The sequence below is a fragment of the Burkholderia sp. DN3021 genome (assembly GCF_049805555.1).
GTDB classification, from domain to species: domain Bacteria; phylum Pseudomonadota; class Gammaproteobacteria; order Burkholderiales; family Burkholderiaceae; genus Burkholderia; species Burkholderia pyrrocinia_C.
The window spans coordinates 1-57,671 of the sequence record NZ_JBNCAB010000027.1 but is presented as its reverse complement, the minus strand read 5'-3'; the positions used below and the strand labels follow the sequence as shown (position 1 = coordinate 57,671).

Here is a 57,671-nt window from a genome sequence, read left to right as displayed (position 1 = left end):
CGCGAGAACCGGGCCGAAGATCTCCTGCTGCGCGATCGTCATGTCGGTGCGGACCTCGGAAAAGACGGTCGGCCGCGCATAAAAGCCTCGATCGAAACCCGCGGGCCGTCCGGGCCCGCCGGCGATGAGCTTCGCCCGTTCGTCGATGCCCGCATCGATCATCTGCCCGACGCGATCGAACTGCGCGCGATTGGCCAGCGGGCCGTGCGTCGTCGCTTCGGCGAACGGATCGCCGACGACCATCCGTTCCGTTGCCGCGACGGCCAGTTCCTCGACGCGGCCCAGAACGCCGCGCGGGACGATCAGACGGGTCGGCGCGCTGCACGACTGGCCCATGTTCCGGAACGCGGCGGCCACGCCCGGCGCGACGGCACGCGACAGGTCCGCATCGGGCAACACGATGTTCGGCGACTTGCCGCCCAGCTCCTGCGCGACGCGCTTGACGGTCGGCGCCGCCGCTTGCGCGACCAGTACGCCCGCACGCGTCGATCCCGTGATCGAAACCATGTCGACTTCCGGGTGCGACGCGAGCGCCGCGCCCACTTCCGTTCCGCTGCCGCTCACCAGGTTGAATACGCCCGCGGGCACGCCCGCATCGGCGATCACTTCCGCAAACAGCAACGCGCTGAGCGGCGACAGCTCGCTCGGTTTCAGGACCACCGTGCAGCCTGCCGCGAGCGCGGGGCCGACCTTCGCGGTGATTTGATAGATCGGCCAGTTCCACGGCGTGATCAGCGCGCACACGCCGATCGGCTCGCGCACGACCGCGGTCGTCCCCCGCCGCGTGACGAACGGGTAGCTCGCCAGGTTATCGCGCGCGACCCTGACATGTTCGGCCGCGAGCGGCACATGGGCGCCGCGCGCATAGCTGATCGGCGCGCCCATTTCCATCGCGAGCGCGGTGGCGAACAGGTCGGCACGCTCCAGTATCAGCGCATGAACGCGGTCGAGCAGCGCGGCGCGTTGCTGCGGCGACGTCGCGGCCCAGCGTTCGAAAGCATTGCGCGCGGCCCGCACCGCGCGGTCGGCGTCGCGTGCGTTGCCGAGCGGGATGTCGCACAGCGTGTCTTCGGTGGACGGGCAGACGACGGCGAACCGGTCGCCGCCGTCGGGCATGACCCAGTCTCCGTCGATGAAGAACCGGTCCAGCCTTCCGGCTTGCATCAGGTGACGCACAGGTGAATTCATTGCAGGGTGTCCTTGAGTCGGTACCACGCGCCCACGAACGGCAAAAACCATGGTTTGCCGAAGTGGCCGGGAATGGCGGGCCAGTCGAAGTTTTTCCACGGGTTGAGATCGGCTCGCCCGTCCATGATCTCCGCCATCAGCGTGCCCATCAGCGTGGCCATGTGCGTGCCGTGGCCGCTATAGCCCATCGAGTAGTAAACGCCTTGTCGCTGGCCCGCGCGCGGCAGGCGGTTGGCCGTCATGTCGACCATGCCGCCCCAGCAATAGTCGATGCGCACGCCGGCCAGCTCGGGGAACACGGCGGCCATCTGCCGTCGCAGGATCAGCCCGCTCTTTTCGTCCGAATGGGGATTCGACGCCGCGAAACGCGCACGCCCGCCGAACAGCATCCGGTTGTCGGGCGTGACGCGAAAGAAATTGACGAAGTTCTTCGTGTCGGTGACCATCCGGCGCGTCGGCAGCAATCGGTCCAGGAGCTCACGCGGCAACGGCTCGGTGACGATGATGAACGCGCCGACCGGCACGATCCTGCGCCGGATCCAGCCGAACGGCCCCACTTGCGAAATGCCGCTCGCGAGCAGCACCTGGCGCGCACGAATCTCGCCGAGCGGCGTATGCACCGCGTATGCGCCGCCCGCGTCCCGCTTCAAGCCGAGCACGGGCGCATGCTCCAGAATGTGCGCGCCGCGCGCTTGCGCGGCGTTCGCCAGACCGCGCACATAGCGGCCGACGTGCATCCCGGCGCTCTTCTCGAAGATCAACCCGCCGTGATAACGATTCGAGCCGATCTCGTCGCGCAGTTCCGCCTTCGTCACCACGCGCGTGTCGGGGTCCACGCTCGCGGCGAGCAGCGCCTGACTTCGCACCAGCTTGTCGTAGTGCTCCGGTTTCGCCGCGAGCTTGAGCTTGCCGCGACGCGCGAAATCGCAGTCGATCGACTCCTCGCTGACCAGCCGCTCGACCGTGTCGACACCCGCATCGAACGCGAGATACAACCGGTTGGCCAGTTCCGTGCCGATGCGCTGCGACAGTGACGCGTAATCCTGCGCGAAGCCGTTGTTGCACATGCCGCCGTTGCGTCCCGACGCCGCCTGCCCCACGGTGCCCGCTTCGCAGACGACGACGCGTGCGCCTTTTTTCGACAGCGCCAGCGCAGCCGCCGAGCCCGTGATCCCGCCGCCCACCACGACCACGTCGCAACTTCCGTCAGGCAGCTCCGGCGAGCTGCCCACGAATGGCTCGGACGTATCGAGCCAGTAGGAACTGAAACGCATCACACACTCCAAAGCTGACGTACCAGGCCGGAAAGCCGGCGGACATTCGCCGCACCGATCCCGCCGGTCGCTCGAACCGAACCGAAGCGCATCGTTCAAGCGCCGCCACCGCCTTCCGCGTCACGACCGTCAACTAGAAATCGGCGACCTTGCCCCACGCGGAATCGCCGAATCGGCTGGGCCGATACGGCAGCGGGTCCACGATCGGTTGCGCACCGGTGGCGAGATCCGCGATCAAGTGACCTGCGCCCGGGCCGATGCCGAAGCCGTGCCCGGAAAAGCCGGCGGCCAGAATCAAGCCCGGCAGGCCCGGCACTTCGCCGATACCCGGCACGCCGTCCGGCGTGCTGTCGACAAACCCGGCCCATGCGTGCGTGATCGTCGCTTCGCGAAGTTCGGGCAGCAGTTCGACGGCACGGCGGTACGTTTCGGTGACGGTCGGCATATCGGGCTTCGGATCGAGAATTCGCACCCTCTCCATCGGTGTCGGCGCATCGAGCCGCCACCGCTTCAGCGTTTCGTGGCCGCCGCGCATGCCTTCGAGGCCGCCCGGAAGAAGACTGCGCCAGCGCTTCGCGAACATCGGCACGAAATACGGCGCGAATCTCAGGAACTGCGGCGTCAGGTCCACGCGCGCGCGGCCGCTGATGGCCAGTGCGTAGCGTCCGTCGCTGCGGCGCGTAATGGACACGCCGGAGGTGTACAGCGCATCAGGCAAGCGCTGTTCGACCGGCGACACGCTCAGGATCGACTGGCGGATCGACGCCTGGGGAAACCGGATGCCGAGCTGGCGGCAGAACGACGACGCCCACGCGCCGCCGGCGAGCACGGCCGTCCTGGTCTTGATCACCCCGGCTTCCGTGACGACGCCGGAAACGCGCCCGCCCTCGAGTTCGATGCCGCGGGCCGCGCACTGCTGAATGACGCTGCCGCCGAGCTTCATCAGTGCAGCGGCCACGGCCGGCGCGGCCTTCGCAGGATCGGCGGTGCCGTCGGTCGGCGAAAAGACGCCGCCCTTCCACGAGCGCCCGGTGGGCTGCCCGCGCTCGCTCGCCTGCCGGCTGTCGAGCATGTAGGTCGTCACGCCCGCGGTCTTGGCGAACTCGCCCCAACTGGACCAACGCGACAATTCGGCTTCGTCATTGCTCAGATACAACAGCCCGCAACGATGAAAACCGGTGTCTTCGCCGGATTCGGCGGCAAATCGTTCCCAGAGATCGAGGCTCTTGCTTGCCATCGGCAGTTCGCGCTCGTCGCGGTTTTGCTGTCGGCACCAGCCCCAGTTGCGGCTCGACTGCTCCGCTCCGATCCTGCCCTTCTCGACCAGCGCGACCGACACCCCGCGCCGGGCCAGGTAGTAGGCGGTAAAGACGCCGATGATCCCGCCTCCGATCACGACGACGTCGGCCGCGGCCGGCAGCGTGGGCGAAGTTTGTATGTGCTGCAGTGGAGGTGACATGATCAATGTTGCTCGGTTGAAACCTGGACGTTTTGCACGACGTAGAACTTCGCCACGCGATCGCTGCTTTCCCACCCGACCGGTGCGCCCCGCGGTACGAAAAGCGCGTCGCCGGCGCCGAGCGACAGCACGCTGCCGTCAGGCGCGGCGAAGCGTACGCTGCCGGCCAGCAGTTGCATGAACTCGTTCACGCGATGCGGGCGAACGATCCGATGATACGGCGTCGAATCCCACGTACCCGCGCAGTAATCCGCGCCGTCGTCGACGAAGACGTTGTCGCTGCGGCATTGCGGAGCGGGACCGAGCAGCACGTCGGCCGGCAGCGATGCTGACGGCTTGAAGTCGGCGTCGGCGCGCAGCGCGAAGAGGCCGCGCTTCGTCGGGTTCGTGCAAGCCGCCGCGCAGAACATGAAAAGCACGGGCGATGCCGCGCTGACGCGAACCTTCGTGCCGCTGCCGATGACCACCCCCGCTTGCGGACCGAGCACCAACGGCTCCGCTCCGGGCACTTCGAGCGTCAGCTCGCCTGCCACGACGACGATGGTTTCAATGTGCGGAAAGCTCGGTACGTCGAGTTCGCCGACGAAGCCGATACGGCCCGCGGCCATCGAGTCGGGGCCTTCCCATGCAATCTCCCGATGTCGCCCGAAAGGGTCGTTCTCGCCGAACGGCTTCCTGCGGAAAACAGTCGACAAAGGCGTGCCGTCGGCACGGTGCAACACGAACGCTACGGTCATTTCTGCTCCTGCGCATGGCGCGACGATCTTGTTGAGTGTCCTGGGCGATCCCGGAAATCGTCGTTCTCGCGACTTCTCATCCGGCAACCGTCAGGAGTATTGATTTGTTCGATAACGTGTGTTCGTTGCGAAATAATTGAATCGCGCCGCTGGTGGTTCGTGCCTGCAATTATGCGGCGCAGGTCTTCCCGATTGATTAACCTCCAGCAAAGCGATCGTTAAGTACGGTTTAATGACCACGCCACGGCCGGCAGGCGTCTTCACCGGGCAAGCCAGGGCCGGTCGCAGCCGCGTGCCCGCGCTTGCGCTTACGCGGCGTGACAGGACGCGTCCCGGCGTTCGGCGCGCGTACGCATCGACGTGGTTCGCCCCGGCGCCCCACCCGAGCGCGCGCTCACGTAATCGCGCGGCGTAATCCCGAGCACCCGCCGGAAATGCCGGCACAGATGGCTCTGGTCGAAGAACCCGACCTCGGTCGCCACGACCGACGGCGCCACGCCGCCGCGCAGCAAGTCCTGCGCTTGCCGAACCCGTACCAGACACAGATACCGATGCGGCGACAGCCCGATTTCGCTGCGAAAACGCGCGGTGAAACGCGACACGCTCAACCCGGCCACCGCCGCGAGCGTATCGAGATTCAACGGCTGCGCGAACGACGCATCGATCGTGCGCAGCACGTCGTCGATGGCCGTCGATACGGGGCGCCCGACGCCGGCAGCGCGGAGCACCGCATTTTCGACCGGCTCGCGGAACAGATCGATCATGTTCTCCATCCTCATGCGGCCGCCTGCGCGGCAGTGGCCATTGCGACGCAGCGCACGATCGCGAACGGCTCGATCGGCGTGTCGGCCGCGCCGGTATCGATCAATTGCGCCATGGTGTCGCCGATGCCGGGTGCGAACCGGGAGCGATGTTCGCGGACCCCGAACGCACGATAGAGGCGACGGCCACGTCGGCGCGCCCTTCGGCGGGCCCTTCACGGCCGGCGCGACACGCGCGGCGAATATCCAGCCAGTACGATTCGGGTTTCATCGGATCCTTTCCAAGCCTTCCGGCGACGACGATCGGCGATCGCTCATTGAAAACCATTTAATCACCATCAAGAAGCGCAGTTGCCGCGTATTCGGGTACGGCGCACGCACAATCCACCGTTTTTCGCGACCGCCGCGGCAGCCTGTGCGGAAAGCCGATCGCCGGCGCACGCGAGCACGGAAAACGAACGGTGCGACACGCTACAGGCGCACCGGCTGCACCGGCGCGACGACCGCCGCCGGCTCCGCCTGGAAGCGCGTCAGGTCGTCCTCGCTGCGATGGCACAGTACCTGCGCGCCGTTGTCGAGGGTGCGCAGCACGGGTGCCGTTTGATTGCATACGCCGTCGATCCGCATCGGGCAGCGCGACAGGAACGGGCACAGCCCGGTGTTGTCCGCGCTCGCGCCGATCGGCACCAGCGGCCGGTGGCAACGCTCGGCCGCATCGTCGAGCCAGCCCGCGCGCAGTTCCGGCGCCGACGACACGAGCAGGTGCGAGTACGGGTGATAAGGCGGCGCGCACAGCGCGTCGCGGCTACCCGTCTCGACGCGGCGGCCCGCGTACAGCACGACGATGTCGTCGCTGATCGCGCGCACCTTGGCGATGTCGTGCGTGATGAACACGTACGACACGCCGAGTTTCGCCTGCAGTTCGCGCAGCAGGTCCATGATCGCGGCGCCGACCACGGTATCGAGCGCCGACGTCACTTCGTCGCACAGGATCAGGTCGGGCTCCGCCGCGAGCGCGCGAGCGAGGTTCACGCGCTGCTTCTGCCCGCCGGACAGCTCGCCGGTGCGCCGCCCCGCGACCGTCGGCGGCAGCCGCACGAGCTCGAGCAGCTCCGCGACGCGCTGCCTCGCACGCGCGCCCTTGACCCCGTGGTAGAACGCGAGCGGCCGCGCGAGCGTGCGCTCGACGGTATGCACCGGATTGAGCGCGGTATCGGCGTTCTGGAACACGATCTGCACGCGGCGGTGCTGCTCCTTCGTGCGCTTGCCGATATCGAGCGCGAGCGGCTCGCCGTCGAGCAGGATCTGCCCGCCGTTGGCCGGCACGAGGCCCGCGATCACCTTCGCGAGCGTCGTCTTGCCCGAGCCCGATTCGCCGATCACGCCGACCGTCTGCCCGCGCCCGATGCGCAGGTCCACTTCGTGCAGGATCACTTTCGCGGGCAGGCCCTTCGCGGTGCGGGCGCCGTATCCGGCGACCGCGCCGCGCACGTCGAGCAACGGCGCAGGCGCGGCGGCCGCGGGTTTCGCGTCGCGTTCGGCGCCGTTCGGCGTGACCGCCGCGATCAGGCTCTGCGTGTACGGGTGCGCGGGCGCATGCAGGATCTGTTCGGTATCGCCCGCCTCGCGGATCACGCCGTCGCTCAGCACGACGATCCGGTCGGCCATCTGCGCGACGACCGCGAGATCGTGCGACACGTATACCGCGCTCATGCCGTAGCGCCGGATCACGCTCTTGAACGCCTGCAGCACGTCGATCTGCGTGGTCACGTCGAGCGCCGTGGTCGGCTCGTCGAGGATCACCAGTTCCGGATCGGTGATCAGCGCCATCGCCGCCATCAGCCGCTGCAACTGGCCACCCGACACCTGGTGCGGATAGCGCTTGCCGATCGTTTCCGGCTCCGGCAGCGCGAGCGCGCGGAACAGCTCGACCGCCTTCGCCTGCGCGTCGCGCCTCGACATCGTCCGGTGAATCAGCGCGCTCTCGATCACCTGGTCGAGGATCGTGCGCGACGGGTTGAACGCGGCGGCCGCGCTCTGCGCGATGTACGCGACCTTGCGGCCGCGCAGCGCGGTCAGCGCCGGCGCGGACAGCGCGCATACGTCGGTGCCGGCGAGCTTCACCGAGCCGCCCGCGATCCGGCAGCCGGCGCGCGCATGGCCCATCAACGCCAGCGCGATCGTCGTCTTGCCGGAGCCGGACTCGCCGATCAGCGCGAGCACCTCGCCGCGCCGGATCTCGAAGTCGACGCCGTGGACGATCGTCGTTTCCGCGCCGCCCGGGCGGCCGCCGACGACACGCAGCCCGCTGACCTCGACGAGCGGAGTCGATTCATGTCGCATCAGTGTTCTCCCGCGGCGGCCGCCGCGCCCTTGCGGCGGCCGCGATGCGGCAGGCCGTCGATCAACAGGTTGACGCCCACCGTCAGGATCGCGATCGCGACCGCGGGCATGATCGCGACGGCCGAACCGTCGCCGAGGCTCGCGATGTTCTCGCGCACGAGCGAGCCGAGGTCCGCGTACGGCGGCTGCACGCCGAGCCCGAGAAAGCTCAGGCCGCTCAGCAGCAGCACGACGAACGTGAAGCGCAGCCCGGTATCGGCGAGCATCGGGTGGATCATGTTCGGCAGCATCTCGACGCACGCGATGTACAGCGCGCTCTCGCCGCGTGCCCGCGCCACCTGCACGAATTCGAGCGTGCTGATGTTCACGGCCAGCGCGCGCGCGATCCGGTAGGAGCCCGGCATGTAGCTGACCGCGGCGGTCAGGATCAGCAGCGGCAGCGACGAGCCGAACGCGGCGACGAACATCAGCGCGAACATCTTCGACGGAATCGACGTGAGCGCGTCGAGCAGCCGGCTCATCGTCTCGTCCACCGCGCGGCCCGACACCGTCGCGAGCAGCCCGAGCGTCGTGCCGGTCAGCGCGGCGAGCAGCACCGCGGCCAGCGCGAGCAGAACGGTCAGCCGCGTGCCGTACAGGATCCGGCTCAGCATGTCGCGGCCGAGGAAGTCGGAGCCGAACGGCAGCTTCGCGCTGAACGGCGCGAACACGTCCGGCGTCACGATCGAGCCGACGTCGTGCGGTGCGAGCAGCGGCGCGAACACCGCGACGAACAGCATCAGGCCGGCCATCGACAGGCCGATCCAGCCGCCGGTGGTCAGTGCCGGGCGCATCGCGCGGCGCTTGCGCGGCTGCTCGGGGGAAGGTGCGGCAGGCGGCGTGTCGCCCCACGACGGGCGCGGGTCGCCGGGCGGCGGCAGCGCGCTGCTGCGTTGTACGGGTTCGGTCGGGTGCATGTTCGGCATCTCGGGAGAAGGACGGGACGCTCAGGTCCGCAGTCGCGGGTTCGACACGATCGAACACAGGTCGGCGAACAGCACGAGCATCAGGTACGCGACGCAGAAGATCAGCGTGCACGCCTGGACCAGCGGGAAGTCGCGGTTGCCGACCGCATCGACCATCAGGCTGGCGAGGCCCGGATAGTTGAAGATCGTCTCGACGACGATCACGCCGCCGAGCAGATACGACAGGCTCAGTGCGACCGCATTGGCGATCGGCCCGATCGCGTTCGGCAGCGCATGGCGCAGCACGACGCGCGCGGGGCTCGCGCCCTTGAGCACGGCCATCTCGACATACGACGCGCTCAGTTGCTCGATCACCGCGGCGCGCGTCATCCGCGCCATCTGCGCGATCACGACCGCGCACAGCGTGAGCACCGGCATCGCATACGCGCGCAGGAAATCGTGGACGCTTTCGATCGGGCCGCTGTACGACAGCGCGGACAGCCAATGCAGCTTCACGGCCAGCACGAGCACGGCGACCGTCGCGATCAGGAATTCCGGCGTCGCGACGAGCGACAGCGTGCCGAGGCTGATCACGCGATCGACCACCGACTCGCGCTTGACCGCCGCGAGTATCCCGAGCAGCAGCGCGATCGGCACCGATACCGCGGTCGTGATCGCCGCGAGCGCGAGCGACTTCGGCAGGCGCCCGCCGATCATGTCCGACACCGGCATGTCGCCGGACAGCGAGCGGCCGAAATCGCCGTGCAGCAACCCGGTGAGCCAGTGCACGTAGCGCACGTGCGCCGGCATGTCGAGGCCGAACTGCTGGCGCAGCGCGGCGATCGTTTCCGGCGTCGCCGACTGGCCGAGCGCGGCCTGCGCGGCATCGCCCGGCAGCAGGTTCGTGATCGTGAAGATGATCGCGGACACGATCAGCAGCGTCAGCGCGGTGACCGCGATGCGCCGGCCGATCAGCCCGATGAGGATTCGGTTCATGCAGCGGCACTCCCGGAAAGGCCGCGCGCGGCCGGGGCGGTGGCCCGCACCGGCCGCGCGGCGGCGGCAGGCGACGGCGTCAGGCGTTCCACCATACGTGTTCGGCGAACATGCCGCCCATCATCGGGCCGGTCGGAATCGAGCCGAGGCCCGCGAGCCGCTTGTCGTACCCGTCGAGGAAACTGATGAACGCGGGAATGCCGACCCTGCCCTGCTGCGCGACGATCGCCTGCATTTCGCCGTACATCTGCTTGCGCTTCGCATCGTCGGTCTCCGAACGCGCGGCGAGCAGCAACTGGTCGAACTTCGCATTCTTCCAGCCCGACTCGTTCCACGGTGCGTCCGACTTGAAGAACTGCGTGAACAGCACGTCGGCGCTCGAACGCGGGTTGATGTTGCCGAAGCCGAGCGGATGCTTCATCCAGTGGTTCGACCAGTAGCCGTCGGGCGACACGCGGTTCACCTGCAGGTTCAGCCCGATCTTCTGGCCGGCCTGCTGCAGCAGCACGGCCATTTCGATCGACCCGTTCGCGTCGGACGTCGCATAGACCGGCGGCAGCGCGACGCCGAGCGCGCCCGCCTTGCGGAACAGGAACTTGGCCTTGTCCGGATCGTACGACCGTTGCGGCAGCGACGCGTTGAAGTAGCGATGGCCCGGCGGAATCGGCTGGTCGTTGCCGATCACCGCGTAGCCGCGAAACACGGCCGAACGGATCTGCTCGCGATCGAACAGGTACTTCATCCCTTCGACGAAATCGGGGTTCGCGGTCAGCGGGCTTTCGCTGCGCATGATGAGGTCGGTATAGAGCCCCGACTTGGTTTCCTTCAGCGCATAGCCGGGCGTCGACGCGACGCGCTGCGTCGAGCGCGGATCGATCGCGTTGACCAGGTGCACGTCGCCGGACAGCAGCGCGTTCAGGCGCGCGGCGCTGTCGCTGATGCCGATCAGCTCGATCTCGTCGAGATACGGCATCCCGGGCTTGAAGTAGCTGTCGTTGCGCACACCGACCGTCGACACGCCCGGCTTGAACGCCTTCAGCTTGTACGGGCCGCAGCCGATGCCGGTCGTGAAGTCGGTCGTGCCGTCCTTGACGATCACGAGTTGCGGCGTCGCGAGGATCACCGGCAGATCGGCGTTCGCGCTCGTGAGCGTCAGCGTGACTTCGTCCGGGCCGGTCGCCTTCGCGTCGGCGAACTGGTCGGCGAGCGGCTTGACCTTCGATGCGGTCGCCGCGTTCTTGTGGCGCATCAGCGAGAACACGACGTCGGCCGGCCCGACCGGTTTCCCGTCGTGGAACGTGACGCCCTTGCGCAGCTTGACGATCCAGGTCTTCGCATCGGTCGTCTGCAGCGACTCGGCGAGATTCATCTGCGGCGTCAGGCTCGCATCGAGCTGCGTGAGGCCGCTGTAGAACATGAAGAAGCGGATGTAGTCGGCGCCCGTCGAGCCCTTGGCCGGGTCGAGCGTATCGGCCGTCGAGCTGGATTCGTTGGCCACGCGGATCTTGCCGCCGCGCTTCGGCGCGGGCGCGGCGAACGCCGGCTGCGTCCCCATCAGCAGTCCGCCGGCGCCGGTGGCCATCATGCCGCCCGCCGCCATGATCCGCATCATGTCGCGGCGCGTGAAGCCGCGGTGATCACCGCCGTTGTCGATATCGTCGCTCATCCGAACTGCTCCTGACTGTGGAAAGTGGGTCCTGGGGTCCAGCGTGGTTCGTGGTTCCCGCCGCGCCCGCCTGCTGGTAGCGAGTGCAACGTCGTACGCATTGAGTTCATTTAAGCACCGCCAAAATGGCGGTTGTCGCGATTCAGGGCACCTGCACGACACGATTCGACCGTTTTGGGCCGTCCGCGCAGCATGAATTGCTGCGCGAGCGCGTGTGCCGCCGCCCCTTCCTGATCCATTCGCGACAGATGCGTGACAAACAAAATCGTAAAGCGACGGCCGCCGCAGATTGCACCGACAAAATTGCCCGTTCGGCATCCGAAACGCGTTCGACGGCCCCAAACCGCATGTTTTGCGTCGATTGCACGCTCGCGGGCCGGCGCGGGTCGAAACGAGCGAAATGCCCCGGGCGCCGGCCGCGCGCGCGTGCGACCGTGAGCCGCCCTCGCAGCCGCCGCGCCGGGGCGATTTCCCACCACCGCGAGGACACCCGCGCATGAAAGTTCAGAAGATTTCCCGCTGCTTCGACACCGACTTGCCCGAAGACCGGGGCACGGCCGGATTGCCCGGCACCGGGCGCGCCCGCGTGTCGAGGCGGCAGGTCGTGATCCCGGGCAGCGAGGCGTTCGACACCGGCGTGTTCGAATGCACGCCGGGCACTTACCGGCGCGGAGTGAAGGAAGCGGAGGTGATGCATTTCCCCGCCGGAGCCGGCACGTTCGCGCCGGATGGCGAGGAAGCGATCGAGTTCGGCGCGGGCGACACGCTGTTCTTCGCCGCGAACACCGAAGGGCTGTGGGACGTGCGCGAGACGATGCGCAAGATGTATGTGATCTTCTGACGCGGGCGGGCCGCGCATGCGCGCCGCGCCCGGTTTCTCCCCCGGGCAGGCCGCTCAGCCGGCCAGCCGGAACACCGCCACCGCGGACCTCAACCGTGCCGCCTGTTCATCCAGCGAGGAAGCGGCCGCGGCAGCCTGCTCCACGAGCGCGGCGTTCTGCTGCGTGACTTCGTCCATTTGCGACACCGCCTTGCCCACCTGTTCGATGCCGGTGCTTTGCTCGGCGGAGGCCGTGGAGATCTCGCCCATGATGTCGGCGACCCGGTCGATCGACCGGACGATCTCCGTCATGCGCACCCCCGCCGCCTCGACAAGCCGGCTGCCGCTGCCGACCTTCTCGACCGACACCTCGATCAGCCCCTTGATGTCCTTCGCCGCCGCGGCGCTGCGCTGGGCAAGCGAGCGGACCTCCGAGGCCACGACCGCGAACCCGCGCCCTTCCTCGCCGGCTCGCGCCGCTTCGACCGCGGCGTTGAGCGCAAGAATGTTGGTCTGGAACGCGATGCTTTCGATCACGACGGTAATGTCGGCGATCCGCACCGACTCTTCGGAAATCTGCCGCATCGTTTCGACGACCTCCTGCACGGCGGCACCGCCGAGTTCGGTCGCCTCCTTGGCCGTGGTGACGAGCGCGTTGGCCTGACGCGCATTCTCGGCATTCTGTCTGACCGTCGACGTGATCTGTTCCATGCTGGCGGCCGTTTCCTGCAGCGACGCGGCCTGTTCCTCCGTGCGTTGCGACAGGTCCAGGTTGCCTTGCGCGATCTCGCCGGTGCCGACGGCGATCGAGTGGGTCGTGGTCTGGATTTCGGCGATCGTCTCGGTCAGGCGCGCCTTCATTTCGCCGAGCGCCGCGAGCAGGCTGCCCGGCGCGGCCTTGGCCGCATCGAACTCGACGTCCAGTTCTCCGGCGGCGATGCGCGCCGCGATGTGCGTCGCGTGCGCCGGCTCGCCGCCCAGCGTGCGCCTGACGCTGCGCAGGACGCCCCATGCGATTGCCGCCAGCGTCGCGGCGATGACGAGCGCGATGGCGCCCAGCACCATCGCGAGCCGGGTGAAGGCCGCGTCGATATCGTCGTAAAAGAATCCCGTGCCGATCCACCAGTTCCAGTCCGGAATGGCGACCACGCCCTGCAGTTTCGGCACCGCATCCGCGTCGGGGCTGCGCTTGACCAGCACGTCGACGAGCGCGAAATGCGCCTGCGCCATCCCGGCACGGTAAGCCTCGCTATCGGTCAGGCCGCCGGTCGTGCGGTTGCCCTTGGCCCGCGTGCCGACGAACTTCGCGTTCGGATGAACCAGGTTGACGCCGTCGGCAGTCGTGACCCAGTAGTAGCTTTTCGTATCCGCGTTGAGCGCCGACAGCGCGGCTTTTGCCTGCTGCTGGGCCTGATCCGCGGTGAGCGTACCGCTCGCCTGCAACGCGCGGTACGAATTGACCAGATGTTCGGCCTTCGTCAAGAGAATGACGATCTCTTCGCGACGGCTGTCGATCAGCGCGCCGCGCAGCGTCTGCAGCGACATCGCGGCGAGCAATACGACGCCGAGCAGCGCAGCCGCGACGAGCATCAGCAGTTTCGTGGACAACTTCATGCGGGAGCCTCGCGATATTAACCATTCGGTACATATATCGGCGCTGGCGGCTCTACCTTGAACGTCATCGCATCGGTAATTACCCTTGTTTCGTGCGCCGATCGTACGCGCACGACGAAGCGGCCGGGCCGGCCGCTCCTGGATTCGCCCCGGGTGTGCCCGGGTGGCTGCGCGTCGCACGGCACCTTCGCGCGCAGCCGGCGCGGCGCTTACAGGCCGAGCTGCGTCGCGAGATGGCCGATGTCGGACACCTCGTAGTAGTTGTAGAACGGCGTGCCGGGCTCGTGGCCGCGATTGACGAACGCCTTGTGCTTGATGCCGAGATCCTCGGCCGTCATCAGGTCGTAGCGCAGGCTCGACGACACGTGCAGCACGTCCTCGGGCTTGCAGCCGAGCTTGCCGAACATGTATTCGAAGCCCTGCATCCGCGGCTTGTACGACTGCGCCTGCTGCGCGGTGAACACCGCATGGAACGGCGCGCCGAGCTTGTCGACGTTGCTCATGATCTGGTCGTCCATTGCGTTCGACAGGATCACCAGCTTGTACTTCTTCGCGAGCCGCGACAGGCCGGCCGGCACGTCCGGATGCGGGCCCCAGGTCGGAACCGCATGATAGAAACGCTCGGCCTCGGCTTCGTCGAACGTCACGCCGATCCGCGCGCAGGTGCGACGGATCGCGTTGACGAGGACGTCGCGGTACGGCTTCCAGGCGCCGAGCACCTCGTCGAGCCGATACGCGGCGAACGCGCGCACGAAGTCCTCCATCGCGACCGGCGACAGCCGATCCGCGTAAATCTCGCGCGCAAGCTCCGCCATCTGGAAACGGGTCAGCGTGCCATAGCAGTCGAACGTGATGTACTTCGGTTCAAATTGGATCATGGTGACGTCCTGTCGGTGTGAAGCCCCGGCAGGGCCGGGGACGGGCTGGGTTCAACGAAATTGAATCAGGGCAAAAAGTCGTTCGCACATCGTTCGGCGCCGCCCAAAACGCACAATCGCCGCGAGTTGCACGGATCGTGCAGCACGATGTGCGGCACGATCCGGCGAGCCTCGCCGGCAAGCGGCAGCGACACCGTGCCTTCATCGTAGTGGCATTCCCACAGCAGGAGTTGCCGGATCGGCAGCGCGCGCCGGCACGATACGCGTGTTCGTTCGCGCCGATCGAGCGGGTTTGCGTCGATCTGACGCGAGCGGCCGCTGCCGCCGGAAAACAGGCGAATCGTCCTATCCGCGCCGCTGTGCCGCTGGCAGAGTCGAGATGTCATTCCTACCCATCCGGAGTCCGGCGTGTCCGACCTCAATACTTCCCGCACGCTTACCTATCGCCCGTTCGCCGAAACCGACCTGCCCGCCGCACACCGGCTGTCGGAGGCGGTCAAGTGGCCGCACCGGCTCGACGACTGGCGCTTCGCGCTCCAGCTCGGGAGCGGCTTCGTCGCCGAAGACGAATCCGGTGTCGTCGGCACCGCGCTCGGCTGGCGCTTCGGCGAGTCGCACGCATCGCTCGGCATGGTGATCGTGTCGCCCGAGCGCCAGGGCCGCGGCATCGGCCGCGAACTGCTCGCGCGCGTCGTCGACAGCCTCGGCCCGCGGACCGTGTTCCTGCATGCGACGCCGGCCGGCGAGCCGCTCTACGTGAAGTTCGGATTCGGTGCGATCGGCACGATCGACCAGCACCAGGGCGCCGCGTTCCAGCCGCCGCTGATTTCGCTGCCGCCCGGCGAGCGGCTGCGGCCGCTCGGCACCAACGACGGCCCGCGACTCGCGGCGCTCGCCACGCGCGCGGCCGGCTACCCGCGCGATGCGGTGGTCGATGCGCTGCTCGGCGTCGCCAACGGGATCGCGCTCGATCGCGACGGCGAACTGCTCGGCTTCGCGCTGTTTCGCCGTTTCGGCCGCGGCCACGCGATCGGCCCGGTGATCGCACCGGACGCGCTGCGCGCGCAGGCGCTGATCAGCCACTGGCTCGCGCTGCACGAAGGCATGTTCGTGCGCATCGACGTGCCCGGTGACAGCGGGCTGTCGGACTGGCTGCAGGGGCTCGGCCTGCCGCGCGTCGATACCGTCGTCGCGATGGCGCGCGGTGCGGCGCCCGCGCGCGATCCGGCGCTGCGCGCGTTCGCCATCGTCAACCAGGCGCTCGGCTGAGCGGCACGCACGATGAGCTTCCTCTACAAGGCCGACCCGGTGCGCGGCGCACAATGGGCGCAGCGCTTCGCGCAACAGGCGCCCGATCTCGCGTTCCGGATCTGGCCGGACATCGGCGATCCGCGCGCGGTGCGCTACCTCGCCGCGTGGCAGCCGCCCGACGATCCGGTCGCGCTGCTGCCGAACCTCGAGATCGTGTTTTCGGTCGGCGCCGGCATCGATCAATTCGACCTGTCGCGCGTGCCCGCGCACATTCCGGTCGTGCGAATGATCGAGCCCGGCATCGTCGACGGCATGGTCGAGTATGTGACGCAGGCCGTGCTGACGATCCATCGCGACCTGTTCGACTACGCGGCGCAGCAACGCGCGCAGGCATGGCACGAGCGGCCGGTGCGCGCGGCCGCCTCCCGCCGCGTCGGCGTGCTCGGGCTCGGCACGCTCGGGCAGGCCGTGCTCGACACGCTGCGGCGTTTCGGCTTCCCGTGCGCCGGCTGGAGCCGCACGCCGCGCACGCTCGACGGCATCGACTGTTACGCGGGCGACGCGGCGCTCGATGCGTTCCTGGCCCGCACCGACATCCTGATCTGCCTGCTGCCGCTCACCGACAGCACGCGCGGCCTGCTCGGCGCGCGCGTGTTCGACGTGCTGCCGGCCGGCGCATCGCTCGTGCAGGCCGGTCGCGGCCCGCAGCTCGACGCGGCCGCGCTGCTCGCCGCGCTCGACAGCGGCCGCCTCGACAGCGCGATCCTCGACGTGACGGACCCCGAACCTTTGCCGGCCGGACACCCGTTCTGGGCCCATCCGCGCATCCGGATCACGCCGCACATCGCGAGCGCGACGCGGCCCGATACCGCGGTCGATGCCGTGCTCGCGAACCTCGCGCGCCATCGCGCGGGCCAGCCGATGATCGGCGTCGTCGATCGCATGCGCGGTTACTGACGCGCGCGCCCGGCCCGGCGGGGCGCGCAGCAGAAAATGCCGAAGCGCCCCGTGCAAACGCCGTATCCATACGTTTCAAGCGACAAATTGAAGACGCGTGCGGATTTCCCGCCCGGTAGCATGAACTCACGCTGACACCCGACGAGAGTCCCGCCCTGCCATGACCTACTCCGCGCTGATCGAAGCCGATCGCCAACACCTGATTCATCCGGTCGTCAATTACCGTACGCACGAGACGCGCGGCGTCACCGTGCTCGACTCCGCCGACGGCGTGTTCCTGCGCGATGCGCAAGGCCACACGCTGCTCGATGCGTTTTCCGGCCTGTGGTGCGTGAACGTCGGCTACGGCCGCGACAGCATCGTGAAGGCCGCGGCCGACCAGATGGCGAAGCTGCCGTATGCGACCGGCTATTTCCATTTCGGATCGCAGCCCGCGATCGAGCTTGCCGAGCGGCTCGCGGCGCTCGCGCCCGCGTCGCTGAACCGCGTGTACTTCACGCTCGGCGGCTCGGACGCCGTCGATTCCGCGGTGCGCTTCATCACGCACTATTTCAACGCGACCGGCCGCCCGTCGAAGAAGCACATGATCGCGCTCGAGCGCGGCTATCACGGCTCGTCGTCGCTCGGCGCCGGGCTCACCGCATTGCCCGCGTTCCATCGCCATTTCGATCTGCCGCGCGCCGACCAGCACCACATTCCGTCGCCCTACCCGTATCGCCACCCGCTCGGCGACGATCCGCAGGCGCTGATCGCCGCGTCCGTCGCCGCCCTCGAAGCGAAGGTCGCGGAACTCGGCGCGGACAACGTCGCGGCATTCTTCTGCGAGCCGGTGCAGGGCTCCGGCGGCGTGATCGTGCCGCCCGCGGGCTGGCTGAAGGCGATGCGCGACGCATGCCGGCGCCTCGGCATCCTGTTCGTCGCCGACGAGGTGATTACCGGCTTCGGCCGCACGGGCCCGCTGTTCGCGTGCGAGACCGAGCAGGTCGATCCGGACTTGATGACCGTCGCGAAAGGGCTGACGGCCGGTTATGCGCCGATGGGCGCGGTGCTGATGTCCGACGAAATCTACGAAGGGATCGCGGGCAGCCGCGCCGACACCGCCGTGGTCGGGCACGGCCACACGTATTCCGCGCATCCGGTCAGCGCCGCGATCGGCCTCGAAGTGCTGAAGCTCTATCACGAAGGCGGGCTGCTCGCGAACGGCCAGGCGATGGCGCCGCGTTTCGCCGCGGGGCTCGATGCGCTGCGCGCGCATCCGCTCGTCGGCGACGCCCGTTCGGTCGGCCTGCTCGGCGCGCTCGAGCTGGTGGCCGACAAGGCACGCAAGACGCGCATCGACCCGGCGCTGAACCTGCCCGACAAGATCGCCGCCGCCGCGTACGCGAACGGCGTGGTGTTCCGCGCATTCGGCGACGCCGTGCTCGGTTTCGCGCCGGCGCTGAGCTTCACCGCGGGCGAGTTCGACCTGATGTTCGAACGCGTGCGCAAGACGCTCGACGACGTGCTGGCCGACGCGGGCGTGCAGCGCGCGCTCGACGCCGCCCACGCGCAGCCGGCGTGACGCGGGCATGAAGCGGGCGAGGGAAAGCCGGACTTGTGGCGGCTACCGTTCGACTCTAAAGTAACCGGACATTCCATTTCTGCCTTCTCACGCGAACATGACGGACAGCAAGCTAGACCGGATCGACCTGCGCATTCTTTCCCAGTTGCAGAAGCGCGGGCGCATGACCAACGTCGAACTGGCCGATGCGGTCGGGCTGTCGCCGAGCCCGTGCCTGATCCGCGTGAAGCGGCTCGAAAAAGCCGGCTACATCGCCGGGTACGGCGCGCACATCCAGCTCGAGAAGCTCGGCGACGTGCAGGTGGTGTTTACCGAGGTCACGCTCGCCGACCACCGACGCGAGGACTTCGACCGGTTCGTCGCAGCGATCCGCGATGTCGACGAGATCGTCGAGTGCCATCTCGCGAGCGGCGGCTACGACTATCTGCTCAAGTTCGTCACGCGCAGCGTGAGCCACTACCAGACGATCGTCGAAGGGCTGCTCGAGCAGAACATCGGCATCGAGAAGTATTTCAGCTACGTGATCATCAAGTCGCCGTTCGTCAAGCGGCACTATCCGCTCGAATCGCTGTTCGGCGAACGGCACTGACGAGCGGCGGGCGGCGGCCACGCCGTACGCGCGTCGTCGCGACGCGCCCGCCTGCCGCCGTCGGGCCGCCCTCATCCAAGGATCTGCCATGTCACTTACCCTCTCCCGCACCGAACTCGTTCGCAGTGCAAACCTGATCGACGGCGCGTGGCGCGACGCGCTCGACGGCCGTCGCTTCACGATCACCGATCCGGCAACGCTCGAGCGCGTGGCCGACGTGCCCGACAGCGGTGCGGCCGACGCACGTGCCGCGACCGACGCGGCCGTGCGCGCGCTGCCCGCGTGGCGCGCGACGCCGGCCCGCGAACGCGCGGCGATCCTGCGCGCATGGCATGCGGCGATCGTCGCGCACACCGACGATCTCGCGAAACTGATGTCGCGCGAACAGGGCAAGCCGCTCGCCGAAGCGCGCGGCGAAGTCGCGTATGGCGCGTCGTATGTGCTGTGGTTTGCCGAGGAAGCGACCCGCACCTACGGCGACCTGATTCCGCAGCAGCAGCGCGGCAAGCGGCTGAGTGCGGTCAAGGAGCCGATCGGCGTCGTCGCCGCGATCACGCCGTGGAATTTCCCGCTCGCGATGATCGCGCGCAAGATCGCGCCCGCGCTCGCGGCCGGCTGCACGGTCGTCGCGAAGCCGGCCGAGGACACGCCGCTCACGGCACTCGCGCTGGCGTTGCTCGCGCAGGAAGCCGGCGTGCCGCCCGGTGTGCTGAACATGATCGCCGCATCGCGCGAGCACGGCATCGACGCGGTGGCCGACTGGCTCGCCGACGGCCGCGTGCGCAAGATCACGTTTACGGGATCGACGCCCGTCGGCAAGCTGCTCGCACGCGAATCGGCCGCAACGCTCAAGAAGCTGTCGCTCGAGCTCGGCGGCAATGCGCCGTTCATCGTGTTCGACGATGCCGAACTCGACGCCGCCGTCGACGGGCTGATGGCCGCCAAGTTCCGCAACGGCGGCCAGACCTGCGTGTCGCCGAACCGCGTGTACGTGCAGGCCGGCGTCTACGATGCATTCGCCGCGAAGCTCGCAGCACGCGTTGCCGCGCTGAAGGTCGCGCCGGCGACCGATCCGGCCGCGCAGATCGGCCCGATGATCAACGCACGCGCGGTCGACAAGATCGCGCGCCACGTCGGCGACGCGATCGAGCGCGGCGCGCGCGTGCTCACGGGCGGCAAGCGCCTGGTCGAGCTCGGTCCGCACTATTACGCGCCGACGGTGCTCGCCGACGCCACCGCCGACATGCAGCTGACCTGCGAGGAAACCTTCGGGCCGGTCGCCGCGCTGTTCCGGTTCGATACCGAGGATGAAGCCGTCGGCGCCGCGAACGACACGCCGTTCGGGCTCGCCGCGTATTTCTACACGCAGGACGTGCGGCGCATCGCGCGCGTGTCGGCGCGGCTCGAAACGGGTATCGTCGGGATCAACGAAGGTGCGCTCGCGAGCGAAGCCGCGCCGTTCGGCGGCGTGAAGGAATCGGGTTACGGCCGCGAAGGCTCGCGCTACGGCCTCGACGACTACCTGTCGATCAAGTACCTGTGCCAGGGCGGGCTCGACTGATTCCGCGGCGCCGCGTTGCACGCTCGATGCACGGCACGCCGCGATGACGGCCGACGTTTCGCTTCCCGGCCTTGCGCCGCATCGCGCGAACGATACCGGTGCCGACCGCGTCTGCCGCTTCGCGTCCCGCGAGGCCGGCCCGAACGCGATGGGTCGAACGACGTCCCCGTCGCGGCATCGCATGCCGACTGCGTGCTCGTGATGCCGCCGCTGCGGCAATTGCGGCGCGGCGTCACCGTCGTACGGCTCGGGCGGCTCGTCGACGAATCCGGAGCGCCCGCCTGACGGATCGGCTTCAACTCGACCGGCGCGGCGGCCGCACACGTTTGCGGCAACGCCGCGCCGATTCGTTTCGCATGCAGACCTCGATTTCCTCGCTTACCTGCCGTTAACCCGGATTTCAGCGCAGCCTCGGTCATCGCACCTGGCTTCCCCCACGAGCGCGAGCATGTCCGCATCCACTTGCATCGAGAAAATCGCCGACCGGGCGGGACGAAACCATCTTGTCGTCGGCGCGCTCGGCACACTGATGTCGCTCGCCGCGCTGAGCATCAGCGCGATGACGCTGTGGGCCATGAGAAGCGGCGTCGTCGAGCACGCGCACGAGACTTCGCGCAACGTCGCCGCCGTGCTGGTCAGCGAGATCGCGCGGACCGTCGAAACGTCCAACAACGCACTGATCGCACTCGCATCCGATCTCGGCAAACCGGAAGTCAGGCACATGGACGCCGGGCTTCGGCACGATCTGCTGTTCCAGCGCGCGGCCGCGCAATACGTGACCGGAATGGGCGTGACAGACCAGAACGGCCGCCTGATCGACGGGTGTTGCGGCCCGACTCACCATTGGGACTTCGGCGATCGAGACTACTTCAAGGTCCATCGCGACGCGGCGAACGTCGGCCTTTACGTATCCGAGGCCTATCGCGCGCGCTCGCGCAACGGCACGAAGTCCATCGCGCTGTCCCGGCGCGTCGAACGGCCGGACCACACATTCAACGGGATCGCGGTTGTCGCCATCGACCTCGCGTACTTCGATCAGCTGCTTGCCCGGCTGAACGTCGGGCCGAACGGCATCAGCGCGATCCTGCGCACGGACGGCACCATCCTGGCCAGAAATCCGCCGCTGAGCGACCACCAGATGGTCCGCCTGAGCCGATCGAAGGTCTTCGATCGCATGCTGAACCAGGAGTCGGGGTTCTATGCGGCCTACTCGCGCATCGACGGAACCTTGCGGCTCTATACGTTCCAGCGGGTGCCCGGCACCCCGCTGATTGCCGTCGTCGCCCCTGCCGAGCGCGACGTGCTGGCCGGCTTCACTCGTATGTCATGGTCGGTCGGCGTGTCGGCCTCGTTCATCTGCGCGTTCTTCTGCGCGGTCGTCTGGCTGCTCGCATTCGCATTGCGGGACAATCTTCGCAAGCAGACCTTGCTGACCGATCTCACCCGCACCGATCCGCTGACGGGCCTGAACAACCGCCGGGCGCTCGACGTCGCGCTGGTCGACGAATGGAAGCGACTCCAGCGCAGCAATGAAGGCAGCCTGTCGGTGCTGTTCATCGATGCCGACCACTTCAAGCAGTACAACGACAGATACGGGCATGCGCAGGGTGACACGGCACTGAGATTCCTGGCCGAATGCATCCGGACTCACACGCGGCGGCGCGCCGACATCGCCGCGCGCTACGGCGGCGAAGAGTTCGTCGCGGTGCTGCCGGATACGGATGAAAGCGGCGCCGCGAAGGTCGCCGAGGCCATTCGCGCCGAAGTGGAACGCAACCAGCTCGCCGGATTCGCCGAGACGGTTCCGGCTTTTACAGTGAGCATCGGATACGCGACCGGGCATCGCGCACGCCCGACGTCCATCGACATGCTCACGCATCAGGCAGACCTCGCGTTGTATACGGCGAAGCGCCACGGTAGAAACCGCGTGTGCCGCGGCGACACGGGATCGCTTGCGCAATCGGCTTGAGGGCCATTGCGGTCGACTGCGGGCGCGGTGGCGGCGGGCGTCATCATCGCGCGAGGGCTGACCCGTTCGCTCGGCACGGAGCCGGCCACGCTCAGCGACATCGCGCAGCGCATCGCCGGCGGCGACCTCGCCGGCATCGCACCGTTGCTGACACACACGTTGCTTCCGATATCCGTCCCGTTTAGGAAAGCAGACTAAACGTCATTCCCCGAAAGCGGGACGCGCTCGATCGTGCCGAATGACGTGAAGCGGTTTCGTAACCGTCGCGTCACGATCGGCCACCACAATGCTCCGTCTTCTACCCTCAGGATGGAGTTTGCATGCTTGCGTCACCGAGCCGTCTCCCGCTGCACGTCGCAGCGCTGTCGACCGCGATCCTACTGGCTGCCTGCGGCGGCGGCGACGATGTCGTCGCAACGAGCTCGACGAACGCCGCGGTCCCGGCGCCGCCGGCCGACCCCGGCTTCGTCGACAGCGCGCCCGTTCCGAGCGTGCCCGCGTTCGTCGACAACGTCGCGACCAACCAGCGCGGCGACGCTCGTTATGCAACGCTATCGACCAACGCCGCCGTGCGCGTGGTGAGCCGCTTCCTCGACTTGTGGCAGCCGTCGACGATGCTCGTCGATGCGGGCGTGACCGCGCCGGCCAACGGCGCGTTTCCGGCCATCTCCCCTTCCACCTGCACGGGGCTGCCCGGTAGCGGCACGCCGTGCGGCACGAGCCTGAACGACGCGGTGCTGTCGGCGAACGTGCAATACGTGGTCAACGCGACGACCGCGCGCACGCCGCAGCAAGCCGACGCAGCCTATTACGACGACCGGCGCGGCAAGGGCTACAGCGTGACGGACGGCATGGGCCCGCTCACCGCGGCATGGCGCACCGCCGCCCAGCAGACGACCAGCATCACCGGCGTGCCGGCCGACGCCACGACCGTGCTGTACAACGACACCGGCAACAACGTCGGCGTGGGCAGCAGCGGCAACGCGAGTTTCGGGAAAGTCGTCGACCTGCTCAACGAAATGGGCAACAACGCGTCGACCGAACCCGCGAAGCGCTTTTACAAGTACGCGCGGCCGTACCGCTGGAGCTCGAGCGTCGTCGTCGCGCCCACGCTCGTGCCCGCGGAAAGCGCGACGCCGGCGACCGACGGCGGCTTCATCAGCGGCCACCAGGCCGAAGCGATGCGCGATGCCGTGACGATGGCGTGGCTCGTGCCCGAGCGCTTCCAGGAAATGGTCGGCCGCGGCCTCGAGCTCGGCGAGAACCGGATCCTCGCCGGCATGCACTCGCCGCTCGACGTGATCGGCGGCCGCATGCTCGCGCTGGCCGTCAGCGCGGCCAACCTCGCCGCATACGCGAGCGATGCGCAGGCCGCGTACGGCCAGGCGCACCAGACGCTGCAGCAGCTCACCGGCACCACCGATGCGACCTTCGCCGCATTCGCGCGCTCGGGCACGACGGCGACCGACCGGTTCGCCGACTACGCGGCAAACAAGGCGGCGTTCACGCGCCGCATGACGTACGGCTTCGGCGCGATCGACGCGACCGGCGCGCCGCCGGTCGTGCCGAAGGGCGCAGAGATCCTGCTGCAGACGCGCTTCCCGTACCTGGGCGCGGACCAGCGGCGCGTCGTGCTGAAGACCACCGAACTGCCGTCCGGCTACCCGGTGATGGACGATGCGGAAGGCTGGGGCCGGCTGAACCTGTTCGCCGCCGCCGACGGCTACGGCGCCCTCAACGGCAACGTGACCGTCGCGATGGATGCGTCGAAGGGCGGCCTCAACGCCGCCGACCTGTGGCGCAACGACATCGCAGGCGCCGGCAAGCTGACGCTGCAAGGCAGCGGCACGCTGACGCTGGCGGGCAACAACAGCTATACGGGCGGCACGCAGGTCAGCGGCGGCACGCTCGCCGCCGCTTCCACGATGGCGTTCGGCAACGGCGACGTGTATGTCGGCTCCGGCGGCGGCATCCGGATCGCGGCCGGCGCGCCCGTCACGATCGCGACCCGCTACACGCAGCTCGACAACACGACGCTCGAACTCGACATCGACGGCAACGGCGGCGGACGCCTGCACGTGGGCGGTGCGTTCACCGTCGCGGGAGGCACGCTGCACGTGAAGTTCGTGAACGGCTATGCGCCGAAAGCCGGCGACACCATCGCACTGATCGACGCGGCAGCAGGCGCAGCGAAGTTCTCGACGGTGACGGTCGACGGCTTCAAGGCAACGCCGGTCTATACGGCGACGGGCGTGTCGATCACGCTGTCGGCGTCATAACCGGCAGCAGGCATCGATCCGTGGAACGGCGCCGCCCGCCGGTTCGCGCATCAGGGTTTGCATCGCGGGTTCTCGTTCGCAGTCCGATTGCGCGGGCGGCCGCACGCCGCCGCGAGTCGCGACTCGCGAATGGCGGATCAGCATTCGACGAGCGCCTTCACGACGTCATGCACCGCCGCGCGCGGCGTCGATCCGGTAGAAGCGGCGCGCGTTGCCGCCGAACAGGTCGGCAAGCGCCGCGGAGCCGAGCAACTGCGCGCAGTCGTCCTCGCACGCGGCCAGCCAGTCGCCGTAGCCGCCGCACGCCGACGCGACACGCAGCACCGGCCAGTCGCTGCCCCACATCAGTCGCGCCGGCCCGAACAGGTCGGCCAGCGCATGCACATAAGGCCGCGTGCGCGCTCGCACGGCATCCGGGCCGGCCGACGGCCCGGCCTCGGTCCACAGGCCGGACAGCTTGCAGTGCAGGTTCGGCAGGCTCGCGAGGCGGCGCATCGCCGACAGCCACGGCTGCAGCTCGCCGCGTTCGATGAACGGCTTCGCGCCGTGGTCGATCACGATCTGCAGATCCGGGTGGCGCCGCGCGAACGCATGCAGCGCATCGAGATGGCGCGGCATCACCAGCGCATCGAAACGCAGCGCATGCTCGAGCATCGCAGCGACCGCGCGATCGAGCACCGGATCGTCGATCCACGCATCGTCGGGCAGATCCTGCAGCATCGGGCGCAACCCGCGCGCCTTCGGCGCCGACGCGAAGGCCGCGATCCGCGCCGGCGCGTCGGCGGCCTTCAGGTCGACCCAGCCGACCACCGCGCCGACCGTCGGGGTGTCGTCCGCGAGATCGAGCAGGAAGCGCGTGTCGGCGTCGCTCGGCAGCGATTGCACGAGCACGGTGCGGTCGATGCGCGCCGCGTCGAGCAGCGGCGCCAGATCGGCGGGGCCGAAATCGCGGTGAATCGCATCGAGTTCGGCCGGCGGCCAGCAGCCGGCCCGCGCGCCGATCCGCCAGTAGTGCTGATGTGCGTCGATGCGTGCCGTCATGCGCGCGCTCCCGGCACCGGCGCGCGCGCCGCGATCAGCCCTTCGTCGCACAGCGCGGCCCACAGTTCGGCCGGCACGGGGCGCTCGAACCATGCGATGTTCTGTTGCAGCTGGGCCACGCTGCGCGCGCCGACCACGCACGACACGACCGCCGGATGGCCGAACGGAAACTGCAGCGCGGCAGCGGGCAGCGGGACGTCGAAGCGCTTGCACAGCATGCCGAGCCGCATGGCCTTGTCGATCACGTCGGCGCTTGCGTCCGCATAGTTGAACTTGCCGTTGCCGGCCAGCACACCGGAATTGAACACGCCGCCGACCACGATGCCCGTCCCCGCGCGGCCGCACGCGTCGAGCAACGGTTCGAGCGCCGTCTGTTCGAGCAGCGTGTAGCGGCCGGCCAGCAGCACGGCATCGAGCGCCGCTTCGTTCAGCGCAGCGGCGGCGACTTCCCATTCGTTCACGCCGAGACCGAACCCGCCGATCTCGCCGCCCGCACGCAGCGCGTCCAGCGCGCGAAACCCGCCGCCGCGGGTCAGCTGTTCCCAGTAGTGCGCGTGACGATCGCCGTGCGTCATCGCGCCGATGTCGTGCACGTACAGAATGTCGATCCGCGCGAGCCCGAGCCGCTGCCGGCTGTCGTCGTGCGACCGCATGATGCCGTCGTAGCTGTAGTCGTAGACCGGCCGGAACGGCAGCGGCTCGGCCCAGCCGTCGTCGCCCGGGCGCACGCTGGCGTCGGCGCGCATCAAGCGCCCGACCTTCGTGCTGAGCGTGAACGCGCCGCGCTCGCGCGGGGCGAGCCCCGCACCCACGCGCCGCTCGGACAGCGTGTAGCCGTAATACGGCGCGGTGTCGAAGTAGCGCAGGCCGGCGGCCCACGCGGCGTCGACGAGCGAGCCGGCGTCGGCGGCCGACATCGGGCGATAAAGGCCGCCGAGCTGCGAGCAGCCGAGGCCGAGCGCGGACACCGTCAGCCCGCTGCGCGGCAATGCGCGCGTATCGTTTGCATTCATGAGTCGTGACAGGGTGCGGGAAAGAAGCATGGCCGGCAGCCGCCGCCCGCGCTCGGGCGGCTTGCGCGGCCGCTCAGTACAGGACGTTCCTGGCCGCCTCCGAATCGAGGTTCTGCTTGTCGACCATCACGACGCCGGTATCGATCAGCTTCGGCGCCGGCTTGCGTTCGACGACGTCGAGCGCCGTGCGCACGCCCTGGTTCCCCATCTGCCACGAGCCCTGCACGGCGATCGCCTGCACCGTGCCGTCGCGCACGAAGCCCTGCAGATCCTCGTTGCCGTCGAACCCGATCGCCACCACCTTGCCCGCCTTGCCCGACTGCTTCAGCGCCCGGCCCATCCCGACCGCGGTCGGCTCGTTCGCGCCGAAGATGCCCTTCAGGTCGGGGTTCGCCGACAGCACGTCGGTCGTCTGGTTCAGCGCGTTCGCCATTTGCGACTGCGAGTAGTACGGGCCGACGATCTGCAGCTTCGAATGGCTCGCGATGTACTTGCGGAACCCGCCGACGCGGCTGACTTCGGAACCCGCGCCCGGCACGTACGACATGATCGCGATCTTGCCGGACTGCCCGACGCGGTCGATCAGCGCCTTCGCGCACAGCGCGCCCGCCTTCTCGTTGTCGGTCGACAGGAATGCCTGGTAATACGGCTTGCCGGCGTCCGAGATCGCCGAGTCGATCAGCACGACCGGAATGTGCGCTTCCCACGCCTTCTTGATCGCGGGCACGAGCGCATCGGGATCGGACGGTGCGAGCACGATGCCCGCCACATGACGCGTGACCGCGTTGTCGACCATGTTGACCTGCCCGCTGATGTCGGACTCGGCCGCGGGCCCCTGGAACGTCATCGTGTAGCCCTTGGCGCCGTCGAGCGCCGCCTTCGCGCCTTTCTGCACGTTCTGCCAGTAGTTCGAGTTGACCGTCTTGACGATCACGGCGATCTCGCCGCCCGCCGCGTACGCACCGCTGTTGCATGCCGCGAACAGGCATGCCGATGCTGCCAGCAGGATGGATTTGTTCATGTCTCGCTCCGCTTCTCGTTGGTGGGAACTGCTGCCGGTCAGGGCCGGCGATTGCGCAACTGGTCGATCCAGACCGTGCCCAGGATCACGACGCCGATGATGATCTGCTGGATGAAGCTCGATACGCCGTTCATGTTCAGGCCGTTGCGCAGCACGCCGATCACGAACGCGCCGATCGCCGTGCCGGAAATCGTCCCGACGCCGCCCATCAGCGACGTGCCGCCGATGACCGAACTGGCGATGGCGTCGAGTTCGTACATGACGCCCTCGTTCGGCTGCCCGGTGACGAGCCGCGACATCAGCACGCAGCCGGTCACGCCGGCGAGCGCGCCGGACAGCACGTAGGTGAAGAGCTTCACGCCCTGGACGTTCACGCCCGACAGCCGGGCCGCCTCCGCGTTCGACCCCACCGCATGGATATGGCGGCCGAGCGACGTTCGCGACAGCAGCACGGAAACCACGACGAACAGCACGACCATGATCACGACCGGATACGGAATGCCGGGAAACGTCGTGTCGGGGAACCCGTCCGCGCCGATGCGCGAGATGCGCAGCAGCGCGCCGTTGCCCAGCGCGCCGAACGCATCGCCGAGATCCGATACCGGCCGTGCGCCCGTGATCTGGAGCGCGATGCCGCGCGCGACGAGCATCATGCCGAGCGTCGCGATGAACGGCGGCAGGCCCATGCGCGTCACGCACATGCCGTTGACGAACCCGCACAGCGCGCCGACCAGGATCCCGGCCGCCATGGCCGCCGGCACCGGCACGCCCGCCTTGACCAGCAACGCGGACGAGACGCCGGCCAGCGCGAGCACCGAGCCGACCGACAGGTCGATGCCGCCGGTGATGATCACGCACGTGGCGGCCACGCCGAGATAGGCGATGGAGGTCACCTGCAGGCCGACGGTCATCAGGTTGTCGACCGAGAAGAACGCCGCGCTCGATACGGAAAACGCGAACACGAGCACGACCAGGCTGCCCAGCGCAGCGAACTTCTGGATAAGGTCGCGCCGCCGCTGTCGCGCCGCCCGTTCGTCGGCCTGGCTTCGATCCGAGGTCATTTCAAGCATGGGGACGCCCCGACGCATAGTGCATGATCTCCTCCTGACTGGTGTGTTGGGTGTCGAGAAACGCGGTCAATCGACCTTCGTGAAAAACGGCGATCCGGTCGGTCATGCCGAGCAGCTCCGGCAGTTCCGAACTGATCAGCACCACGCCGACGCCGTCGGCGGCGAGCCGGTCCATCAGCCCGTAGATCGCGAATTTCGCGCCCACGTCGATGCCGCGCGTCGGCTCGTCGAAGAACAGGATCTTCGAGCCGCGGTACAGCCATTTGCCGATGACGACCTTCTGCTGGTTGCCGCCGGACAGATTGCGCACGACCTGCTGCACCGACGGCGTGCGAATCGCGAGGTCCTGCACGTAGCGCCGCGCCACGTCGAGCTCGTCGTCGAAGCGCAGGAAGCCCAGGCGCGATGCGATGCCGCGCACGTTCGCGAGCGTGAGGTTCGCCGCGACGGGCATCGGCAGCGCGAGCCCCTCCTTCTTGCGGTCCTCCGACAGATACGCGATGCCGTGGTGGATCGCCTCGCGCGGCGAGCGGATCGTCACGGGCCGGCCGTGCAGCTCGATCGTGCCGCCGTCCGGGCGGTCCGCGCCGAAGATCGCGCGCGCGACTTCGGTGCGCCCGGCGCCCATCAGTCCGGCAAAACCCAGGATCTCGCCCTTGCGAAGCGTGAACGACACCGGCCCGAACACGCCTTCGCGGCGCAGTTCCCGCACGTCGAGCAGCACTTCTTCGGTCGGCGTCGACTGCCGCGACGGATACGCGTCGTCGAGCGTCCGCCCGACCATGCGCGCGACGATGTCGTCGATGCTCACGTCGGCGAAATCGTCCGTCGAGATGTGGCGCCCGTCGCGCAGCACGGTCACGCGATCGACGATCTGCGCCATTTCGTCGAGCCGGTGCGAGATGTACAGGATCGCCACGCCGTCGGCACGCAGTTCCTCGATGATGCGAAAGAGCTGCACCGTTTCCGACTCCGTCAGCGACGAAGTGGGCTCGTCCATGATCAGCACGCGCGCGTCGTGCGACAGCGCCTTCGCGATTTCGACCATCTGTTGCTGCGCGATCGACAGCACGCCGACCTTCGTCGTCGGTGCGACGTTCAGGCCGATCCGCGCGATGCAGCGTGTCGCGTCCGCATTGAGCCGTTTCGTGTCGACGAACGGTCCGCGCCGCGGCTCGCGTGCGAGGTACAGGTTCTCCGCCACGCTCAGGTGCGGCACGAGATTGAGTTCCTGGTGGATGATCGCGATGCCGGCCGCCTGCGCTTCGGAGGCCGAACGAAACCGCACCGGCGCGCCGAGATAGTGGACGACGCCCTCGTCGGGCAGGTACTGACCGCTGATGATCTTCATCAGCGTGGACTTGCCCGCGCCGTTTTCGCCGCACACCGCATGCACCTCGCCGCGGCGCAGGTCGAGGCGAATCCCGTCGAGCGCGAGGACGCCCGGGAAGCGCTTGCGTATCCCCTCCAGGCGCAGGATCTCCCGGTCCGCTTCGCCCTGTGCGGCCTGACCGGGCAGATTGCGAGGCATTGCCATTGCGTCTCCTAGGGAAGGGCCGACCTCGCTTTCGTCTGGTCAGTCCAATTTCGATGAATTACATCAATCCACCCACTTTTGGTCAAGCCAATTTATATATCTACATCCGCTCTTACCAATAGTGAAAACCCGCACATCCGCACGAACGGGCTGCCGTCCAGGGCGACACGACGAGCGTGATAGACTTTGCGACGCGCGCTTGCGCGGAAAGCGCATTGACCAAGATCCATCGGATGAAATCGACAGAACCCAAGCGGCTTTACCAATCGGTCGCGGCCCAGATCGTCGCGTTGATTCGCCAGGGCGAATTCGCGGTCGGCGAACGCCTGCCGCCCGAGCGCGAGCTGGCGCTGACGCTCGGCGTATCGCGTCCGTCGCTTCGAGAGGCGCTGATCGCGCTGGAAATCGGCGGCCAGATCGAGATCCGGATGGGCTCCGGCGTTTATGTGCGCGACACGGCGGCCGACGACGTCGGCACGATGGGCACGCTCGGCGACAGCCCGTCGGAACTGATGCAAGCACGCGCGGCCATCGAAGGCAGCGTCGCCGCGCTGGCCGCGGCGCGGATGACGGCCGCGATGCTCGATCGCCTGCGCCGCACGGTGCAGCGCATGAAGCGGCTCGCGGAGGCCGGCAAATCGCCCGTCGAAGCCGACCGGCAGTTCCATATGCTGATTGCGGAAGCCGCCGGCAATTCGGTGCTCACCCGCTTCGTCGGCGAGCTGTTCGACAGCCGCCACGACCCGATCGCCGCGGCCATGCGCGGCCACGCGGAGAATCCCCAGACCTGGACCGCCGCCGTGCAGGAGCACGAGGACGTGCTCCACGCGCTGCAGGCCGGCGACCCGATCGCGGCCCAGACGGCCATCCGCGCGCATCTTCGCGCGTCCGAAGCGCGATGGATCGACGGCGGCCTGAAATCGGAGCCTGATTGACCGGCACAAGGGCGCCTTTCGCGCGCCCTGCGCGGCCGGTCCCGCTGCGCGAACGGCTGACCTGCACGAACGTCGCGCCCAGCGCCGCTCAGTCCGCACGATCGTCGTCGCTCAGGCACGCCTGCGGATCGCATTGCCAGCCGACGATCGAGAACCACGGGCCCAGCACGTCGTCGAGCTTGCGGCGCACGCCGTCGGCCGTTTCGACGTCGGGCTGCGCGATCATCCTGCCGACCGCATCGCCCGGCGCCCCCGGCAGCACGACGCCCCGCGTATAGCTCGGCATCGGCTTGAAACGCATCTGCAGGATGTAGTCCTTCAGGCCCGGCGCATACCGCGCGAGCCCGAGGAAACGATCGATTCGATCCTCGTTTACCCGATTCATATCCGAATTTTCCGGGAAAACCTCTTGTCTCCCGGCTCGCCACGCCTCGCGTCGGTTTTACGAAATTCCCGCAATTCGGAATTTATCGACATAGATGGCCATACGAGCGCCGACGGCCGACGCCCCGTTGCCGGCCGCTTCACATCCCGCTCGGCAACACCACCAACTTACGATTGCAAATGCCTCTCATTTGCATTAAATTTCGGCGCGAATGTACCGGTTGGAACACAGACGTCGGCGCGCGGCCATCCGCCCTGCCCGAATGCAGACCACATCAAAGGACGGGGTATGAGCAGGAAGAACTGGGCGGCCGCACCGATGGCCATCGTCGTCGGCACGGCCGGCCTGAGCGCCGCCGATGCGCAGGAGTTGTCGCTGCCCGCCATCGAGGTCTCGGGGCAGCGCACGACCGCGCCGTTTCGCGCGCCTGAATCGACGAGCGCGACGCGCACCGAGACGGACGTGATGGAAATCCCGTTCGCGGTCAGCAGCGTCGACGCGAAACTGGCCCAGACCGTCGCCGCGACGCGCGGCGAGGACCTGTACGACTGGGTCGCGGGCGTCGCACGGCAGAACAACTTCGGCGGCCTGTGGGACAACTACGCGGTGCGCGGGTTTGCCGGAGACGGCAACACGTCCGGCACCGACTACCTCGTCAACGGCTTCTCGTGGAACCGCGGGATGAGCGTCCCGCGCGACACCGCCAACCTCGAGCGCATGGAAGTGCTCAAGGGGCCCGCGTCCGCACTGTACGGCCGCGGCGATCCGGGCGGGCTCATCAGCTACACGACCAAGCAGCCGCAGTTCGCGCGCTCGAACACCATCGGCGTGTCGGCCGGCAGCTACGGCGCGTTGCGCGAGACGCTCGATTCGACCGGGCCCATCACCAAGTCGCTGGCTTACCGCTTCGTCGCGATGAACGAGAACAACGGCAGCTTCCGCGATACGGTGTCGAGCAAACGCTACCTGTTCGCACCGTCGTTCACGTGGGACATCGGCGCGGACACGACGCTCCACTACGAGTTCGAAAGCGTGCGCCAGCGCGCGCCGCTCGATCGCGGCGTGGTCGCGGTCAACGGGCAGCTCGGCGCAATTCCGGCATCGCGCTTCCTCGGCGAGCCGCGCGACGGCGACTACGACGTGCGCAACACGGGCCACCAGTTCACGCTCGAGCATCGTGTCGATGCGAACTGGTCGATCAATGCCGGCTTCGCGCAGCGCGACACCGACCTGTCCGGACGATCTTCCGAAGCGTTCGCGCTGCAGCCGGACGGGCGCACGCTGTGGCGCCGCTACCGGCAAGTCGCGTTTCACTCGAACGACCTGCAAGGCCGCATCGAAACGACCGGCAAGTTCCGCACCGGCGGCATCGGCCACACGCTCGTGATGGGCGTCGATGCGTATCGCTTCAACTACGACCAGTTCGTCGCGCGCTCGACGCCGAGCGCCGCCGCGCCGTATGCGATCGACATCTTCGATCCGGTCTACGGCCAGCCGGCGCCCGCGCTGCGCACCGCGACCAACCTGCTCGAGCGCGACGACGGGCAAGGCGTCTACGCGCAGGACACGCTGGCGTTCGGGCCGCACTGGAAAATCCTCGCCGGGCTGCGCTGGGATCGCTTCCACCAGTCGGTCGAGAACCGCCTGAAGGGCGTGACGAGCAGCCAGCTGCAGACCGCGTTGAGTCCGCGCATCGGCGTCGTATACGAAATGAGCCCCGCGCTGTCGCTGTATGCGAACACCGCGTATTCGTTCCGGCCGAACAACGGCGCCGATGCCAACGGCCGCGCGTTCGACCCGGAGAAAGGGCACGGCTACGAAGCCGGCGCGAAATGGGCCGGCACGCGCTGGCTCGCGACGGTCGCGGCGTTCTACGTCAACAAGCGCAACGTGCTGACCGCCGATCCGGCGAATGCCGGCTTCTCGCGCGCAGCCGGCGAGGTGCGCAGCCGCGGCGTCGAATTCGAATGGAACGGCGACCTGGGCCACGGCTTGCGCGGCATCGTCAACTTCGCGTACGTCGATGCCGAGGTCACGCGCGATACCGTGCTGACGCCCGGGGCGCGCCTCGTCGATATTCCGAAGCTGAGCGGCAGCGCGCTGCTCATGTACGAAACCGCGCTGCCGTTCGCGGACAAGGCCGGCATCGGCACGGGCTTGATCTATGTCGGGCGCCGCGCCGGCAACACCGCGAACACGCAGGACGGTTTCGAGCTGCCGGCCTATGCGACCGCGCAGCTGAACGGCTATGTGCAGGTCAACAAGCACCTGCGCGCGTCGGTCGTGCTGAACAACCTGTTCAATCGCACGACCTACGTCAGCTCGTACAACAGCCTGTGGGTCACGCCGGGCGCGCCGCGCAGCCTGTTCGCGTCGCTCGCCTACGCGTTTTAGGCCAAACCGGTCGCGTGGCGCGCGTGCATCGCGCGTCACGCGCCGTGCCGCCAGCGCGAGCAGCAAGGCCGGCAACATCACGCATGAGCCGACCGCCAGAAACTCGCCGAAGCCGACCCGCAGCCCCTCGGGCCGGATCGCCGCGAGCCGCAGAATCGTCGCGAGCGCATTGACCTGGCTGGTCGGGGTGCACGGTGCACGAGCGCCGTCATAACCAGACGGTAAACCGCGTTCCCGTCGCGAGACTGCTCACCGTCAACCGCCAATTGTGCGCCGACGCAATTTCCTTGCATATCGCCAACCCAAGGCCCGCGCCGTCGTGCGTGGTATCGGGCGCGCGCCAGAATCGCTTGAACAGAAACGGAAGATGATCCTTCGGGATGCCGCGGCCTTCGTCGCGAACCTCGATCGATGCGTCGTCGATCGTTAACGACACGACGCTGTTGGCAGGCGACGCATGGATCGCGTTTTCGACGATATTCTTGAGCAGGATGAACAGTGCGCCCTTGTCCGCCCAGATCGGCGGCGCTGCGCGACGCTCCTCGATCCGCAGCGTCACCTGCTTTCCATCTGCCTGACGGGCCAGATACTCGACGACATCCTGCATGACATCGAGGATGCGGACTTCGCCGAAATCGAAATTCTGCGCCTCGCTGACTTCGGCAAGATGCAGTAGCTGCCGAACCTGTCGCGACATCAGATCGATTTCGCGAAACAGCAGGTCTTTTCCGTTGATTTCCGGCTGCAACTCGATCTGGCCGCGGATCAACGTCAGCGGCGTTCGAAGTTCATGCGCGGCGGCCGCAAGAAATTCCTGCTGGACCCTGAAACCGTTCTCCAGCCGTTCAAGCGCGTCGTTGAACGCGTTGATCAACGGCTTGATCTCGCTCGGAACGCCGCTGGCCGAAAGGCGCGTCTTGAGCCGGTGCGGCGTTATCCGCGCGGCTGCCCCGGACGCATCTCGTAGCGGCTTGAGCACCCGATAGATCGTAAGCGGCAGCACCAGGCCGGAAATAATGAATATAACGAAGAAAATGACCTTGACCGTGGCCGGAATCGACTTGACTTTCGAACTGACCAGCGCGTTCAGAAAACGTTCGCTGGTTGCGGTCTGCACATAGAACACGGAGCGCCCCCGCAGAACCCGCCGCGTCGCGACGAAGAACAGCTTTCCGTCGATAGTCAGGTACGCTATCTTTCCGACGGCTCCAGCCGGATCGTCTATCGGCCATTGTCCGGCTGTCCTTGCTCCGATCGACGCCAGCACGACTTGACCTTGCCCATCCAGCACACGGTATTTGCGTTCCGCGGGCACGAGATTGAACCCTCCCCCTCCGTCACGATCGGGAAGATCGACGGAATAGGGGCGATCGGCATCGTTGAACCTGAGTCCATCGATTACCCTGTCGACGTTCTCCGTCAGCTCGTGGTAACCCAGCGTCTGCTCCGGATAGCGGTCGAATACGTAGATGACCAGACCGGCGATCGCCGTCAGGCTGATTGCAAGGGCAACGACCGTCGTCGCCCACAGTCGCGCCGACAGACTTCGAATCCAGTGATTGAGCATGACGTCCCCATATTGGAACGGGTGTGGAATGCCGTAGCCGGGCGAAGCGCCGCTCACCGGGCATCTTTGTCGGATGCGCCGCCGGCGACGTGATCCGGCCAATCCTTCCGGTCACACGCACGAGCCTGCCACTCGCGTCCGGGCAGAGCGCACCCTCGTGCACGTATCGTCCTCGTCACCTCTCACGCATCGCGTCTCGTCCCGCCCCAAGACGCCTCCGGCGAGCGTGCTCGAGTGCGGAACGCTCCACTACCGTTGCGGCGGCCCGGAGACTTCCTCGACGGCGAATCCCACGCCGCGAAGGTTCGTCAGGCGTGTCCTTGTGTCGATCGACGCCAGTTTTTTACGCAACCGGTGCACGGTCACTTCCAGTGCATTCGGTGTTACGGCTTCGGCAAGCCCCCAGGCGGCATGCTCGAGCGCCGCATGCCGCACCGTTCGGCCGGCCGCTTCGATCAGGCAAAGCATGATCTGCAATTCGGCGGGCGCAAGCTGAACCGACCGCGCACCGCAGCGCATCTCACGTTGCAGCGGATCCACTGCAATGTCCGCGAATGACGCGACAAGCGCGGTCAGCGCCGCTGGCCGACGCATCAGCGTGCGCACCCGCGCAACCAGCTCACTCATTTCAAACGGCTTGGTCACGTAGTCGTCCGCGCCGCTTTCGAGCCCGTCGACACGATCGTGCAAAGCATCGCGCGCCGTCAGCATGAGGCATGGCGTCATCCGGCCGGCCGCGCGCAACGCGCGCAGAAAGGACAGCCCGTCGCCGTCCGGAAGGCTACGATCGATGATCAACACCGCGTAGTCGAACTGGCGCACGCCGTAGGTCGCTCCGGAGATATTGCGAAACTGGTCGGCTTCGATGCCCACTCGCATGAGGGCCTGGCTCACCATGTCGGCAAGGCGTGCATGGTCCTCGACAATCGCAACTCGCGACATGACGTTGCACTCACTTGAATTGGTACAGGTAGCCGACCCGGATCTCCGGGATGAACCGCTTGCCGACCAGAGGACTATTCGTGAGACCGCTGCCGAGATGCGACACGCCGACGTCCAGCAGCAGGCGTTGGTGCTTCGCGAAGTTGTAGTCGACACGCGTTCCCAACGAAGTCTTCCAGGTTGCCGTGCCGGTGTACGCGGGACGTCCGGGGCGCACCTCGGCGGGACGCACGCCGTAATAGTAATCGACGTATTTGCCGCTCAACCAGTCCACGCCCACATGCGGAGCAATCGAGAAATCTCCGGCATCAAAAGACTTGCTGTAGTCCAGGCTCGCACGCTGCCCCTTGTTTCCGCCCGCCAGATAGTCTCCCGAAAGCGTGCCGAATGCGGTATGTAAAGCAAGCGCGGGACCGTACCAGAACGCACCATGTCGGTCTTCCATGCCATTCAGGATTGGTGCATCGGACTGCTTGTAACCATCGCCGAGCGAAAACTTTCCGCGCAGCGCAACGCTTATACCACTCCAGTTTCCGATCTTCACGTCGATCGTGGTGCCGAAAACATGTACCCACTTGTCGTCGAAGTAGACCAGCGGGAGCGGTTCGACTTTCGAGCCGTATCCCTTGTATGGCGATTCCCCGATGCCGACGCCCGCACCCAGCCCCCAGCGGGTCACGTTCGTCGCATTGTTCAGGATCGCCAGACCGGAACTCTGCGTATCGACATGGTCGGCGTCGCCTTCTTCCGCCCATGCCGCCCCGGAAACGAGCGCGAACCATGCAGCAGTCAACAACATACGGCGAACAGGCAACGGATTTTTTTTCACGATCGATCCCAGGAAGTCGGTGGACAAAGCGGAACCGACTTTATGGGAACCCGACTTACCGGTTACTTACCGTTCAAAAATCGAGATCGCCGATGCACGTCGCCACGTCGGGATCGAAGCGCGGTTGCGGACGTCGTTCCGGTTGGCGCCCGTAAGGATCTGCGCAAGCGGGATACCTCCGCACTTCGGGCCTACGATTTGTCGCCCTCCGACACTGAGCCAGGCGGCACGCACCTTGCTAATCACGACGGCATCCACCGGACCTCCGGACATCGACGTGACGAGCAAATCAGGTGAAGTTCACATCGGCATTTCAGGCTGGCGCTACGGCGGCTGGCGCTGCACCTTCTATCCGAAAGCGCTGAAGCAGGCCGCCGAGCTGCAGTACGCATCGAACCGGATGCAGACGATCGAAATCAACGGTACGCACTACAGCCTGCAATCGCTCGACAGCTGGCAGCGTTGGTACGACGAAACGCCGCCGGATTTTACGTTCAGCGTGAAGGGTTCACGCTATCTGACCCACATCCTGCGCTTTCGCGGCGAAACGGCGACGGTCGCATGCGCGAACTTTTTCGCGCAGGGGCTCCTCGCGCTGAGGGACAAGCTCGGGCCGATCCTCTGGCAGTTTCCGCCGTCGCTGCGGTTCGACCCCGAGCACATGGAGCACTTCCTGGGCCTGCTGCCGACCGACACGGCAGCCGCGCTCGCGCTCGCGCAACAGCACGATCGCAAGGTCAGGACACCGTATCTGCGGATCGACCGCAAGCGCAAGTTGCGTCACGCAGTCGAAGTGCGTCACGCGAGCTTCGTGGATCCGGCGTTCGTGAAGCTGCTGCGCCGCCACCGCGTGGCGCTCGTCGTGTCGGATTCGACCGAGCCATGGCCGCAGTTCGAAGACCTGAGCGCGGGCTTCGTCTACATGCGGCTGCACGGTACCGACACGAAGTATTCCGGCGAATACTCCGATGCGGCACTCGAACACTGGGCGCGCAGAATCGAGTCGTGGCGCCGCGGCGAACAGCCCGCCGACGCCCGTCTCGCCGCACCGGAGCTGCCTGCGCCGCGCGCGCGAACGCGCGACGTGTATTGCTACTTCGACAACGACGCAAAAACGAACGCACCGTTCGACGCCCGGCGCTTGATGGAACGCCTCGGTCTGCGTGCGCACGAAGCGGCGGCCGGATAAAACGGCATGCCGCGCGGCAGCAGTCTGCACGATGTAACCGAACCGCAAGGAGAGGAACGATGACCCTGCTTATCTACCTGGTCGGATGGATCATTTTCATCGGCGGCGTGGCATGGGGACTGGTGACGCTGCACGTGTCCCAGCACATCGTCGAGATCGTCGCCGTCATTCTGTTCGGCATCGCGGTGATCACGGGCGCGACGCGCGCCCGCAACCGCGACCGGACGTAGCGCGCCCGCGCGGCCGCGGCATACCGGATGGATGCGGCGCGCGCCAGCGCGCCCCGCCTCACCGCCGGTTCGAGCGCGACACCACGTCGATCCACACCGCCAGCACCAGCACCGCGCCCTTGACGATCATCTGCCAGTACGCGTCGACGTCCAGCATCGACATGCCGTTGTCGAGGCTCGCCATCACGAGCGCGCCGATCAGCGCGCCGTACACGGTGCCCGACCCGCCGCGCATCGACGTGCCGCCGATGAAGCACGCGGCGATCGCGTCGAGTTCGCCCATCGAGCCCGCGGACGGCGAGCCGGCCGCGAGCCGCGCGGTGTTGACGATGCCGGCGAACGCGCACATCAGCCCCATCAGCGCGAAGATCGCGAGCTTCACGCGATCGGTATCGACGCCCGACAGCCGTGTCGCCTCGAGATTCGAGCCGACCGCGTAGATGCGCCGGCCGAACACGGTCTGCGTCGCGATCCACGAGAAGATGCCGAGCAGCGCGAGCAGCAGCAGCACCGGCACCGGAATGCCGCCGTAGCGGTCGAGCGTCGCGACGAACGCGAGCAGCACCGCGCCCGCGCCGGCGATTTTCACGACGTCCTGCCACAGCGGCCCGACCGCGAGCCGGTAGCGGCGCCGCGTGCCGCGCTGCCGCACGACCAGCAGCACGACGAGCGCGAACAGCAGCAGCGCGAGGCCGTCCCCGGCCACGCGCGGCAGATAGCCCTGCCCGAGGAACACGAAGCCGTCCGACACCGGCGCGATCGTCGAGCCGCCCGTCACGCCGAGCAGGATCCCGCGAAACGCGAGCATCCCGCCCAGCCCGACGATGAATGACGGCACGCGCCGGTAGGTCGACCACCAGCCGTTGAAGAGCCCGATCAGCACGCCGAGCGCGAGCACGGCCGGCACCGTCGCGGCGACCGGCCAGTGGCGGTTCACGTCGAGGATCGCCGCGACGCCGCCGAGCAGCCCGAGCAGCGAACCGACCGACAGGTCGATCTCGCCCGCGATGATCACGAACACCATCCCGCACGCGAGCATGCCGGTGATCGACATCTGCCGCAGCAGGTTCGACACGTTGCGCGGCGTGACGAACGCGCCGTCGGTCAGCACCGAGAAGAACGCCCAGATCGCGACGACCGCGAACAGCAGCGCGAGGATCTTGTAGCGCACGAAGACCTGGCGAAGCGGACGGCCAGTTGAACGGCCGCGCGCGTCGGCGTCCGGCGCCGGTGCGGAAGACGAAGAGGAAGAAAGTTCGGTATTCACGTTGCACTCGCTGCAATAGGTTCGGCCGGACGCCGCGCGGGCTTCAGCGCGGCGCCGAGGATCTGTTCCTGCGTGAGGCCATCGTTGACGAAATCGCCGCGCAGCTCGCCTTCGCCGATCACCAGCACGCGGTCGGCGAGCCCGAGCACCTCGGGCATTTCCGACGACACGACGATCAGCGCGACGCCGCGCTTCGCGAGCGCGAAAATCAGCCGGTAGATCTCGGCCTTCGCGCCGACGTCGACGCCGCGCGTCGGCTCGTCGAGGATCAGCACCTGCGGCTCGGCCAGCAGCATCTTGGCGAGCACGGCCTTCTGCTGGTTGCCGCCCGACAGGCTCGAGATCGGCAGGAACGGGTGCGCGGCGCGCACCGACAGCCGCTGCATCTCGGTGCGGATCGCGTCCAGCTCGGCGGCCGCGTCGATCCGCCCGCGCGTCGCGAAGCGCCGCAGCACCGCCAGCGTGATGTTGTGGCCGACGCCGAGCTGCGGCACGATGCCGTGGCGCTTGCGATCCTCGGGCACCATCGCGATGCCGGCGCGGATCGCGTCGGCGGGCGAGCGGATCGTGAGCGGCCGGCCGTTCATCAGCACGGTCGCCGTGCACGCGCCCGGATACGCGCCGAAGATCGCCTGCATCAGCTCGGTGCGGCCCGCGCCGACCAGCCCGGCGACGCCGAGAATCTCGCCGCGCCGCACGCTGAACGACACGTCGTCGACCCGCTTGCGGCGCGTGTTCGTCACGTCGCGACAGGTCACGTGGCGCGCTTCCAGCACGACGTCGCCGATCTCGTGCGGCTCGCGCGGATACAGGTCGCGGATCTCGCGGCCGACCATCATCGAAATGATCCGGTCGGTCGTCAGCGTGCGCATCGGCTCGGTCGCGACATGGCGGCCGTCGCGGATCACGGTCACCGTGTCGCACACGGCCTCGACCTCGTCGAGCTTGTGCGAGATATACACGCACGCGACGCCGCGGCGCTTCAGGTCGCGCACGATGTCGAGCAGGATGCGCGTTTCGGAAGCGCTCAGCGACGACGAAGGCTCGTCGAGGATCAGCAGCTTTGCGCGCTTGTTCAGCGCCTTCGCGATCTCGATCAGCTGCTGGTGTCCGCCGCCGTAGTTCATCACCGGCTGCGCGACGTTGATCGAGTCGATCCGCAACTCGTGCAGCAGTTCCTCGGCACGCTGGACCATCGCCGCGTAGTGCATGCGCCCGCCCGGCAGCGTGATCTCGTTGCCGAGGAAGATGTTCTCGGCCACCGACAGTTCGGGCACGAGCATCAGTTCCTGGTGGATGATCACGATGCCCGCGCGCTCGGTGTCGCGCACGCCGGACGCGATCAGCGGCGCGCCTTCCCAGCGGATCTCGCCGTCCCACGTGCCGTGCGGATAAACACCCGACAGCACCTTCATCAGCGTCGATTTGCCCGCGCCGTTCTCGCCGCACAGCCCCACGCACTCGCCCGGCCGCACCGTCAGGTCGATGCCGTCGAGCGCCTTCACGCCGTCGAAATCCTTGACGATGCCGCGCATCGTCAGCAAGGGTTCGGTCATTCGCTCATGCCTTGCAGTATGCGCGCGGACGCACCGGTGGGCCGTCCGCGCGCCGCGCCGTTACTGGCTCGCCAGCTGCGCCTGGGTATAGAAGCCGTCCTTCACGACGATGTCGACGTTGCGCTTGGTCAGCAGCGTCGGCTGCAGCAGCACCGTGTCGACCTTCTTCTTGCCGTTGTCGTATTGCGCGTTGAACGCGGGCTTCGCGCCCTTCGCGAGATCCACCGCGAGCTTCGCCGCTTCGCTCGCGATCAGCTTGAGCGGCTTGTAGACGGTCATCGTCTGCGTGCCGGCGATCACGCGCTTGACCGCGGCGAGGTCCGCATCCTGCCCGGACACCGGCACCTTGCCGGCCAGATGCTGCGCGGCGAGCGCCTGGATCGCGCCGCCCGCGGTGCCGTCGTTCGATGCGACGATCGCATCGATCTTGTTGTTGTTCGCGGTCAGCGCGTCCTCGACGATCCGCAGCGCGGTCGACGCGCTCCATTCCGGCACCCACTGCTGGCCGACGACCTTGATGTCGCCGCGATCGATCGCCGGCTTCAGCACCTTCAGCTGTCCTTCGCGCAGCATCTTCGCGTTGTTGTCGGTCGGCGCGCCGCCGAGCAGGAAATAGTTGCCCTTCGGCTTCGCGTCGTAGACGCCCTGCGCCTGCAGCTCGCCCACCTTCTGGTTGTCGAACGAGATGTATGCATCGACGTCGGCGTCGAGAATCAGCCGGTCGTACGACACCACCTTGATGCCCGCCTTGCGCGCTTCGGCGACGACGTTGCCGAGCGTCTTCGAATTGAACGGCACGATCACGATCACGTCCACGCCGCGCGAGATCAGGTTCTCGATCTGCGAGATCTGCCGCGCCTCGCTCGCGTCCGCGGACTGCACGGACACCTTCGCGCCGAGCTGCGTGGCGGCGGCCACGAAATAGTCGCGGTCGCGCGACCAGCGCTCGACGCGCAGGTCGTCGATGCAGAAGCCGATTTCCGGCTTGTCCTTGCTCGCATGCGCGAGCGGCGCGCCAAGCGTGAGAGCCGCCAACGTGGCGGCGCCTGCCAGCGCACTCAATACGGTACGACGCGTTACGGATTTCATGTCTCCAACTCCTCTCTTTATTGGACAACCCCACGAACGCCGGGCGGCCGCCGAAGCACGCCGCCCTTTGTCTGGCCACTACACGGCGCGGCGTTATGCGGTATGACCCGCGCCTGCCGAAAACACCGGTTCGAGCGCGCGATACAGCGCGCGAAACGTCGGCCGCCGCGCGTCGCGATACCACGCGTGGCGCGCCATGTCGGGCTCGCGCACGGCCACCACCGGCGGCTGCGGGCACACCGCGTCGAGCGGCGCATCCGGTTCGAGCGCGAGATGCGCGAGCCGCGCGGCGCCGAGCGCCGGGCCGACTTCGCCGCCCGCGCGCAACGTCAGCGCGCGGCCGCTCAGGTCGGCGAGCATCTGCGTCCAGTACGCGCTGCGCGAGCCGCCGCCGATCACCGTGATGCAGTCGGGCGCGAGCCCGGCCGCATGCAGCGCGTCGATTCCGTCGAGCAGCGCGAAGCCGACGCCCTCGAGCGTCGCGTTCGCGAGATCCGCGCGCTGCGAGTCGGGCGTCAGCCCGTAGAACACGCCCTTCGCATTCACGTCGTTGTGCGGCGTGCGCTCGCCGCTCAGATAAGGCAGGAACCACGGGCGGTCACGGCGCGCGTTCGCCTCGGCGTCGCCGAGCAGCGCGGCAACGCCGTCGTAGCCGGCCAGCTGCGCGGTGAAATCAATGCAGCCGGCCGCATTCAGCATCACCGACATCAGGTGCCAGGTATGCGGCAATGCATGACAGAAGCTGTGGACCGCCGATTCGGGATTCGCGCGGAAACCGTCCGACACCGCGAAATAAACGCCCGACGTGCCGAGCGACAGCAGCGCATCGCCGGGCCGCACGATGCCGACGCCCACCGCGCCGGCCGCGTTGTCGCCGCCGCCCGCGACGACCGGGATTTCGCGCAGCCCCAGCGTGCGCGCGACGGCCGGCAGCAGCGTGCCGGTGATGCGGTTGCCCTCGAACACGGCGGGCATCTGTTCGCGCGACAGCCCGCACGCGGCGAGCAGCGTGTCGTCGTAGTCGCGCTTGGCGACATCGAGCCACAGCGTGCCAGCGGCATCCGAAGGATCGGTCGCGAACACGCCGGTCAGCCGGTAGCGCAGATAATCCTTCGGCAACAGCACGTGTGCGATCCGCGCGAACACGTCCGGCTCGTGCCGGCGCACCCACAGCAGCTTCGGCGCCGTGAAGCCCGGCATCGCGAGGTTACCGGCGACGGCGCGCAGCGTGGGCGCCAGCCGCTCGAGTTCCGCGCACTCGGCATCCGCGCGGCCGTCGTTCCACAGGATCGCGGGGCGCAGCACCTCGCCGTGCACATCGAGCAGCGTCGCGCCGTGCATCTGCCCGGTCAGGCCGAGCGCGCCGATGTCATGCGGATCGATGCCGGCCGCACGCGCGTCGGCGACGAGCGCCGCCAGCGCGCCGCACGCCGCGTCCCACCAGTCGAGCGGCGCCTGTTCGGACCAGCGCGGCCGCGGCCGGCTCACCGACAGCGGCCGGCTCGCGCTGGCCCGCACCGCACCGGCGCGGTCGAGCAGCACGGCCTTCACGCCCGACGTGCCAAGATCGAGTCCGATATACATGGCGTCAGCGCAGCCCGTAGATCGCCTGGTTCACGATGTTCTCGAGCCGTTCCTGCGCACCGCTCGCATGCCGCGGGTTCACGCCGCGCGCGAGCGCGTCGGCGGCGAGCGACTCCAGCGTGTAGCCGCCCGACAGGATCTCGCGGCCGAATGCGCTGTCCCACTGCGCGTAGCGCTGCCGGCGCAGCGCGTCGAGCCGGTCGTTGCCGACCAGCACGGCCGCGCGCTCGAGCGCGAGCGCGAGCACATCGATCGCGCCGACATGGCCGTAGAACAGGTCTTCCGGATCGACGCTCTGGCGCCGCACCTTCGCGTCGAAGTTCATGCCGCCGGTGGTAAAGCCGCCGTGGCGCAGGATCTCGTAGAACGCGAGCGTCAGCTCCTCCACGCTGTTCGGGAACTGGTCGGTGTCCCAGCCGTTCTGCGGATCGCCGCGATTCGCGTCGACGCTGCCGAACACGCCGAGCGCGAACGCGTTCGCGATCTCGTGATGGAACGAATGGCCGGCGAGCGTCGCATGGTTCGCCTCGATATTCACGCGGATGTCGTTCTGCAATCCGTATTGCGTGAGGAAGCCGTGTACGGTCGCGACGTCGTAGTCGTACTGGTGCTTGGTCGGCTCCTGCGGCTTGGGCTCGATCAGCAGCGCTCCTTTGAAGCCGATCCGGTGCTTGTGCTCGACGACCATCGACAGGAAGCGGGCGAACTGCTCGCGCTCGCGCACGAGATCGGTATTGAGCAGCGTCTCGTACCCTTCGCGGCCGCCCCACAGTACGTAGTTCTCGCCGCCGAGCCGATGCGTCGCGTCGAGCGCATGGCGCACCTGGGTGGCCGCCCACGCGAACACGTCGGGGTTCGGGTTGGTCGCCGCGCCCGCCGCGAAGCGCGGATGCGAGAACAGGTTCGCGGTGCCCCACAGCAGCCGGACGCCCGTCGCCTGCTGACGCTCGCCCAGGTAGTCGGTCATCCGCGCGAAGTTCTCGACGTACTCGTGCAGGCTGTCGCCTTCCGGCGACACGTCGGTGTCGTGGAACGTATAGAACGGCGTGCCGAGCTTCGTGAAGAACTCGAATGCCGCATCCGCCTTCTGGCGCGCGCGCTCGAGCGGGTCGCCCGGCTGCTGCCATGGCCGCTGGAACGCGCCCTGGCCGAAGATGTCGTGGCCCGGCCACACGAACGTGTGCCAGTAGCACACCGCGATCCGCAGGTGCTCCTCGAGCGTCTTGCCGAGCACCCGCTTCGTGCGGTCGTAATAGCGGTATGCAAGCGGGTTGTCCGACTGCGGACCTTCGTAGCGAATCGCGGGAATATGTTCGAAATACGACATGGCGTCTCCGTCCGGTTTCTTGTTGCAGTGCGGCGTGCATCGCGTTGGCGTGCGGGCCGAATTCGATCTGGCTGGATCGTGCCCGCGCGCCCCCTCGCCCGCAATTGCGAAATTGCGCAGCACGCTTAACGTTTCTTGCCAGCGCGCTGCGCACGGCACGCGTTCCGTCCTACAATCGCCGGACGCCAGACAGATCAGACAGCCGCGCGGCGTTGCCCGCGCGCCCGGAGACAACGGCGCGACGCCCCGCACGGCGCGCGCTTCGAGACCGAGATGAACCGCGCCCCTTCCACCCAGACGCCGCACCGCATCGCGCTGCTGTTCAACGCCAACAAGGTCTACGACCGCGAGATCATCAGCGGCATCGGCCAGTACCTGCGCTCGACACGCGTGGTATGGGACCTGTTCCTCGAAGACGATTTCCGCTGCCGGCTCGCCGGCATCGAGCGCTTCGACGGCGACGGCATCATCGCGGATTTCGACGATCCGGCCGTCGCCGACGCGCTCGCCGGATCGCCGCTGCCGATCGTCGCGCTCGGTTCGTCGTACGAAGATCCGGCGCAGTATCCGGACGGCGTGCCGTATATCGCGACCGACAACGCGAAACTCGTGTCGCTCGCGTACACGCACCTGATCGGCGCCGGGCTGCCGCACTTCGCGATGTACAGCCTGCCCGTCGCGCAGCAGAACCGCTGGGCGCAGCAGCGCGAGCTCGCGTTCGACGGCCTCGCGCGCGCGGACGGCGTCGACGCGCCGATCTACCGCGGGCTGTCGACCAGCGCATCGGGCTGGAACCACGCGATCGAGCAACTGATCGGCTGGCTGCACGCACTGCCGAAGCCCGTCGGCGTGATCGCGGTGACCGACGCGCGCGCGCGGCACCTGCTGCAGGCGTGCCTGATCGCGGGCCTCGCGGTACCGGAACAGGTCGCGATCATCGGCATCGACAACGACCCGCTCACGCGCACGCTCACGCGGATTCCGCTGTCGTCCGTCATCCAGGGCACCGAGGAAATGGGCCGCACGGCCGCGCACCTGCTGCACCAGATGCTGGGCGGCGCGCGTTTTCCCGACCGGCGGATTCTCGTGCCGCCCGTCGGGATCAACGTGCTCGATTCGACGCGCCACGAGCCGCTCGCGAGCCCGCACGTGATGCGCGCACGCCACTTCATTCGCCAGTACGCGTGCCAGGGCATCAAGACCGACCAGGTCGCCGACTACGTCGGCGTGTCGCGCTCGCTGCTCGAAGAGCACTTCCGGCGCGAACTGCAGCGCACCGTGCACCAGGAAATCCTGCGCCACAAGCTCGAAGCGGCGCAGGCGCTGCTCGCCGGCCGGCAGGCGTCGAGCGCCGAGGTCGCGATCCGCTGCGGGTTCACGTCGCTCCAGTACATGTACGCGGTGTTCCGGCGCGAGCTGGGCTGCACGCCGCGCGAATACCAGGAACGCGCGATCGCCGCGCACTGAAGCCCGCCGTTCACATCGAATCATCCTATGCACATCGATACCGATTCCTCCCATCTGACGCCCGGCGTCGCACGCGTGCCTTCCGAGCCGTGGGGCACGCTGCCCGACGGCGACTCGGTGCGACGCTATACGCTGCGCAACACGCACGGCATGCGCGTCGTCGTCAGCGACCTCGGCGCGACCGTCGTGTCGTGGCTCGCGCCCGATCGCACCGGACGCTTCGCCGATATCGTGCTCGCGCACGACACGCCCGCGGAATATGTCGAATCGGGCGCCTACCTCGGCGCGACGGTCGGCCGCTGGGCGAACCGGATCGCCGGCGCGCGCTTCACGCTCGACGGCGTCGACTACCTGCTCGATCGCAACGAGAACGGCAATCTGCTGCACGGCGGCGCGAGCGGCTTTCACCGCCAGCGCTGGGAAGTCGTCGACGACTGCGGCGGGCTGACGCTGCGACTCGATTCGCCGGAAGGCGACGCGGGTTTTCCGGGCAACGTGAGCGTGCAGGTTCGCTACGCGCTCGACGACGACGGCACGCTGACGATCGACTACACCGGCGTCACCGACGCGCCCACACCGCTCAACCTCACGAATCACAGCTATTTCAACCTCAGCGGCCGCGCGGGCAGCGACGTGCGCGGCCACGTGCTGAGCATCGACGCCGACGCATTCCTCGAGGTCGACGACGCGCTGATCCCGACCGGCACCGCCGACGTGACCGGCACGGCTTTCGATTTCCGGCACAGCGCGCCGCTCGGCGCGCGCCTCGACTGGCCGCATGCGCAGCTTGCAAGGGCGCGCGGCTTCGATCACTGCTTCGTGCTGCGCGACGGCGCGCGCGCGGCCAGGCCCGTCGCCGGCATCTACGATCCCGAAAGCGGCCGCGAGCTGGTCGTGTCGACCGATCAGCGCGGCCTCCAGCTTTATACCGGCAACTATCTGGACGGCGTGCGCGTGAGGGGCGGCACGCGGTGCGCACAACACGCCGCGCTGTGCGTCGAAGCCGGCGGTTTTCCGGACCAGGTCAACATGGCCGACCTGCGCGACGACGTCATCCTTCATCCGGGCGCCGTCTATCGTCAGACCACTCTGTACCGGGTAGCCGTTCGCACGTAACGCGCGCGCCGACCGCCTTCGACAACAAGCACCGGCGGCCAGGCATCAACCACGTCGCGCGTGCCGCTACCCCGTTGCCCGTCACCGCGCGGCGCGCGCCGTGCGCTCCACGACACGCACTACACGCGCCGCATCGTCGACACCAGCGCCGCGTCCTCGCCGGGCTCGGCCGGCCGCGCGTGCGCGGAGTCGCGCTTCGGCTGCTGCGCGCCGAGCCCCGTGCCGCCCGTGCGCCGCCGCGCTGCATGCCGCTCGATAACCCGCTGCAGCACGCAGAACACGCACAGCAGCGCGCCGATCACGATCCGCGTCCACCACGAACTCAACGTTCCGTCGAACGTGATCAGCACCTGGATCGTGCCGAGGATGCCGACGCCGAACACCGAGCCGACCACATAGCCCACGCCGCCCGTGAGCAGCGTCCCGCCGATCACGGTCGCGGCGATCGCGTCGAGCTCCATCCCCTGCGCCTGCAGCCCGTAGCCCGACAGCACGTACAGCGTGAACACCACGCCGCCGAGTGACGAACACAGCCCGCTCAGCGCATAGACGCCGATCTTCGTGCGCGCGACCGGCAGCCCCATCAGCAGCGCCGAACGCTCGTTGCCGCCGATCGCATACACGTTGCGGCCGAACCGCGTGAAATGCGCGACGTAGATCGCGGCGGCCAGCGTCGCGAGCGCGATCAGCGCGCCCGCGCTCAGCGTGCCGCCGCCGACCGGCACGCTGACGCCCGCGATCGCATGAAACGTCGGCTCGTTGATCGTGATCGACTGCGTCGTGATCAGGAAGCATGCGCCGCGCGCGAGAAACATCCCGGCCAGCGTGACAATGAACGGCTGCAGCCGGAAGTAATGAATCAGCGCACCCATTGCCGCGCCGTACAGCGCGCCGAACGCGAGCACCAGCGGCACGATCACCCATACGGGCCAGTGCAGCCGCTCGGCGCCGACCGCGCAGAAGATCGTTGTCAGCGCAACGACCGAGCCGACCGACAGGTCGATGCCGCCCGACACGATCACGAACGTCATGCCGATCGCGACGATCAGCAGGAACGCGTTGTCGACGAGCAGACCGGTCAGCACCTGCATCGAGAAAAATCCCGTGTACATCACGGAACCGAAGCCGAACAGCGCGGCGAACAGCACGATCGTCACGACGATCGGCAGCGTGCGCGGGTCGGCGAGCCGGCCAAGGAATCGGGTCATCGGGGCGTGGCTCCGGAGGTGGCGCGCGAACGCGCGGAAGGCAGCAGCCGCGACGCGTGCCGGACCACGAGCGCGCGCGCCGCGTCCGACTGGATCAGCGTCACGACGATCACGACGACCGCCTTGACGACCAGCGTCGCCTCCGGCGGCACGCCGATCGAATAGGTCGTGTAGGTCAGCGTCTGGATGATCAGCGCGCCGAGCACCGAGCCGGCGAGGCTGAAGCGGCCGCCGAGCAGCGACGTGCCGCCGAGCGTCACCGCGAGGATCGCGTCGAGTTCGAGCAGCAGCCCCGCGTTGTTGCCGTCGGCGCTGCGCACGTTGGAACTCGCGAGGATGCCCGCGACCGCCGACATCACGCCGGAGCACAGGTACACACCGAACACGACCGCGCCCGAGCGCAGCCCGACGAGCCGCGTGGCGACCGGGTTCACGCCGATCGCGCGGATGAACAGCCCGAGCGCCGTGCGGTTCACCAGCAGCGCGGTCGCGGCGATCGTCGCGAGCGCGATCCACACCGAGCACGGCACCGTCGCCAGATAACCGCCGCCAAGCGCGAGATAGCCGGGCGCACCGATCGGAATGATCTGGCCGCCCGTCAGCAGTTGCGCGATGCCGCGGCCGGCCACCATCAGGATCAGCGTCGCGATGATCGGCTGCATCCCGACGAACGCGACGAGCAGGCCGTTCCACGCGCCCGCGAGCAGCCCGACGCCGAGCGCGGCGGCCAGCGCCGTGCCGACCCGCGACGGATCGGCCTCGAGCACGATCGCCGCGGCCGCGCCTGCGATCGCGACGATTGCGCCGACGGAAATGTCGATCCCGCGCGTCGCGATCACGAGCGTCATCCCGAGCGACACGATCACGAGCGGCGCCGCCCGGTTCAGGATGTCGATCGGCGCGCCGAACAGGTGGCCGTCGAGCAGCGCGATCGACAGGAAGCCCGGACGATGCGCGACGTCGAGCGCGAACAGCAGCGCAAGCGTCAGCACCGGCCACGCAAGCGGATGACGAAACAGCGTGCGTACACGCATCATGACTGGCCTCCCGCGATCAGCCGGTAAACCTGCTCTTCGGACGCGTCGGCGCCGCTCAGTTCGGCGACCTTGCGCCGGTCGCGCAGCACCGCGATCCGGTGGCTCACGCGCACGACCTCGCCGATCTCCGACGAGATGAACAGGATCGCGAGCCCGGTCGCGCACAGCGCGAGCACGCGCTCCATGATGTCGAACTTCGCGGCGACGTCGATGCCGCGCGTCGGCTCGTCGAGAATCAGCAGCTTCGGGTCCGTCGCGAGCCAGCGCGCGAGCAGCACCTTCTGCTGGTTGCCGCCCGACAGCAGCCCGATCGGCTGCTCCGCGTCGCGCGCCTTGATGCCGAGCCGCGCGATGTACGCATCGGCGATCTCGCGCTGGCGCGCGCGCCCGATCAGCCGCCACCAGCCGCGCCGCGCCTGCAGCGCGAGGACGATGTTCTCGCGGATCGACAGCGCGGCGACGATGCCCTCCTTCTTGCGGTCTTCCGGGCAATACGCGATCCCGTGCCGGACCGCATCGTGCGGCGACGCGAGTCGCTTGCGCGCGCCGTCGATCTCGATCGCGCCGGTGTCGGTGCGCTCCGCGGCGAACGCGAGCTGCGCGGTTTCGGTGCGCCCCGAGCCGAGCAGCCCGGCCAGCCCGACGATTTCGCCGGGCCGCACGTCGAGATCGAGCGGGCTCATCATCCCGCGCCGGCCGACCTGCCGCATCGACAGGAACGGCGCGGCGGTGCCGGCCGCGCGCTCGACCGCGGCGGCGCCCGCCTGCAGCGTGTCGGACATCCGTTCGCGGCCGGTCATCTTCGCGACCAGCACGTCGACCGGCAGGTCGCGCGCCAGGTACTCGCCTTCGCGCTCGCCGTTGCGCATCACGGTGATCCGGTCGGACACCGCATAGGTCTGCTCGAGGAAATGCGTGACGAACAGGATCGCGATGCCCGACGCCTTCAGCCGGCGCAGCACGTCGAACAGCCGCGCGACCTCGCCGTCGTCGAGGCTCGACGTCGGCTCGTCGAGTATCAGCACGCGCGCATCGACGGAAACCGCACGCGCGATCGCGACCATCTGCTGCACGGCGATCGGATACGCGTCGAGCGAGCGCGTGACGTCGAGCGACAGGTCGAGTTCGGCCAGCGCGGCGCGCGAGCGCGCATGGATCGCGTTCCAGTCGATCGCGCCGCGCCGCATCGGCTGCCGGCCCGCGAAGATGTTCTCGGCGACCGACAGGTTCGCGCACAGGTTCACTTCCTGATAGAGCGTCTGGATCCCGGCCGCCTCGGCCTCGCGCGGCGCGGCGAAGCGCACCGGCTCGCCGCCGACGCGAATCTCGCCCGCGTCGTGCGCATGCACGCCGGTGAGCACGTTGATCAGCGTCGACTTGCCCGCGCCGTTCTGGCCCATCAGCGCGTGGATCTCGCCCGGAAACAGCCGGAAGCTCACGCGCTGCAGCGCGCTGACGCCCGGAAACGCCTTGTCGATGCCGATCATCTCGACCACCGGCGGACTCGTCATGAACCCTCCCTCGAAGCCGTCGCCGGCGGCGGCCGCCGCGCCGCCGCCCGTGCGGACCATGTCAGTATTTGCGGGTCGGCAGCACCTGCGCCGCGACGCTCATCGGGAACACCGTCTCGTTCGTCACGATGCGCTTGGGCAGCGGCTTGCCGGCGACGACGTCCTTCACCGCGCTCATCAGCTGCGGGCCGAGCAGCGGGCTGCATTCGACGTCGACGTTGATCTTGCCGGCGATCATCGCCTGGAAGCCGCCCTTCGTCGCATCGAACGACACGACGCTCACGTCCTTGCCGGGCTTGATCCCGGCTTCCTCCATCGCCTGGATCGCGCCGAGCGCCATGTCGTCGTTGTGCGCGTAGACGACGTTGATCTGCTTGCCGTAGGTCTTCGCGAACGCTTCCATCACCTGCTTGCCGCCGGCGAGCGTGAAGTCGCCGCTCTGCGACGCGATCACCTTGAACTTCGGATTGCTTTTGATCACTTCGAGCAGCCCGGCGCGGCGATCGTTGGCCGGCGCCGAGCCGACCGTGCCCTGCAGCTCGACGATGTTGATCGGGCCCGCGTCGTTCTTGTAGCGCTCTTCCATCCAGTGGCCCGCGCGCCGCCCTTCCTCGAGGAAGTCGGAGCCGATCATCGTCACGTACAGCGACGGATCCTTCACGTCGACCGCGCGGTCGGTCAGGATCACCGGGATATGCGCGGCCTTCGCCTCGGTCAGCACCGGCTCCCAGCCCGATTCGACGACCGGCGAGAACGCGATCACGTCGACCTTCTGCGCGATGAACGAGCGGATCGCGCGGATCTGGTTCTCCTGCTTCTGCTGCGCGTCCGAGAATTTCAGGTTGATGCCGGCGTCCTTCGCCGCGCCCTTCACCGACACCGTGTTCGCGGTGCGCCACGCGCTTTCCGCGCCGACCTGCGAGAACCCGAGCGTGATCGGCTTTTGCTGCGCGAACGCGCCGGGCGCGAGTACCGTCGCCGCGGCGACGATCGCACCGGCCGCCAGCTTCCTGATGAATGTCATGGTCCGTCTCCGATGATGTCGTTGTATGCCGCGGCGCTGTTCTGTTTCTGCTTGGCGCGCGCGGTTCAGGGCTGTGCCGGGCAGCGTGTCCGGCCGGCCCGGCCCGGTATGCATGCCCCGGATCAGTCTAGGAACAAGTCCGATAACCTTCCAATGAAATCTTGGATTGAAGCGATATCGGAATCGGCATACGTATAAACACCTAAGCGCGCGGGGGCGCCAGGAGTGGCAGCGGACGACGCGCCGCCCCCGAAACCGGGAACCAGGACGGCCATCGCCGCGGCGCTCGACGAGACTCAGTTCCGGCGGGCCGCCGCCTTCCTGTCAGTCTCGCCGCTCGAATTCGACGCGACGCCGGCGGCATGCGCCCGCGCCGGATTCAACCCGCGCAGCACGCTGGCGCGCCCGCCGTCGTCATCGGGCAGTTGCGGCTGCCCGCGCGCAAACGCCGGCGCGACCGCCGCTGTGAGCAGCGCGGCGATCGCCAGTCGGGAAAGGAACTTCATCGCCCGACTCCCGGCTTACTGCACGCTGACGGTCGGCACGGACGCCGATGCGGTCGCGGTGCCTTGCTCGCCGTGTGCGATCGCATACAGCTCGCGATTGCGCGCGATCGTCCGCGTGCTCGGCGGATAGTCCCAGTTCGACGTGGGCACGGTGCCGTCGCGCTGCGCCTGGACCAGATCGGCGATCACGTCGGCGCGCGTCAGGCCCGACGACGACGTCTGTGCGAAAGCGGCGACCGGCGTGCCGATTGCGAGTGCGAGCAGCGCGGCGGCTGCGATCAGTCTGCGATTCATGATGAAACTCCCGAGAACGGTTCGATGAGGACGCATCGTCGATGCGCCGCCGGCGGGACCGCGGATGCGTTTTCGCCGCCTGACACGTTCATTCTGGTGATCGCGGCCGGCGAGACGCTGACCGCCGGATGACAATTCTGAAATCCGCCGCACCGCACGCAGATAACAGCTTCGTAATCTTCGAGTCAGGGCCAGGTCAACGCGGCATCGTCAGACTGCAGGCTCGTCGCATCGAATGCGGCCCCCCCTTGCCCTGCTTCGAGGAAAACATCATGTGGATCGTCCGGCTGGCATTACGCAGGCCCTATACGTTCGTCGTGCTCGCGCTGCTGATCTTCATCGCGGGACCGCTCGCGCTCCTGCGCACGCCGACCGATATCTTTCCGAACATCGACATCCCGGTCGTCAGCATCGTCTGGTCGTACAACGGCTTCTCCGCCGAGGACATGGCCAAGCGCATCACGTCGAACTACGAGCGCGCGCTCACGTCCGACGTCGACGACATCGAGCACATCGAATCGCAGTCGCTGAACGGCGTGTCGGTCGTGAAGATCTTCTTCCACCCCGGCGCGGACATCAATCGCGCGATCGCTGAAGCCGCGAGCAATTCCGCGTCGATCCTGCGGATCCTGCCGCCCGGCACGCTGCCGCCGAACATCATCACGTACAACGCGTCGACGGTGCCGATCCTGCAGCTCGGGCTGTCGAGCGACACGCTCGCCGAGCAGCAGCTCTACGACCTCGGCAACAGCTTCATCCGCACGCAGCTCGCGACCGTGCAGGGCGCGGCCGTGCCGCTGCCGTTCGGCGGCAAGATCCGCCAGATCGTCGTCGATCTCGATACGCGCGCGCTGCAGGCGAAAGGGCTCGCGCCGATCGACGTCGTGAACGCGATCAACGCGCAGAACCTGATCCTGCCCGGCGGCACCGCGAAAATCGGCACGCGCGAATACAACGTGCAGATGAACGGCAGCACGCAGACGGTCGCCGCGCTGAACAACCTGCCGGTGAAGACGATCGGCGGCAGCGTCGTCTATGTGCGCGACGTCGCGCACGTTCGCGACGGCTACGCGCCGCAGACCAACATCGTGCGCGCCGACGGCAAGCGCGCGGCGCTGCTGACCGTCGAGAAGACCGGCAGCGCGTCGACGCTGACGATCATCGACCAGGTCAAGGCGATGCTGCCGAAGATCGCGGCCGGCCTGCCGAAGGCGCTGCACATCTCCGCGCTCGGCGACCAGTCGGTGTTCGTGAAAGCGGCGATCCAGGGCGTCGTGCGCGAGGCGCTGATCGCCGCGTGCCTCACCGCGCTGATGATCCTGCTGTTCCTCGGCAGCTGGCGCGCGACGCTGATCATCGCGGTGTCGATTCCGCTCGCGGTGCTCACGTCGCTGCTTGCGCTGGCCGCGCTCGGCCAGACGATCAACATCATGACGCTCGGCGGGCTCGCGCTCGCGGTCGGGATTCTCGTCGACGATGCCACCGTCGCGATCGAGAACATCACGCACCACCTCGAACGCGGCGCGCCGCTCGAAGACGCGATCCTGACCGGCGCGGGCGAGATCGCGGTGCCGACCTTCGTGTCGACGCTGTCGATCTGCATCGTGTTCGTGCCGATGTTCCTGCTCACGGGCGTCGCGCGCTACCTGTTCGTGCCGATGGCCGAGGCGGTGATCTTCGCGATGGTCGCGTCGTATTTCTTCTCGCGCACGCTGGTGCCGACGCTCGCGATGGCGCTGATGCGCGCGAAGGGGCACGGCCGGCCGCCGCGCGGCGTGTTCGCTCGGATCGCGCGTTTCCAGGCCGCGTTCGAGCATCGCTTCGAGTCGGTCCGGCTGCGCTATCGCGCACTGCTGTCGGCGGCGATCGCGCGCCGCCGCCGTTTCGCGGCCGCGTTCCTGCTCGCATGCGCCGCATCGACCGCGCTGTTCGCGTTCGCCGGGCAGGATTTCTTCCCGTCGGTCGACACCGGCGAGATCCGCCTGCACCTGCGCGCGCCGACCGGCACGCGGATCGAGGAAACCGCGCGCCTGACCGACGAAGTGGAAGCGCGCATCCACGACGTGATTCCCGCGAACGACATCGCGAGCGTGCTCGACAACATCGGCGTGCCGGTCAGCGGGATCAACCTCACGTACGACTCGTCCGACCCGATCGGCACCGAGGATGCCGACGTGATGATCACGCTGAAGCCGAACCACGCGCCGACCGCCGCCTATGTCGCGAAGCTGCGCAACCTGCTCGCGCAGTCGTTCCCCGGCGTGACGTTCGCGTTCCTGCCGGCCGATATCGTCAGCCAGATCCTCAACTTCGGGCTGCCCGCGCCGATCGACATCCAGATCGTCGGCAACAAGCTCGACCAGAACCGCGCGGTCGCGAACGCGCTGCTCGCGAAGCTGCGCGGCGTGCGCGGCCTCGTCGACGCACGCATCCAGCAGCCCGGCGACGAGCCGGCCATCAACGTGAACGTGGACCGCACCAAGGCGATCCAGGCCGGCCTCGAACAGCGCGACGTCGCGCAGAACCTGCTGATCGCGCTGTCCGGCAGCTCGCAGACCACGCCGAACTTCTGGCTCGACCCGCGCAACGGCGTCAGCTATCCGCTGCTGGTGCAGACGCCGCAGTATTCGGTCGATTCGCTGCAGGCACTCGCGAACGTGCCGCTGCCGGCGGGTACCGCGCGTTCGCCGCAGACGCCGGCCGGCGGCCCGGCGGCCGGCGCGCCCGCGCAGAACCTGCTCGGCTCGCTCGGCAGCTTCTCGCGCGCGACGCAGCAGGCGGTCGTCTCGCACTACAACGTGCAGCCGGTGCTCGACATCTTCGCGTCGGTGCAGGGGCGCGATCTCGGCGGCGTCACGGCCGACGTGACGAAGCTCGTCGACGATGCGCGCGCGCAGTTGCCGCCCGGTTCGTCGATCGTGCTGCGCGGCCAGGTGCAGGCGATGCACGAGTCGTTTGCCGGGCTGCTCGGCGGCCTCGCGCTCGCGATCGCGCTCGTCTACCTGCTGATGGTCGTCAACTTCCAGTCGTGGCTCGACCCGCTCGCGATCGTCGGCGGCCTGCCCGCGTCGCTCGCCGGCATCGCATGGATGCTGTTCGTCACGCGCACGACGCTGTCGGTGCCCGCGCTGACCGGCACGATCCTGTGCATCGGCATCGCGACCGCGAACAGCATCCTCGTCGTCAACGCGGCACGTGAGCTGATGGCGGGCGGCGCGCCGCCGTGGCAGGCCGCGCTCGACGCGGGTTTCAGCCGCTTCCGCCCGGTCGTGATGACCGCGCTCGCGATGCTGATCGGCATGCTGCCGATGGCGCTCGGCCTCGGCGACGGCGGCGAACAGAACGCGCCGCTCGGCCGCGCGGTGATCGGCGGGCTGGCGTTCGGCACGCTGTCGACGCTGCTGTTCGTGCCCGTCGTGTTCGGCTTCATCCATGCATGGCTCGACCGGCGCCGCGATGCGGCCGCCGCGCGCCGCGCGCAGGAAACGCCGGCATTGCGCTGATCGCGACTTAACCTCGATTCCCTTCGACTCGCCCGACCCGGAACCCATCATGAACGACTCGACCGAACCTCTCGCCCCGCCGCCGGCCGCCGAAGCGGACACGGCACCGTCAACCGCGCGCGACACGGCGCCCGACACTTCGCCGCCCCGTCGCGGCCGCAAGCTGGCCGTCCCGCTCGTCG

Annotated in this window: 46 protein-coding genes and 1 pseudogene (1 of these 47 running past the window's edge); 15 read left to right on the top strand and 32 right to left on the bottom strand. The window is 68.0% G+C overall.

The annotated features are described in order from the left end of the window. The 9 genes from ACPUER_RS15870 to ACPUER_RS15830 form a co-directional block, all read right to left on the bottom strand. A protein-coding gene (locus ACPUER_RS15870; protein WP_425131551.1) for an aldehyde dehydrogenase family protein crosses the window boundary here: on the bottom strand, nt 1-1,188 show its 5' portion. It extends 270 nt beyond the left edge of the window; only the first 1,188 of its 1,458 coding nucleotides appear in the window; its start codon is at nt 1,186-1,188; the stop codon falls past the left edge of the window. Continuing rightward, nucleotides 1,185-2,462, bottom strand: coding sequence for an NAD(P)/FAD-dependent oxidoreductase (locus tag ACPUER_RS15865; RefSeq protein ID WP_425131550.1), 1,278 nt, complete (start codon nt 2,460-2,462; stop codon nt 1,185-1,187). Before ACPUER_RS15865 ends, ACPUER_RS15870 begins: the two co-directional genes overlap by 4 nt. 133 nt (nt 2,463-2,595) lie before the next feature. After that, nucleotides 2,596-3,921, bottom strand: a complete 1,326-nt coding sequence (locus ACPUER_RS15860) for an NAD(P)/FAD-dependent oxidoreductase (protein ID WP_425131564.1) — start codon at nt 3,919-3,921, stop codon at nt 2,596-2,598. Nucleotides 3,922-3,923: 2 nt separating this feature from the next. Further along, nucleotides 3,924-4,658 (bottom strand): cupin domain-containing protein, encoded by a 735-nt coding sequence (locus tag ACPUER_RS15855; RefSeq protein WP_425131563.1) that lies wholly within the window; start codon nt 4,656-4,658, stop codon nt 3,924-3,926. A gap of 308 nt (nt 4,659-4,966) precedes the next feature. Beyond that, nucleotides 4,967-5,422, bottom strand: a complete 456-nt coding sequence (locus tag ACPUER_RS15850) for a helix-turn-helix domain-containing protein (RefSeq protein ID WP_425131549.1) — start codon at nt 5,420-5,422, stop codon at nt 4,967-4,969. A 468-nt stretch (nt 5,423-5,890) separates the two neighbouring features. Next, nucleotides 5,891-7,762, bottom strand: coding sequence for an ABC transporter ATP-binding protein (locus tag ACPUER_RS15845; protein ID WP_425131548.1), 1,872 nt, complete (start codon nt 7,760-7,762; stop codon nt 5,891-5,893). Beyond that, nucleotides 7,762-8,718 (bottom strand): ABC transporter permease, encoded by a 957-nt coding sequence (locus ACPUER_RS15840; protein WP_072440664.1) that lies wholly within the window; start codon nt 8,716-8,718, stop codon nt 7,762-7,764. The genes ACPUER_RS15845 and ACPUER_RS15840 overlap by 1 nt, the downstream gene beginning before the upstream one ends. A 30-nt stretch (nt 8,719-8,748) precedes the next feature. After that, on the bottom strand, nt 8,749-9,702 hold the full coding sequence (locus ACPUER_RS15835) for an ABC transporter permease (protein ID WP_425131547.1): 954 nt from the start codon (nt 9,700-9,702) through the stop codon (nt 8,749-8,751). Nucleotides 9,703-9,781: 79 nt separating this feature from the next. Beyond that, on the bottom strand, nt 9,782-11,368 hold the full coding sequence (locus tag ACPUER_RS15830) for an ABC transporter substrate-binding protein (RefSeq protein WP_175963444.1): 1,587 nt from the start codon (nt 11,366-11,368) through the stop codon (nt 9,782-9,784). A 496-nt stretch (nt 11,369-11,864) separates the two neighbouring features. Between ACPUER_RS15830 and ACPUER_RS15825 the strand changes: the two genes are divergently transcribed. Further along, a complete protein-coding gene (locus ACPUER_RS15825; RefSeq protein ID WP_425131546.1) occupies nt 11,865-12,209 on the top strand; it encodes a cupin domain-containing protein in 345 nt (114 codons plus the stop codon). Between the two features lie 54 nt (nt 12,210-12,263). Here ACPUER_RS15825 and ACPUER_RS15820 read toward each other — a convergent pair whose 3' ends face one another. From ACPUER_RS15820 to ACPUER_RS15810, 3 genes are all read right to left on the bottom strand, one after another. Next, nucleotides 12,264-13,802: a methyl-accepting chemotaxis protein gene (locus ACPUER_RS15820; RefSeq protein ID WP_175963492.1), complete on the bottom strand. Its 1,539-nt coding sequence runs from the start codon at nt 13,800-13,802 to the stop codon at nt 12,264-12,266. A gap of 209 nt (nt 13,803-14,011) precedes the next feature. Next, complete coding sequence (locus tag ACPUER_RS15815) at nt 14,012-14,680, bottom strand: haloacid dehalogenase type II (RefSeq protein ID WP_175963443.1); 669 nt, start codon at nt 14,678-14,680, stop codon at nt 14,012-14,014. Between the two features lie 65 nt (nt 14,681-14,745). Then, the gene (locus ACPUER_RS15810; RefSeq protein WP_425131545.1) at nt 14,746-15,066 is read right to left on the bottom strand and encodes a hypothetical protein; all 321 of its coding nucleotides are present in this window, start codon (nt 15,064-15,066) and stop codon (nt 14,746-14,748) included. A gap of 22 nt (nt 15,067-15,088) precedes the next feature. On the opposite strand from ACPUER_RS15810, the gene ACPUER_RS15805 reads away from it, so the two are divergent. From ACPUER_RS15805 to ACPUER_RS15775, 7 genes are all read left to right on the top strand, one after another. Then, a complete protein-coding gene (locus tag ACPUER_RS15805) occupies nt 15,089-15,949 on the top strand; it encodes a GNAT family N-acetyltransferase (RefSeq protein ID WP_175963442.1) in 861 nt (286 codons plus the stop codon). Between the two features lie 12 nt (nt 15,950-15,961). Beyond that, nucleotides 15,962-16,888 (top strand): 2-hydroxyacid dehydrogenase, encoded by a 927-nt coding sequence (locus ACPUER_RS15800; protein ID WP_425131544.1) that lies wholly within the window; start codon nt 15,962-15,964, stop codon nt 16,886-16,888. 160 nt (nt 16,889-17,048) lie between these two features. Beyond that, on the top strand, nt 17,049-18,449 hold the full coding sequence (locus ACPUER_RS15795) for an aspartate aminotransferase family protein (RefSeq protein ID WP_425131543.1): 1,401 nt from the start codon (nt 17,049-17,051) through the stop codon (nt 18,447-18,449). Nucleotides 18,450-18,546: 97 nt separating this feature from the next. After that, complete coding sequence (locus ACPUER_RS15790; protein ID WP_034182400.1) at nt 18,547-19,038, top strand: Lrp/AsnC family transcriptional regulator; 492 nt, start codon at nt 18,547-18,549, stop codon at nt 19,036-19,038. 88 nt (nt 19,039-19,126) lie between these two features. Next, on the top strand, nt 19,127-20,599 hold the full coding sequence (locus ACPUER_RS15785) for an NAD-dependent succinate-semialdehyde dehydrogenase (protein ID WP_175963439.1): 1,473 nt from the start codon (nt 19,127-19,129) through the stop codon (nt 20,597-20,599). A 448-nt stretch (nt 20,600-21,047) separates the two neighbouring features. After that, complete coding sequence (locus tag ACPUER_RS15780; protein WP_425131542.1) at nt 21,048-22,568, top strand: diguanylate cyclase; 1,521 nt, start codon at nt 21,048-21,050, stop codon at nt 22,566-22,568. 320 nt (nt 22,569-22,888) lie between these two features. Continuing rightward, nucleotides 22,889-24,847, top strand: coding sequence for a phosphatase PAP2 family protein (locus ACPUER_RS15775; protein ID WP_425131541.1), 1,959 nt, complete (start codon nt 22,889-22,891; stop codon nt 24,845-24,847). Nucleotides 24,848-25,012: 165 nt separating this feature from the next. Here the strand turns inward: ACPUER_RS15775 and ACPUER_RS15770 are convergent, their stop codons facing one another. The 5 genes from ACPUER_RS15770 to ACPUER_RS15750 form a co-directional block, all read right to left on the bottom strand. Beyond that, nucleotides 25,013-25,888 carry an amidohydrolase family protein gene (locus tag ACPUER_RS15770; RefSeq protein WP_425131540.1) on the bottom strand — a complete coding sequence of 292 codons (876 nt, stop codon included), beginning with the start codon at nt 25,886-25,888 and terminating at the stop codon, nt 25,013-25,015. Beyond that, nucleotides 25,885-26,901: an aldo/keto reductase gene (locus tag ACPUER_RS15765; RefSeq protein WP_425131539.1), complete on the bottom strand. Its 1,017-nt coding sequence runs from the start codon at nt 26,899-26,901 to the stop codon at nt 25,885-25,887. Before ACPUER_RS15765 ends, ACPUER_RS15770 begins: the two co-directional genes overlap by 4 nt. A 73-nt stretch (nt 26,902-26,974) precedes the next feature. Continuing rightward, nucleotides 26,975-27,922, bottom strand: coding sequence for an ABC transporter substrate-binding protein (locus ACPUER_RS15760; protein ID WP_175749198.1), 948 nt, complete (start codon nt 27,920-27,922; stop codon nt 26,975-26,977). A gap of 38 nt (nt 27,923-27,960) precedes the next feature. Next, on the bottom strand, nt 27,961-28,992 hold the full coding sequence (locus tag ACPUER_RS15755; protein WP_072440573.1) for an ABC transporter permease: 1,032 nt from the start codon (nt 28,990-28,992) through the stop codon (nt 27,961-27,963). Beyond that, complete coding sequence (locus tag ACPUER_RS15750; RefSeq protein WP_425131538.1) at nt 28,985-30,529, bottom strand: sugar ABC transporter ATP-binding protein; 1,545 nt, start codon at nt 30,527-30,529, stop codon at nt 28,985-28,987. The genes ACPUER_RS15755 and ACPUER_RS15750 overlap by 8 nt, the downstream gene beginning before the upstream one ends. A gap of 233 nt (nt 30,530-30,762) precedes the next feature. Between ACPUER_RS15750 and ACPUER_RS15745 the strand changes: the two genes are divergently transcribed. Further along, a complete protein-coding gene (locus ACPUER_RS15745; protein ID WP_425131562.1) occupies nt 30,763-31,464 on the top strand; it encodes a FadR/GntR family transcriptional regulator in 702 nt (233 codons plus the stop codon). A gap of 10 nt (nt 31,465-31,474) precedes the next feature. Here ACPUER_RS15745 and ACPUER_RS15740 read toward each other — a convergent pair. Beyond that, nucleotides 31,475-31,822: pseudogene (locus ACPUER_RS15740) on the bottom strand (bifunctional 3-(3-hydroxy-phenyl)propionate/3-hydroxycinnamic acid hydroxylase); the annotation flags it as partial. A 315-nt stretch (nt 31,823-32,137) separates the two neighbouring features. Between ACPUER_RS15740 and ACPUER_RS15735 the strand changes: the two are divergent. Next, nucleotides 32,138-34,243 (top strand): TonB-dependent siderophore receptor, encoded by a 2,106-nt coding sequence (locus tag ACPUER_RS15735; protein ID WP_425131537.1) that lies wholly within the window; start codon nt 32,138-32,140, stop codon nt 34,241-34,243. Nucleotides 34,244-34,451: 208 nt separating this feature from the next. Here the strand turns inward: ACPUER_RS15735 and ACPUER_RS15730 are convergent, their stop codons facing one another. The 3 genes from ACPUER_RS15730 to ACPUER_RS15720 form a co-directional block, all read right to left on the bottom strand. Further along, entirely contained in the window at nt 34,452-35,867 is a 1,416-nt protein-coding gene (locus ACPUER_RS15730) for a sensor histidine kinase (protein WP_425131536.1), read from the bottom strand. A gap of 192 nt (nt 35,868-36,059) precedes the next feature. Beyond that, the gene (locus tag ACPUER_RS15725) at nt 36,060-36,752 is read right to left on the bottom strand and encodes a response regulator transcription factor (protein ID WP_425131535.1); all 693 of its coding nucleotides are present in this window, start codon (nt 36,750-36,752) and stop codon (nt 36,060-36,062) included. A 10-nt stretch (nt 36,753-36,762) separates the two neighbouring features. Continuing rightward, a complete protein-coding gene (locus ACPUER_RS15720; RefSeq protein WP_425131534.1) occupies nt 36,763-37,608 on the bottom strand; it encodes a MipA/OmpV family protein in 846 nt (281 codons plus the stop codon). A 250-nt stretch (nt 37,609-37,858) separates the two neighbouring features. Here ACPUER_RS15720 and ACPUER_RS15715 point away from each other — a divergent pair, with 250 nt between their 5' ends. Both ACPUER_RS15715 and ACPUER_RS15710 read left to right on the top strand, forming a co-directional pair. After that, complete coding sequence (locus ACPUER_RS15715) at nt 37,859-38,770, top strand: DUF72 domain-containing protein (protein ID WP_425131533.1); 912 nt, start codon at nt 37,859-37,861, stop codon at nt 38,768-38,770. Nucleotides 38,771-38,829: 59 nt separating this feature from the next. Next, nucleotides 38,830-39,000, top strand: coding sequence for a hypothetical protein (locus ACPUER_RS15710; RefSeq protein WP_175963431.1), 171 nt, complete (start codon nt 38,830-38,832; stop codon nt 38,998-39,000). A 58-nt stretch (nt 39,001-39,058) separates the two neighbouring features. Here the strand turns inward: ACPUER_RS15710 and ACPUER_RS15705 are convergent, their stop codons facing one another. The 5 genes from ACPUER_RS15705 to xylA form a co-directional block, all read right to left on the bottom strand. Beyond that, on the bottom strand, nt 39,059-40,267 hold the full coding sequence (locus ACPUER_RS15705) for a sugar ABC transporter permease (protein WP_425131532.1): 1,209 nt from the start codon (nt 40,265-40,267) through the stop codon (nt 39,059-39,061). Next, nucleotides 40,264-41,823 carry a D-xylose ABC transporter ATP-binding protein gene (gene xylG, locus ACPUER_RS15700; protein WP_425131531.1) on the bottom strand — a complete coding sequence of 520 codons (1,560 nt, stop codon included), beginning with the start codon at nt 41,821-41,823 and terminating at the stop codon, nt 40,264-40,266. The genes ACPUER_RS15705 and xylG overlap by 4 nt, the downstream gene beginning before the upstream one ends. 60 nt (nt 41,824-41,883) lie before the next feature. Beyond that, nucleotides 41,884-42,912, bottom strand: coding sequence for a D-xylose ABC transporter substrate-binding protein (xylF, locus tag ACPUER_RS15695; protein WP_072440550.1), 1,029 nt, complete (start codon nt 42,910-42,912; stop codon nt 41,884-41,886). 93 nt (nt 42,913-43,005) lie between these two features. Next, entirely contained in the window at nt 43,006-44,496 is a 1,491-nt protein-coding gene (gene xylB, locus ACPUER_RS15690; RefSeq protein WP_425131530.1) for a xylulokinase, read from the bottom strand. A 4-nt stretch (nt 44,497-44,500) separates the two neighbouring features. Continuing rightward, nucleotides 44,501-45,823, bottom strand: coding sequence for a xylose isomerase (xylA, locus tag ACPUER_RS15685; protein ID WP_425131529.1), 1,323 nt, complete (start codon nt 45,821-45,823; stop codon nt 44,501-44,503). 273 nt (nt 45,824-46,096) lie between these two features. Between xylA and ACPUER_RS15680 the strand changes: the two genes are divergently transcribed. Together ACPUER_RS15680 and ACPUER_RS15675 are read left to right on the top strand one after the other, a co-directional pair. Further along, a complete protein-coding gene (locus ACPUER_RS15680) occupies nt 46,097-47,290 on the top strand; it encodes a XylR family transcriptional regulator (protein WP_425131528.1) in 1,194 nt (397 codons plus the stop codon). Nucleotides 47,291-47,317: 27 nt separating this feature from the next. Beyond that, on the top strand, nt 47,318-48,406 hold the full coding sequence (locus ACPUER_RS15675) for an aldose epimerase family protein (RefSeq protein WP_425131527.1): 1,089 nt from the start codon (nt 47,318-47,320) through the stop codon (nt 48,404-48,406). A gap of 119 nt (nt 48,407-48,525) precedes the next feature. On the opposite strand, the gene yjfF is transcribed toward ACPUER_RS15675, so the two are convergent. The 6 genes from yjfF to ACPUER_RS15645 form a co-directional block, all read right to left on the bottom strand. Continuing rightward, nucleotides 48,526-49,614 (bottom strand): galactofuranose ABC transporter, permease protein YjfF, encoded by a 1,089-nt coding sequence (gene yjfF, locus ACPUER_RS15670; protein WP_425131526.1) that lies wholly within the window; start codon nt 49,612-49,614, stop codon nt 48,526-48,528. After that, nucleotides 49,611-50,651 carry an ABC transporter permease gene (locus tag ACPUER_RS15665; protein WP_105393297.1) on the bottom strand — a complete coding sequence of 347 codons (1,041 nt, stop codon included), beginning with the start codon at nt 50,649-50,651 and terminating at the stop codon, nt 49,611-49,613. Before ACPUER_RS15665 ends, yjfF begins: the two co-directional genes overlap by 4 nt. Beyond that, on the bottom strand, nt 50,648-52,162 hold the full coding sequence (locus tag ACPUER_RS15660; RefSeq protein WP_425131561.1) for a sugar ABC transporter ATP-binding protein: 1,515 nt from the start codon (nt 52,160-52,162) through the stop codon (nt 50,648-50,650). The genes ACPUER_RS15665 and ACPUER_RS15660 overlap by 4 nt, the downstream gene beginning before the upstream one ends. A gap of 61 nt (nt 52,163-52,223) precedes the next feature. Then, a complete protein-coding gene (locus ACPUER_RS15655) occupies nt 52,224-53,186 on the bottom strand; it encodes an ABC transporter substrate-binding protein (protein ID WP_034182440.1) in 963 nt (320 codons plus the stop codon). Nucleotides 53,187-53,482: 296 nt separating this feature from the next. Beyond that, nucleotides 53,483-53,692, bottom strand: a complete 210-nt coding sequence (locus tag ACPUER_RS15650) for a hypothetical protein (protein ID WP_310136169.1) — start codon at nt 53,690-53,692, stop codon at nt 53,483-53,485. Nucleotides 53,693-53,707: 15 nt separating this feature from the next. Further along, complete coding sequence (locus ACPUER_RS15645) at nt 53,708-53,986, bottom strand: DUF4148 domain-containing protein (protein ID WP_310136167.1); 279 nt, start codon at nt 53,984-53,986, stop codon at nt 53,708-53,710. Nucleotides 53,987-54,258: 272 nt separating this feature from the next. On the opposite strand from ACPUER_RS15645, the gene ACPUER_RS15640 reads away from it, so the two are divergent. Continuing rightward, nucleotides 54,259-57,489 (top strand): efflux RND transporter permease subunit, encoded by a 3,231-nt coding sequence (locus ACPUER_RS15640; protein WP_425131525.1) that lies wholly within the window; start codon nt 54,259-54,261, stop codon nt 57,487-57,489. Nucleotides 57,490-57,671: the final 182 nt, after the last annotated feature.

Excerpts from the sequence above, each read along its gene's own strand:
- ACPUER_RS15655 (WP_034182440.1), bottom strand. The coding sequence starts at position 53,186 with ATGACATTCATCAGGAAGCTGGCGGCCGGTGCGATCGTCGCCGCGGCG.
- ACPUER_RS15660 (WP_425131561.1), bottom strand. The coding sequence starts at position 52,162 with ATGACGAGTCCGCCGGTGGTCGAGATGATCGGCATCGACAAGGCGTTT.
- ACPUER_RS15845 (WP_425131548.1), bottom strand. The coding sequence starts at position 7,762 with ATGCGACATGAATCGACTCCGCTCGTCGAGGTCAGCGGGCTGCGTGTC.
- ACPUER_RS15745 (WP_425131562.1), top strand. The coding sequence starts at position 30,763 with ATGAAATCGACAGAACCCAAGCGGCTTTACCAATCGGTCGCGGCCCAG.
- xylB (WP_425131530.1), bottom strand. The coding sequence starts at position 44,496 with ATGTATATCGGACTCGATCTTGGCACGTCGGGCGTGAAGGCCGTGCTG.
- ACPUER_RS15755 (WP_072440573.1), bottom strand. The coding sequence starts at position 28,992 with ATGCTTGAAATGACCTCGGATCGAAGCCAGGCCGACGAACGGGCGGCG.
- ACPUER_RS15680 (WP_425131528.1), top strand. The coding sequence starts at position 46,097 with ATGAACCGCGCCCCTTCCACCCAGACGCCGCACCGCATCGCGCTGCTG.
- ACPUER_RS15795 (WP_425131543.1), top strand. The coding sequence starts at position 17,049 with ATGACCTACTCCGCGCTGATCGAAGCCGATCGCCAACACCTGATTCAT.
- ACPUER_RS15855 (WP_425131563.1), bottom strand. The coding sequence starts at position 4,658 with ATGACCGTAGCGTTCGTGTTGCACCGTGCCGACGGCACGCCTTTGTCG.
- ACPUER_RS15840 (WP_072440664.1), bottom strand. The coding sequence starts at position 8,718 with ATGCACCCGACCGAACCCGTACAACGCAGCAGCGCGCTGCCGCCGCCC.
- ACPUER_RS15650 (WP_310136169.1), bottom strand. The coding sequence starts at position 53,692 with ATGAAGTTCCTTTCCCGACTGGCGATCGCCGCGCTGCTCACAGCGGCG.
- ACPUER_RS15785 (WP_175963439.1), top strand. The coding sequence starts at position 19,127 with ATGTCACTTACCCTCTCCCGCACCGAACTCGTTCGCAGTGCAAACCTG.
- yjfF (WP_425131526.1), bottom strand. The coding sequence starts at position 49,614 with ATGACCCGATTCCTTGGCCGGCTCGCCGACCCGCGCACGCTGCCGATC.
- ACPUER_RS15640 (WP_425131525.1), top strand. The coding sequence starts at position 54,259 with ATGTGGATCGTCCGGCTGGCATTACGCAGGCCCTATACGTTCGTCGTG.
- ACPUER_RS15860 (WP_425131564.1), bottom strand. The coding sequence starts at position 3,921 with ATGTCACCTCCACTGCAGCACATACAAACTTCGCCCACGCTGCCGGCC.
- ACPUER_RS15850 (WP_425131549.1), bottom strand. The coding sequence starts at position 5,422 with ATGATCGATCTGTTCCGCGAGCCGGTCGAAAATGCGGTGCTCCGCGCT.
- ACPUER_RS15790 (WP_034182400.1), top strand. The coding sequence starts at position 18,547 with ATGACGGACAGCAAGCTAGACCGGATCGACCTGCGCATTCTTTCCCAG.
- ACPUER_RS15835 (WP_425131547.1), bottom strand. The coding sequence starts at position 9,702 with ATGAACCGAATCCTCATCGGGCTGATCGGCCGGCGCATCGCGGTCACC.
- ACPUER_RS15830 (WP_175963444.1), bottom strand. The coding sequence starts at position 11,368 with ATGAGCGACGATATCGACAACGGCGGTGATCACCGCGGCTTCACGCGC.
- ACPUER_RS15775 (WP_425131541.1), top strand. The coding sequence starts at position 22,889 with ATGCTTGCGTCACCGAGCCGTCTCCCGCTGCACGTCGCAGCGCTGTCG.
- ACPUER_RS15760 (WP_175749198.1), bottom strand. The coding sequence starts at position 27,922 with ATGAACAAATCCATCCTGCTGGCAGCATCGGCATGCCTGTTCGCGGCA.
- xylG (WP_425131531.1), bottom strand. The coding sequence starts at position 41,823 with ATGACCGAACCCTTGCTGACGATGCGCGGCATCGTCAAGGATTTCGAC.
- ACPUER_RS15770 (WP_425131540.1), bottom strand. The coding sequence starts at position 25,888 with ATGACGGCACGCATCGACGCACATCAGCACTACTGGCGGATCGGCGCG.
- xylA (WP_425131529.1), bottom strand. The coding sequence starts at position 45,823 with ATGTCGTATTTCGAACATATTCCCGCGATTCGCTACGAAGGTCCGCAG.
- ACPUER_RS15815 (WP_175963443.1), bottom strand. The coding sequence starts at position 14,680 with ATGATCCAATTTGAACCGAAGTACATCACGTTCGACTGCTATGGCACG.
- ACPUER_RS15750 (WP_425131538.1), bottom strand. The coding sequence starts at position 30,529 with ATGGCAATGCCTCGCAATCTGCCCGGTCAGGCCGCACAGGGCGAAGCG.
- ACPUER_RS15810 (WP_425131545.1), bottom strand. The coding sequence starts at position 15,066 with ATGACATCTCGACTCTGCCAGCGGCACAGCGGCGCGGATAGGACGATT.
- xylF (WP_072440550.1), bottom strand. The coding sequence starts at position 42,912 with ATGAAATCCGTAACGCGTCGTACCGTATTGAGTGCGCTGGCAGGCGCC.
- ACPUER_RS15735 (WP_425131537.1), top strand. The coding sequence starts at position 32,138 with ATGAGCAGGAAGAACTGGGCGGCCGCACCGATGGCCATCGTCGTCGGC.
- ACPUER_RS15800 (WP_425131544.1), top strand. The coding sequence starts at position 15,962 with ATGAGCTTCCTCTACAAGGCCGACCCGGTGCGCGGCGCACAATGGGCG.
- ACPUER_RS15825 (WP_425131546.1), top strand. The coding sequence starts at position 11,865 with ATGAAAGTTCAGAAGATTTCCCGCTGCTTCGACACCGACTTGCCCGAA.
- ACPUER_RS15665 (WP_105393297.1), bottom strand. The coding sequence starts at position 50,651 with ATGATGCGTGTACGCACGCTGTTTCGTCATCCGCTTGCGTGGCCGGTG.
- ACPUER_RS15865 (WP_425131550.1), bottom strand. The coding sequence starts at position 2,462 with ATGCGTTTCAGTTCCTACTGGCTCGATACGTCCGAGCCATTCGTGGGC.
- ACPUER_RS15725 (WP_425131535.1), bottom strand. The coding sequence starts at position 36,752 with ATGTCGCGAGTTGCGATTGTCGAGGACCATGCACGCCTTGCCGACATG.
- ACPUER_RS15820 (WP_175963492.1), bottom strand. The coding sequence starts at position 13,802 with ATGAAGTTGTCCACGAAACTGCTGATGCTCGTCGCGGCTGCGCTGCTC.
- ACPUER_RS15780 (WP_425131542.1), top strand. The coding sequence starts at position 21,048 with ATGTCCGCATCCACTTGCATCGAGAAAATCGCCGACCGGGCGGGACGA.
- ACPUER_RS15765 (WP_425131539.1), bottom strand. The coding sequence starts at position 26,901 with ATGAATGCAAACGATACGCGCGCATTGCCGCGCAGCGGGCTGACGGTG.
- ACPUER_RS15645 (WP_310136167.1), bottom strand. The coding sequence starts at position 53,986 with ATGAATCGCAGACTGATCGCAGCCGCCGCGCTGCTCGCACTCGCAATC.
- ACPUER_RS15710 (WP_175963431.1), top strand. The coding sequence starts at position 38,830 with ATGACCCTGCTTATCTACCTGGTCGGATGGATCATTTTCATCGGCGGC.
- ACPUER_RS15675 (WP_425131527.1), top strand. The coding sequence starts at position 47,318 with ATGCACATCGATACCGATTCCTCCCATCTGACGCCCGGCGTCGCACGC.